The sequence below is a fragment of the Gordonia sp. NPDC003504 genome (assembly GCF_053587995.1).
The window spans coordinates 1-50,116 of sequence record NZ_JBSFPC010000020.1 but is presented as its reverse complement, the minus strand read 5'-3'; the positions used below and the strand labels follow the sequence as shown (position 1 = coordinate 50,116).

Below are 50,116 nucleotides of genomic sequence, written 5' to 3'. Positions count from 1 at the left end.
ATCACGCCGCCGGATGGGTCACCGATGCCCGCCTGTGTCACCGCCACTGTTCCTTCCGCTGGTCGGAGATTCCCGCTCATCGTGGGCCTACGTCCGCCGCACGATCGTTGACAGCGCTCTCCCACCCGTTGACAGCGCTCTACGGTGCGTTGACAGCGCTCTCCCACCCGTTGACAGCGCTCAACGCTGAATCCGCAGACCACGCGGACCATCAATCCGAGCGCCGTCAGTGACTACGTAAGCGCCGTCAACGTCCTACGAGGCGCTGTCAGTGCAGGACAGAGCGCTGTCAGTGACTACGCGAGCGCTGTCAACGTCAGACAGAGCGCTGTCAGTGCGTCGTCAGAGTCCGTGTTCGGACGAGTCGATCGGCGTAGCACCCAATTCCGTCTGCAGCAGGTCGAGGGCGAGCTTGTCGGGATCGATTCGGGCGTCGGGCGTCGCGTTGTGGGCGTCGGCGACCATCTCGGCGCGTTCCGCGTCGGGGATCTCCTCGTCCGGTCGTGGCGGCTCCGGTTCGGGTTCGGGCTCGGGTTCCGGTTCCGCAGCTACCGCCTCGGAGCCCGCCTCGGGTTGGCGGGCACGACTCGGCCGCGCGTAGGTCTGCCGCTTGGCCGCGCTCGCCCCCTGCTGCGGTGCGGTCGAGGTGGCCGGGGCCGCGGCGGTGGCGTCACGAAGGACGATGCGCACCTCGAGATCGCCACCGAAGGTCTCGCTCAGTGCTTCACGGATGATCCCCACCGCGTGCTGCGACGACAATCGACCGACCAGCACCTCGATGGGATGCCCGAGTGTGACCGTGGTGCCGTCGAAGTCGTCGACAACGGCCGCCGACAGCATCGGCTCGAGGCTCTTCGACCGCGACCTGACCGCGGTGCGCACCTCTTGGAACCGCTTGCGCACGGTGTCGAGGTCGAGACCGGTCGACGGTGCCGGCTCCGGGTCGGGCACAGGTGTCGGTGCGGGCCGCGGCGTGGCCACACCCGGCTCGTCCGGCGGCACCTCGTACTCGTCGACGGGTTCGTCCGGCAGTGGGATGTCGTCAACGGCGGCGACGGGCGCCGGGGTCGGTTGCGGGCGTGACGGTGGTTGCGGGCGTGACGGTGGTTGCGGCGCAGTCGGATTCCCGCCTCCGCGCGGACCCGGCATGGTGGTGCCGGTTTCCGGTGCGGAAGCAGGGGCGGGCCGGGGTTCGTCGGGTCGCGGCGGCTCCGGCTTCGGCGCCACCTCCACGGGGGTCGAGTCCACGGGGGTCGACTCCACGGCGGGGATCGACTCCGCCGGAGCCGGGTCCGGCTGCGCCGGTTGGACTTCGGGTTCCGGCCGGGCCACGGGTTCCGGCCGGGCCACGGCTTCCGGTTCCGGTGCAGCCGCACGTTCCTCTGCGGCCTTGCGTTGCGACGGACGGACGTACTTCGGCGGCGGCTCGTCGGCCGGCGAGGCGGACACCGGCGCCTGCGGCACAGGTGAGGACGACACAGACGTCGGCGGCACCGTCGGCGCGGATGCCGCCGCAGCACCCGACGCTGCGGGCCCGGCCACGACCACCCCGGATTCGAGCCGTTCCAGACGCTGCAGCAACGCGGCGTCGTCGGCGGAGGTGGTCGGCAGCAACATGCGTGCGCACATCACCTCGAGTAGCAGTCGCGGCGAGGTGGTGCCGCGCATCTCGCCGAGCGCGTTGTGCACGATCTCGGCGAAGCGGGTGAGTCCGCCCGGTCCGAGTCGTTCGATCTGCGCGGTCATGCGCGCGAGCTGATCACCGGGCGCCTCCACCAGGCCACGTTCGGCCGCGTCCGGAACCGCCTGCAGCAGAATGAGATCGCGAAGTCGTTCCAGGAGATCCACGGCAAAGCGGCGTGGATCGTGTCCGGCGTCGACGACCTTTTCGACGACGGCGAACAGTGCGGCACCGTCGGCGGTGGCCAGGGCGTCCACGGCGTCGTCGATGAGCGCGATGTCGGTGACGCCGAGCAGCGCGAGCGCCCTGTCGTAGGTGACGCCCTGTTCACCGGCACCGGCCAGCAACTGATCCAGAATCGACAGCGAATCACGTGGCGAACCGCCACCGGCGCGGATCACCAGAGGGTAGACGTCGGCGCCGACCTGCACGCCTTCCTGCGCGCAGATGTTCTCCAGCAGTCCTCGCATCACCGGCGGCGCCAGCAGCCGGAATGGATAGTGGTGGGTACGCGACCGGATGGTCGGCAGCACCTTCTCCGGCTCGGTGGTCGCGAAGACGAAGATGAGGTGCTCCGGCGGCTCCTCGACGATCTTGAGCAACGCGTTGAAGCCCGCGTTGGTGACCATGTGGGCCTCGTCGACGATAAACACCCGGTACCGCGACTCCGAGGGAGCGTAGAACGCGCGATCCCGCAGCTCACGGGTGTCGTCGACGCCGCCGTGGCTGGCCGCGTCGAGTTCGATGACGTCCAGATTGCCCGGACCGCCAGGTGCCAGGGCGACACACGACGCGCACTCACCGCACGGCGTCGACGTCGGACCCTGTGCACAGTTCAGCGACCGCGCCAGGATGCGGGCCGAGGACGTCTTGCCGCATCCGCGCGGCCCCGAGAACAGATAGGCGTGGTTGATCCGGCCACTGTCGAGCGCGCGGCTGAGGGGATCGGTGACATGCTCCTGCCCCACGACTTGGGCGAATGTCGCCGGGCGATAGGTGCGATACAGAGCCACGCGTCGAGAGTACCGGCGATCACCGACAGTCCGATCCTCTCCCCCATAGGGCCTCTCGTCGGTGTAGTTTGACTATTCGTATCTAACACTTACGGGTGATTCGTCTACTTGGCATAGAGTTAAGTGAGTCTTGGGTCATTTGCCATCCGAGTTGTGCAGATCACAGTTCGGCACCAGGCGAGATCCCCACCGCCGAACCAGGCGTTGTGCCGGAGGTTGCTCAAGACCAATAAGCCGCTGACCAATAGCCCGCTGACCGAACTCCCGAGGACCGACACATCACCGACGACCGACGGTCCCGACCGTCCGGCACTGGCGCCGCCGCAGGAAACGGGCTCACTCGTCGCCATGTCCGCCTCGACGATCCAGATGATGTGGGTGGCCTCGGGCGTCAACGGACTCGGCGCCGGTGCCGTCTTCCCGGCCTCACTCGCCCTCGTCGCGCCGGTCGCGACGACGGTGCCCGAGCGGGTTCGTGGCATCGCCGTCGGGGCGGGCTTTCTGTCCGCCGGTTCGGCCGTCTCGCCACTTCTCGGCGGCGTACTCGCCGACCTCGGCTGGTCGCAGGCGTCGTATCTGGCGGTCGTCGTCGTATCGATCCCGGCCGCCGGGCTGACCGTGGAGCCCGCTGTACTCCGGCCTGATCTTCCTGCTGTTGCAGGGACCCGCGTTCGTGTTGATGCCCGTCCTCAGTCGCCTGCAGATGCGGATTCCCTCGCACCTGCTGCTGACCGTCGGCTTCGTCTCGATGGCCGCGGCCATCCCCAGCCTCGTCGAACTTCGCCCGGGCGCGATCCGCGAAGAGATCGTCGAACCGAACACCGGCGAGCTCCCGGCGACGGGCATGCCGGCGGTCTGACCGGCCACCGGTGAACCCGCCGTCATCGACCGTGTGAGCTGCGTGCTCACACGGTAAACACTCACACGGTAGACACGCTGGTGAACTGTTCCCGCAGTTGGTATTTCAACACCTTTCCGGACGGGTTTCGGGGCAATGCGTCGACGAATTCGAGGCGCAGCGGCAGCTTGTACCGCGCCAACTGTTCCGCCGCAAACTCGCGCAACTCCTCCAGCGAGACCTCGTGTCCGGGGGCGGTGGCGATCACCGCGGTGACGGCCTCACCCCACTTGGCGTCCGGCAGACCGAGAATCGCGATCTCGGCGATCGCCGGATGACTGTAGAGGACGCTTTCCACCTCGGCAGGGTAGACGTTCTCACCGCCGGTGATCACCATGTCCTTGACGCGGTCGACGACGTAGATGTAGCCGTCGTCGTCCTCGCGCCCGACATCGCCGGTGTGGAACCATCCGCCGTCGTCGATCGCCGCCGCGGTGGCACCCGGATTGTTCCAGTAGCCGACCATCACCTGCGGTCCGCGCACACAAATCTCACCCGGTTGCCCCACCGCGACAGGCGAATTCGCCGCATCGACGAGTCGTACGTCGGACAGCGGCAGCACCTTGTTGCCGGCCGCGCCGATCTTGGCGGCGGACTCGTCGACGCTCATCACCAACGCCAGGGGCGCAGTCTCGGTGAGGCCGTACCCCTGGGCAAATGCCAGACCCCGCTCGGCGTAGCGTCGCATCAGGGGTTCGGGAACCGGTGCACCACCGCACACCAGGTAGCGCAGCGAGGAGAGGTCCGCGGTCTCGAACTGAGGCACCTGACTCATGAACAGGTACATCGCCGGAACGCCGAACATCGTGGTGACGCGGTGCTTTTCGATGTCGGCGAGGGCCGCCACCGGATCGAAGGACTGTGCCAGGACGATGTGCCCACCCTTCTGCAGGGTGATCAGCGTGGTGACGTTGAGACCTCCGATGTGGAACAGCGGTGCGGCACAGTAACTGATGTCCGACGAGTCGACGTCGAGGCAGAACAGCGCATTGACGTTGTTCCAGAACAGATTACCGTGCGTGAGCATGGCTCCCTTGGGGCGACCGGTGGTCCCCGAGGTGTACATGATCACGGCCACTGCGTCGGAATCTGGTTGCGCCGGAGCCGAAATCGGCTCGCTGCCGGCGATGAGTTCCTCCACCGAGGCCCAGCCGTCCCGCGCGCCGACTGCGATGCGACGCTGCAGGGGCAGCGGTTCGTCCACGGCGTCGACGACCGCGGCGAGATCCGGGTCGGCGATCAGGGTGTGCGCCCCGGAGTCGTTGATGATGTAGGCCAACTCGGTTCCGGTGAGCCGGAAGTTCAACGGCACGAACGTCGCACCGGCCCGGGCGGCGGCGAACATGGCGGTGAGGAACATCGGGTTGTTGAGCCCGAGGTAGGCGACGCGGTCGCCGGCACCCACGCCACCGTCGACGAGGGCGGCGGCCAGGCGGTCGATCCGATCGGAGAGGTCACCGAAGGTGAGCGTGTGGTCACCGAACGTGATGGCGGGTCGATGTGGACCGATCGCGGCGCGGCGCGCGATCCAGGAGCCGAGATCCATGGTTTCCGGGGTCCTCACGCGGGTCATGACGATTCTCCTGTGACGAGGGATGCGCTGACGGGACGGCCGCTCGGGGCCGCCGACGCTGACAGCGTAGAACGTAACCCGCATCACAGGAGAGGTTTCGGTGAATTTCGACTAACTCAATTTCTCGGGATGTGGCGTCACCGGTGTCACGTCGGCCGGATCCGGCACCGCGGACCGTCGCCCCAGCACCACGATGGTGGCCAGCACCGTACCGAGGAAGATCGCGTTGTAGGGGTATACCAGGAAGAACTGTGCCCAGGCCGGGCCGGTCTCGGCCTTGAAGAACAGACCCATCAGGTACGCGTCGGGCATGACGCGGTTGACGAACCACATCGGGTACGCGAAATGCGTGCGCCACGCGAACGCCACCAGGATCACGAGCACACCGCCGGCTCCCGCGAGCACCCGTCGGATCGGCGAGAGATCGGTACGGAGCACCAGGTCCACGCAGATCACCAGCACCGGGACGAACCACACCCAATGATGTCCCCACGACATCGGGGAGATCGCGCAGGAGGTCATGCCGACCACCGACAACGCCAAGAGCTCATGCCCGTTGCGGTGGGCGAGGACGGCCGCGGCCATGCCCAGCCCGAGGGCGATGAGGACCACCGTCAGCCACAGCAACTGATTGGGGGCGTCGGAATGTGCGAGGTTGGCGATCATGCCGCGCAGTGACTGATTCCCGAGGGTCTGGGGCGCCCCGACCCTATTGGAGTCGAAGAGTTTGTCGGTCCAGTACGACCACGAGGCGCTCGGCAGGAAGACGAAACCGACGACCATCGTCAGCAGAAAGCCGCCCACGACCCCGGCCATCGTCCGCCATCGACGCAGCAGCGCGTAGTACAGCAGGAAGATCAGCGGGGTGAGTTTGATCCCGGCGGCGATGCCGGCACCGATGCCCTTGAGTCGTGAACCGTCGGGCCGGAGCAGATCGGCGAGGATCACCAGCAGCAGAAAGACGTTGATCTGGCCGTACCAGATCGTCGTGCGCACCGGTTCGAGCAGCATCGACACCGCGACCAGCCCGACGGCCAGGCTCCGCAGTGGCCACGTCGCGCGTCGACCCAACGCCGCGAAGCACAACATGATGACGACGTAGAGCGCGACGATGATGCCGATACTCCACACGATCCGCGCGGCCCCGAAGGACATCCACGCGAACGGCATCAACACCACGACCGAGACCGGCGCATAGGTGTAGTCCATCTGCCCGAGCAGTTTCGCGTCGTAGAGGCTGCCGCCGTCCCAGACGGTCCGGGCGCCCTCGCGATAGACGTCGAGATCGAGCTGGTAGTCGAACAATCCCCAGAACGGGGTGGTGAACGGCATGATCGCGTGCTGACACCACAGTGCGCCCGCGGCGAGGATCAGTCCGAGCGCAACCAGGCCCACCTGCCGGGCGATGAGCGTCGGGGTGCGGCGCACCCGGTCGGTGGTCGGCTCACCGTCCGTCAGCATCGGCGTACCGGCACACCCACTCCTCAGGAGTCGATCGCGGAGATCAACGTCTCCGTGGCGGCGAGCAGTACGCAGGTGGCGACGCCGTCCATCGCGACCTGGAGGTCATCGGTGCTGGGGAAGGTCGGTGCGAGCCGGATGTTGCGGTCGTGCGGATCGTTCTTGTACGGGAATGCCGAGCCTGCGCCGGTCAACGCGATACCGGCCTCCTTCGCCAGGGCGATGGTCCGCTTGGCGGCACCGTCGATGACGTCGAGGTTGATGAAGTAGCCACCCTCGGGTTCCGACCAGGATGCGACCTTGGATTCGGCGAGCCGGTCGGAGAGGATGTCGAGGACCATCTTGAACTTCGGCGCGAGAATCTCGCGGTGCCGGGCCATGTGGGCGCGCACGCCGTCGGCGTCGCCGAAGAACTGCACGTGCCGCAGCTGATTGACCTTGTCCGGGCCGATGGTGGCGAAGCCGACGTTCTTGACGAACCAGTCAACGTTGGCCTTCGACGACCCGAAGAAGGCGACGCCGGCACCGGCGAAGGTGATCTTCGACGTCGAGCCGAGCACGTACACGCGGTTCGGGTGCCCGGCCTCGGCGGCCCAGTCGAGCACCGGGAACGGTGGCGGCGGGGCGTCGACGAGAGTGTGGACCGCATACGCGTTGTCCCAGAAGATGCGGAAATCGTCGGCCGCGGGCATCGACAGCAGCGCTCGGGTGACCTCCTCGCTGAAGGTCACGCCGGTCGGGTTGGAGTAGGTGGGGACCGCCCACATGCCCTTGATGCTCGGGTCGGCGGCGAGGAGTTCGGCACACACCGCGACGTCCGGGCCGTCGGGGTTCATCGGCACGGTGATCATCTCGATGCCGTACTGCTCGGTGATCGCGAAGTGGCGGTCGTAACCGGGCGCGGGGCACAGGAACTTGACCGGCCCCGAGCCCCACGGCTGCGCCGCGTCCGGGGTGCCCTTGAGCAGGCCGAAGGTCACCAGGTGATGCATCAGGTCGAGGCTGGCGTTGCCGAAGGCGATCAGGTTGGCGGGGTCGACGGCGAGGAGCTCACCGAAGATCGCGCGGAGTTCCGGAAGTCCGGTCAGGCCCCCGTAATTGCGGGTGTCGGTGCCGTCGGCGGCCTTGTATTCGTCACCGGGCAACGCGAGCAATTCGTTGGACAGGTCGAGTTGCTCGGGCGCGGGCTTGCCGCGGGTGAGATCGAGTTTCAGGCCGGTCGCGCAGAGCGCGTCGTAGAGCTTTCGGAGGTCGTCCTGGGTGGCGCGGAGTTCGTCGGCACTCTTCGAGTGAAAGTTCAACGCGGGACCTCTCGCGAAGCCGACGCATGGGGTGGGCGTCGGCGAAAGTGATCTGGTGTTGGGAGATCTGTAGGGGACCCCGCGCACCCGAGAGAGCCCGTTGACCCTTGCTGCCTTCCGGCCCTGGGGGAGTTCACAGGATGCACGCCGCGCGGGATCCGTCGTCAAGTGTAGCGAGTCGGACCGGGCCCGCATCACCACCCCCGAAACTGCGCCCACAAACGGTCAAACCCGACCATTGCGGCATCGGCTGCGCGGTGGGTGACGCCGCCGTAGCGTCGGGCAGATCCCCACAAGGGATCGTCCATCGCACGACAACATCTCACCACCCAGGAGATTGAGAACCCATGGCCTCTGTCGACCAGAAGGCGCCCGCGTCCACCGGGCACGGCTCGCTCGGATCGAGCCTCAAACCACGTCACATCACGATGATCTCCATTGCCGGGGTCATCGGCGCCGGCCTGTTCGTCGGCTCGGCCAACGCGATCGAGAAGGCCGGGCCCGCCGTCCTCATCTCCTACGCGATGGCCGGCACGCTCGTCGTTCTGGTGATGCGGATGCTCGGCGAGATGGCCACGTCCAACCCCGACACCGGATCGTTCTCGGTCTACGCCGACCGCGCGCTGGGCCGCTGGGCCGGATTCTCCGTCGGCTGGCTGTACTGGTGGTTCTGGGTACTGGTCATCCCGGTCGAGGCCACGGCGGCCGCGGCGATCCTCACCGACCTGATTGGTGGGGCGCAATGGATGTGGGCCCTGGCGGTGACGGTGCTGCTGACCGTCACCAACCTGGTCAGCGTCGGCAACTACGGCGAGTTCGAATTCTGGTTCGCCCTCATCAAGGTCGTCGCGATCGTCGCGTTCATCGTGATCGGTGTCGCCGCCATGCTCGGCTGGATTCCCGGCTCCGAGGTGAGCGGGATCAGTCACCTCTGGGAGCCGGACGGCTTCATGCCCAACGGTTTCGGCGCGGTGATCGCCGGCATGCTCATCACCATGTTCTCGTTCATGGGCACCGAGATCGTCACCATCGCCGCGGCCGAATCGCCGAACCCGGAGAAGGGCATCACCAAGGCCGTCAACTCGGTGATCTGGCGTATCTCGCTGTTCTACCTGGGCTCGATCTTCGTGGTCGTCGCCCTGCTGCCCTACGATCAGTTGCCCGACGGGTCGTATCAGTCGGTGCTGCAGGCCATCGGCTTCCCGGGCGCCGCGGTGATCATGGACATCGTCATCCTGACGGCCGTCGCGTCGTGCCTGAACTCGGCGCTCTACACCGCCTCCCGCATGCTGTTCTCCCTCGGCACCCGGCACGACGCCCCGTGGGCGGTACGACGACTGACCGGCAACGGGGTGCCGTGGGTGGCGGTCCTGCTGTCGATGGTGGTCGGGTTCGTCGCGGTGATCGGCAACTACGTCCTGCCCGACAAGATCTTCGCGTGGCTCCTGGCCACCAGCGGTGCGATCGCCCTGTTCGTCTATCTGACCATCGCCGCGAGCCAGCTGAAACTCGGACGCAGTCTGCGGTTGGAAGGGCATCGGCCGCCGGTCACGATGTGGCTGTTCCCCTACCTGACCGGCGCCGTCATGGTGTTCATCGTCGCGATCCTGATCCTGATGATCTTCGACGACGGCCAGCGCCAGGCCATCCTCTTCTCCGCGATCTCGGCCGCGATCATCGTCGGCGCGGGTGTGATCGTGCAGAAACGCAGCACCGATCCGCATCCGGTGGCGCCGGCGGAGGACTGATATCCACCGCCGATGAGAAAAGCCCCGGTCCCGCTGGATCACAGCGAGGCCGGGGCTTCGGCGGAGGATAGGAGATTCGAACTCCTGAGGGCTGTTAACCCAACCCGCGTTCCAGGCGAGCGCCATAGGCCACTAGGCGAATCCTCCAACGTCGGTCGATGATACTGGTCGGGCCGTCGCAACCCAAACCGCCCGGTGCCGGCTCCGCCGATCCCGCCGACGATGAGCTGCCTTCAGCCGGGCACGGGTGCCGTCATTCAGCCCTTCACCGACAGCGGCTGCCCGGCGACCATCAGCACCACCGACTCCGAGGCATCCGCGATCGCCGTGTTCAGACGCCCCAGCGCGTCCCGGAACAGCCGGCCCGATTCCGCGGCCGGAACCACGCCGCTGCCCACCTCGTTGTTGCTCACCGCGACCACCGGCTGCGGGCAGGCCGTCCATGCCGACACCAGTCCGGCGACGTCGGCCTCCACCGCCGTCAGGTCACCGCTGTCCCACGCCCTGTGCAGATCCATCCGTGCCGTCAACCAGGTGCCCAGGCATTCAACGAGTACCGGACCGGTGGCCTCGCGCAGCGCCGCGGTCACGTCGGTCGTCTCGACGGTCACCCAGGCGGCGGGGCGTCGGCGACGATGCTCGGCCACCCGTGCCGCCCACTCGGCGTCGCCGTCGGACGCGGCGCCCGCCGCCACCACCGTCACATCGGATCTGTCCGCCAGCAACGACTCCGCATACCGCGACTTGCCCGACCGTACCCCGCCGAGTACCAGCGTCCGCGTACCCCGACCTGCACCATCCTTCACGGTCACCTCCATGACATCGCCCGGCCCGCGCAGCGGCACCACCGCCGGACCATCGGGCCGGCCCAGCACCTCGACCCGAGCACCGTAGACTTCCGAAACACGTTGTGCGGTCAGCACTTCTGCCGCAGACCCGTCGGCGACGATCCGCCCCTGCGCCATCATCACAAGCCGCGCCCCGTAGTGCGCGGCCGCCGTGAGATCGTGCATCGCGGCGATCACTGTGATGCCCGCGTCCCGCCGCATGGAATCGACGAGGTCAAGCACCTGCTGCTGATGCCCGATGTCGAGTGCGCTGGTCGGCTCGTCCAACAGCAGGACCCGCGGCTCCTGCGCCAGCGAGCGCCCCAACACCACCCGTTGCAGTTCTCCACCGGAGAGCGCCGTCGCGAGGCGGTCGGCCAGACCACCGAGACCGAGACGGGCGATCACCGCGTCGACGACCTCGTCGTCGTGCGCCGTCTCCGTGCCGAAGCGCCGAATGTGCGGTGTGCGGCCCAGCCGGATGAGTTCGCGCACCGTGACGCCCTCGGGTGCCACCGGTCGCTGTGGCATCAGGGCCACGGCCCGGGCCACCGCGCGCCGAGGTGAGCGTGCCGGCATCAGCCCGGCGACCTCGATCTCACCGTCGAAGGGCACCAGGCCCACCATCGCGTGTAGCAGAGTGGTCTTGCCACAACCGTTGGGCCCCACCAGCGAAACCCACTCGCCAGGGGTAACCGCCAGATTCACCTCGTGCAGTACCCGCCGGCCGCCGCGCTGCACCGCGAGGCCCGCACACCTCACCGTCCCGGTCATGCCGCGCTCCGGCTGCGGCGCAGGACCAGCAGGAAGAACGGCGCACCGATGGCCGCGGTCACCACGCCGATGGGAAGTTCGCCGGGCGCGGTCACGGTCCGCGCGATCATGTCGGCCAGCACCAGAAACGCACCACCCACCAGGAGTGACAGCGGCAACAGCAGACGATGCCCCGGCCCCATCATCAGCCGGACGGCATGGGGTATCACGATGCCCACGAAACCGATGAGCCCGCTCGCCGACACCACCGCGGCGGTACCCAGGGTCGCCACGCCGATCAGCAAGAGCCGCACCCGTTCCGGCGCGATGCCCAAGCTCGACGCCTCGACGTCACCGACCGCCATCACGTCCAGCGTCCGCCGGTACAGGGTGATGACCGCCACCGACACCACCACATACGGCAGCACCCGGGTCACCTCGGTCCAGCCGTCGGTCGACAACCGCCCCAGCATCCAGGAGTAGACCTGGCGCAGCGTGTCGTCGTGGAGCTGCATGAAGAACGTCTGGATCGCGTTGGTGAAGGCGGCCACCGCGACGCCGGCGAGGATGATGACCACCTCATTGCGCCCACCACCCACGGTCTGCCCCAGGGCGTAGGTGGCGAACACCGCGATCATGCCACCGGCGAAGGCGGCCACCGGAACTCCCGTCGACCCCATCACCCCGCCTGCGACGATCGCCAGCGTCGCACCAAGGCCCGCCCCACTGGAGACGCCCAGCAGGTAGGGATCGGCAAGTGGGTTGCGAAACACACCCTGGTAGGCGGCGCCCGCGATCGCGAGCATCGCGCCCACGATGGCGCCCAACACCACCCGTGGCATCCGCACGTCCCAGAGAATGGCCTGTTGGCGGGGTGTGAGTCCGGAGTCGATGTTCACCCACGGCAGCCGGTCGGCGATGTCGGCGAGCACGCCGCCCGGCGTCAGACCCGCGGGCCCCACCAGGATGCCGACCAGCATGGCGGCGATGAGTGCGACGGTGGCAATGCTCAGCGCGACCACGCCACGCCGACCCACTCCGGTCATGGTGCGGGCGCGGTGACGGGGAGACCCTTCACGATTCCGGCGACCTGATCGACGAGGTCGACGACGCGTGGGCCCCACCGGCTGGCGATGTCGCCGTCGAGGACATGCACCTGATTGTCCTTGACCGCGGCGATCTGGTCCCAACCCGCTCTCGCCGCAACGCTTTGTGGCGTGACCCCGCAGCATTGCGCGTCGGCGAGGAAGATGACCTGCGGGTCGGCGTCGAGGATGTTCTCGGCCGACAGCTGCGGATACCCGTTGCCGCCGGTCGCGATCGATTTCAGCCCCAGCATTGTCATGATCTGCCCGATGTAGGTGTCGTCGGTGACCGAGTAGAAGGTGTTGTCCAGCTCGTAGTAGTAGGTGAGCGGGGTCTCCCGGGTGGGCACCGACTGCACGGTCTTGTCGATCCGGGTGCGCATGGACGACACCAGTTCGGCGGCATCGCCCACATGTCCGGTCGCCGCACCCACCTGCTCGATCTGCGTGTACGTGTCGTCGAGGGTCTTGGCTGCGGGCAGTTGCAGGACCTCGACACCGGATCGCTTGAGCTTGGCGATGATGCCGTCGCTGTCGTCGGAGAGGACCACCAGGTCGGGGTCGTAACCCAGGATCGCCTCCAGGTTCGGCGTCTAGCCCGAGAGCCTGGTCTTCGGTGCATCGGGTGGGTAGTTCGACTGGTCGTCGACGGCCTTCACCTGATCCCCCGCGCCCACGGCGAAGAGCATCTCGGTGGCCGTGGGGCTCAGCGAGACGATGCTGTCCGGGTGCGCCGCCCCACTCCGGTCCGCCGGGGTGGTGTCGGTGTCCGCGCACGCCGCGAGCAGTGCAAGAACCGCGATGAGCGAGGCGAACAGCGATGATTGGCGTCGTGACACGGCACCGTCCTTCGTCCGAGGATCAGTTGGCTACCCGACGCATCGGCTGACGTGGCTCACCCTCGGGCTCACAGTTGCGCCGACAGCGCCGGATTCGCACCGGCTTCCGCCGAAGTCGCGTCAGGTGTCCCGCCGGGTATGCCTCCGGCAGAACATGTGAAGGGTAGCCCAGCGGCGCACCGCGCCATCGGGATGGCCGCGACCACCCATTCGGGCCCGGACAACGGACGTACGCTCGATGTCGTCGGGTCTGCAACCCGTACCGGTCACCCGACCCGCACCGATGCCGCCGTCGAGAGGAAGCCATGTCTGATCCGTCGAGCCCATCCGTACCGATCGCCGTCCTCGGCGCCACCGGGGGCCAGGGCGGCGCCGTCGTCGACTCACTCCTCGCCGCCGGGGTGCCGGTGCGCGCGGTGGTGCGCACCTCCGGCTCCGAACGCGCCCGGGCTCTGGCCGATCGTGGCGTCGAACTCGTCGTCGGCGACATCGTCAGCGGCAATGGACTGACCGAGGCATTCACCGGCGTCGCGGGGGCGTTCGCGTTGACGACGCCATTCGAGACCGGGGTGGACGCCGAGCTGGTCCAGGGCGACGCCATCATCACCGCGGCCACTGCGTCGGCGCTCCCCTATCTGGTGTTCAGTTCGGTGGCCAGTGCGAACATGAATACCGGTGTGCCGCATTTCGATTCGAAGTACCGGGTCGAACAGCGCTTGGCCGCGACCAGCATTCCCCACACCATCGTCGGCCCGACCTACTTCTACGACAACATCTTCGGCAGCAAGGATGCGATCGACGCGGGACTGCTGCTGATGGGTATGCCGACCGACCAGCCGCTCCAACAGTTGTCGCATGCGGATCTCGGCGACTTCGTCGCGGCTTTGTTCGCCGATCCGCAGGCGCACGTCGGGCAACGCATCGACATCGCATCGGACTCGGTGACGCCGGGTCAGATGGCGGCGGTCCTGTCCTCGGTCCTCGGCACCGAGATCCGCGCGGAAGCCTATGATCCGGAACGGATCTCATCACCGGACATGCGGGCGATGTTCACCTTCCTCGGAACAACCGGCTACTCCGTCGACATCCCGGCACTGCACCGCGATTTCCCCAGCATCGGGTGGCAGTCCTTCGCCGAGTGGGCCGCAGGCGCTTTCGGCTGACCGGTCATTCGATGCGGTTGCCCTTCTCGTCCCAGTGTGCGGCGACCTTCTTGCTCGGCTGCACCCGCGGGGGTTCACCCGGCATCTTCGGATAGCTCGGCGGGTAGGGCATGTCACCGAGACCGTCGGCGTCGTCGCGGTGCACCATCTCCAGCAGTGGCTCGAGACCTTTCCGGTGGTCGGCGATGTCGGCCATCGGATCACCGCGCCGCGCAACGAGATCCGGCACCGACGCCATCGTGCAGTCATCGGGATGCACCTCGGCGAGTTCGGCCCAGGTGACCGGCGTCGACACCCGGGCGGTGGCGCTGCGCCGGACCGAATAGGGCGAGGCCATGGTGCGGTCGCGGGCGTTCTGGTTGAAGTCGATGAAGATCCGTTCGCCGCGTTCCTCTTTCCACCACGAGGTGGTCACACCGCCCGGATCCCGGCGCTCCATCTCGCGGGCGATGGCGATGACGGCACGGCGGGTCGCGATGAAATCCCATTGCGGTTCGATCGGGACAAACACGTGAATGCCGCGTCCCCCTGAGGTTTTCGGGAACCCGGTGTAGCCGAGCTCGTCGAGAAGCGGGGCGAGGATCTCGGTGGCGACGCGTCGCACATCGTCGAAGTCGGTTCCGGGCTGCGGATCGAGATCGATCCGCAGTTGGTCGGGATGGTCGTTGTCGTCGTCGTGGGTGGGCCAGCTGTGGAAGGTGACGGTGCCCAGGTTGGCACCCCAGACGATGTCGGCGGGGACGGTGGGGCGCAGGGCATCCCCGGCGCGGCCGGACGGGAAGGTGATCCGGGTGGAGAGTACGTGCTCGGGACGTTTCTTGGCGATGTGCTTCTGGTAGATCTCGTCGCCGTCCACGCCGTCGGGGAACCGTTGCAGGAACGTCGGGCGGTCGCGGAGCGCGGTCATGATGGGGCCGTCGGCATCGTCATGCGGTAGTGCCATCGTGCGGTAGTAGCCGACGAGATCGCGTTTGCGGCCACCGTTCTCGCCGAGTTCCGGGAAATAGATCTTGTCCGGGTTGCTCATTCGGACGGCGATGCCGTCGACGTCGAGTTCCTCGGCAGGCGATCGCGAAGCCACGTCAGTCCTCCCCTTCGAGCACGTCATGCAGGTCGTAGGTCAACGGGACCTCGAGTTGGTCATAGCCGCAGCTCTCGGGGTCGCGGTCGGGGCGCCAGCGCAAGAACTTCACGGTGTGCCGGAAGCGCCCGTTCTCCATCTGATCGTAGGCGACCTCGGCGACGAGTTCGGGCCGGATCGGAATCCACTCCCCCGACTTCTCCGACCGCCACCGGGTGGGTTCGCCGGCGGCGGGTTTGTCCGGGTCCACCCGCATCGGCTCGAACATCTCCTGCAGTTCGATGCGTTTGGCGTCGGTGAAAGCGCCTGCGCCGCCGACCATCCTGGGTTGTCCGTCGTGGTAGAGGCCCAACAGCATCGAACCGAGTCCGGTGCCGCTCTTGTGGATTCGATATCCGATGACCACGCAGTCGGCGGTGCGTTTGTGTTTGACCTTGATCATCTCGCGTTTGTTCTCCACGTAACGCCCGGCTAGACGTTTGGCGACGACGCCGTCGAGTCCGGCCCCCTCGAACGCCGAGAACCACTCCTGCGCCTGGATCGGGCTGTCGGTGACGCGGCTGACGTGGAACCGGCGATCACGCACACCCGGGCCGATCGCCTCGAGCAGTGTGTTGCGGCGGGTGGTGAAGGGTTCGGCGAGCACGCTGGTGGCGCCCAAGGCCAGCGCGTCGAAGCCGATGAAGATCGCCGGGGTGGTCTCGGCCAGCATGGTGACCCGCGACGCGGCCGGGTGGATACGTTGGGCCAGTGAGTCCCAGTCGAGGCGATGGGTGCCCTCGATCAGGGACGGCACGCCGATCTCACCGTCGAGGACCACCTTGTCGGGCAGTTCGTCGCGGGCGGCGTCGACGATCTCCGGAAAGTACCGCGCCAGGTCCTTGCCGCCACGCGACCCGATGACCACCTCGTCGCCGTCCCGAAAGAGTAACGCGCGGAACCCATCCCATTTGGGCTCGTAGGACCATTCGGGTTCGTCGGCGGGTTGCGGGGGGATACCGGTGGTGGCCTTGGCGAGCATCGGCGCGATGGGCGGGTTCACGGGGAGGTCCACGGGTCCATCGTCGCCCACTTGTAGCCTCGGGGGCAATGATCAACAGTTCCGGCGATTCCGGTTCCCCGGCGCCCGCGGTGACACCGGCGGGCCGATTCGCGCCGTCTCCGTCCGGCGCGCTGCACATCGGCAACCTGCGCACCGCGGTGCTGGCCTGGTTGTTCGCGCGGACCACCGGGCGTCGGTTCCTGCTGCGGATGGAGAATCTCGACCGGACGGCCGTCGGCGCCGATGCCGGGCAGATCGCCGATCTGCGATCACTGGGGATCGGCTGGGAGCCTCCGGTGATCTATCAGACCGATCGGCTCGGCCGGTATCGGGAGATCATCAACGGGTTACGCGCGGCCGGTCGCACCTTTGAGTGTTTCTGCACGCGGCGGGAGATCCTCGAGGCGCCGTCGGCGCCGCACACCCCGCCCGGCGCGTACCCGGGCACATGCCGACACCTCACCCCGGCCGAACGTGACCGCAAGCGGGCCTCCGGGCGGCCACCGGCCATCCGGATCGTCGCCGATGTCCGCGAGTTCACGGTGACCGATGTCCTGCACGGCAACTACACGGGTGCGGTCGACGACTTCGTGATCCAGCGGGGAGACGGCGCACCCGCCTACAACCTCGCGGTGGTCGTCGACGACGCCGAGCAGGGTGTCGATCAGGTCTGCCGGGGTGACGACCTGTTGTCGTCGGCACCCCGGCAGGCGTATCTGGCAACCCTTCTCGGGCATGCGCCACCCACCTACGCGCACGTGCCGATGGTGCTCAACCCTGACGGTGTGCGGTTGAGCAAGCGTGACGGTGCGGTGACGCTCGCCGATCTCGCTGCACGCGGCGTCGACGCCGCAACGGTTCTCGACCACATCGCGACGTCGGCGGCCCTGGCCGAGGCGGGCGAGCACATCGACATCGTCACGCTCGCAGAGCGTTTCGACCCTGCCGCGCTGCCCCGGCAGCCGTGGATCCTGACCGCGGACGAGTGGGACTGAGCCGCCCGTGTGACGCTCATCCCCTGGGCATCAGCCGGGATCAGCCGGCCGTCGCGAGCAACCTCGTCAGCACATCATCGATCGACAGCACACCGGTCACCCGGCCCTCGTCGACGACCACCGCAATGTGATTGCGGTACTGACGCATCCGACTCAACGCGTCGTACACCGGCAGACCCGGATCGAGTTCGAGCACGTCACGCATGAGATCGCCGGCGGTGGCTCCGGTCGGCGCGTCGAGGCTGTCACGCACATGCACCACGCCACACACGCGATCTCCCTCGCGCACCAGCAGGCGCAGATGTCCGGTCTCACGACCGCGGTCCTGGATCTGCTGGGTGTCGGCGTCGGCGCCGACACCGTTGGGCTCGACGAATGTCGCCACATCGCCGACCGTCAGCGCGGCGAGGTCCAAAGCGCTGGTGAGGTGTTCGCGGTAGCGCTCCTCGAGGGTTCCGACCATCGCCGAATGCTCGACGAGCTGCCGCAGGGTCTCCGGGTCTCCGCCGCCGGCCACCTGGTCGACGGCGTCGACGCCGACCATCTTCAGCACCCGGTTGGCGAACCGGTTGAGCACGACGATCACCGGACGGGTGAACCACATGAACACCCGCATCGGAATGGCCAGCAGCACAGCAGATTTCTCCGGATGTGCGATCGCCCACGACTTCGGCGCCATCTCACCGACCACCAGATGCAAGAAGGTGACGATGATGAGCGCCAGGACGAAGCCGGCGACGTCGGCGATCCACAGCGGCGCGCCGATGTGCTCGATCGCCGGGGTCAACCAGTGATGCACGGCCGGTTTGGTCACCGCACCCAGTGCCAGGGTGCAGACGGTGATGCCCAACTGCGAACCGGCAAGCAGCACAGACAGTTCCGAAGCGCTGCGCAGGGCCGCCCGGGCGGAGCGACTCGTTGACGCAGCATCCTCCAGCCGGTGCCGGCGAGCCGCGATCAGCGCGAACTCGACGGCGACGAAGAACGCGCTCGCGGCAATCAACCCCAGCGTGACGGCGACGACAACCCACGGATTGCTCATCGCTCGTCCACCTTCTCGCTCATCTCCACCGTGACCAGCACCGACGAGGGCACCCGATTGGCGACGGACACCACCGTCGCCGTGACGAGCGGCTCCGACGCGGGGGCGTCGTCGGCGAGGGCACCGGGGTCGGGTTCCACGGGCAGCTCGATCGTGTCCCCTTCGCCGGGAAGCTCGCCCGCCGACGCGATGATCAGACCACTGAGGGTTTCGTAATCACCTTCGGGCAGTTCGTGTCCGAGCGCTCGGGAGACCTCGTCGAGGTGGGCGTCGCCACGGATCAGCCAACCGTCGTCGGTCTTTTCGATGGGCCCGGGGGACAGCGGGTCGTGTTCGTCGTCGATCTCGCCGACGAGTTCCTCGGCCATGTCCTCGGCGGTGACAATGCCGGCGAAGCCGCCGTATTCGTCGATGACGACCGCCATTTCGTCGCGGGCCTCGGTGATCTGATCGAGGACACGAGGCAAGGGCAGCGTGGTGGGCACGATCACGGCGTCGCGCACCAGATCACCGGCGATGCGAGCCGTCGGCGTCGGCGTGGCCGACCATTCCAGGACGTCGCGCAGGTGCACGACACCCACGACGTCACCGGATTCGTTGTCGAGCACGGGATATCGTGTGTGTCCGGTGGCCATCTTGGTGCGCACCTCTCCGAGATCGAGCTCGGCCGGCACGGAGTCGACGCGCGGTCGCGGCACCATCGCGTGTTCTGCGGTGCGTTCCGGGAACTCCAACACCCGATCGAGCAGCTGTGACAGTTCCTCGGGTATCTCACCCGACTCGGCGGACTCGGCGACGATGTGTTCGAGGTCGCGCGGGGTGGCCGAGTGCTCGACGTCGTGCACCGGCTCGATGCGCAAGGCCTTCAGCAACAGATTCGACGCGGCGTCGAACAGTGTGATGACGGGTCCGAAGATCTTGAGGTAGGTACTCGTCGACAGGGCCAGGCGGCGTGCCACCGGTTCCGGCCGGGCGATCGCGAGGTTCTTGGGGAACAGCTCCCCGAAGACCATCTGGATCACCGTGGAGAACAGCACGGCCAGCACGGTGCCGATGGCCACACCCACGGTGACCGGGACGCCGACCTCGTCGAGGAGGTCACCGAAGCCCGAACCTATGAGAGGTTCGGCAACGTAGCCGACGAGGAGGCCGGTCACGGTGATGCCCAGTTGCGCGCCGGACAGCATGAACGACGTGCGGCGTGTCACGTTCAGGGCACGTTTCGCGGCGGCGTCGCCGGCCTCCGCCCGCGCCTTGAGGCGCGACCGGTCGACGGCCATGTACGCGAATTCCTGGGCGACGAAGTAGCCGGTCAGAGCGGTGATCAAGAAGACCACCACGATACCGATCAGGATTCCGAGCAAGGTCAGCAGCATGACGCCCCGCTCTCGCGGGTGGCGACCACGGCTCGGTCAGAAGAGGATGCCCCCGATTGGGGGCCGGATCGTCGGGGTCTCTTGCGTTTGCGCTGCGCGCGGGTCATCGCTTCTTTCGGTCGAGAGTGGACGTCGCCGGCTCGAGTCGGCCGGCGCAGGTCCCAGGATACGCAAACCCAACGAATCGCCCGGGTTCGGAGTTCCCGGCGAGCGCTGTCAGTGCGGAGGCGGGCGCTGTCAGTGGTTGCGGGGCGACCCGGCGTAGTAGCGGCCGAGGAAGTCGTCGCGGTAGGCCTGGTAATCGCCGGTCTCGATGGCGCGGCGGGCACCGTCGACCATGTCGATGATGAAGGCGACGTTGTGCAGGGTGGCCAGGGTTGCGGCCAGTCCCTCCTTGGCCTTGAAGAGATGATGGAGGTAGGCGCGGCTGTACTGCGAGGTGTAGTTGGTGATCTCGGGGTCGATCTGGCCGAAGTCCTTACGGAAGCGCGAGTTGGTGATGTTCACCCGACCGTCGCGGGTGTACACGGCTCCGTTGCGGGCGACGCGGGTCGGCGAGACACAGTCGAAGGTGTCGGCACCGTTCTCGATGGCGGTGAAGATGTCATCGGGTTCGCTGATCCCGAGCAGGTGCTTGGGCATGTCCTCGGGCAATTCCTCGTTGACCCAGCCGACAATGGTGCCGAGGTTGTCCTTCTCCAGGGCGCCGCCGATCCCGAAGCCGCCGAAGCCTTTTCCGCCTGCATCGCGGTCGATGCGGGACAGTTCGGTGAGGTCGCGCGCGGCCTTGCGTCTCAGATCCTCGTACTGGGCACCTTGGATGACACCCCACAGCGCCTGCTGTGGCCGCTGACTGCGTTCGGTGGACAGCCGATTGTGTTCGGCCAGACAGCGAATCGCCCACAACCGGGTGCGTTCCAGCGACTTCTCCTGATACCCACGGGTGTTCATCAAGGTCGTGAGTTCGTCGAAGGCGAAGATGATGTCGGCGCCGAGCTGATGCTGGATCTGCATCGACACCTCGGGAGTGAACCGGTGAAACGAGCCGTCGAGGTGCGACTTGAACGTCACCCCGTCGTCGTCGACACGCGACAGCCGTTCCTTGCCCTCGGCGATCTTGTGGTCGTCCTGCTCGCCGGTCACGTCCATCGAGATGACCTTCTTGAACCCGGCACCCAGCGACATCACCTGGAATCCGCCGCTGTCGGTGTAGGTCGGCCCACGCCAGTTCATGAAGGCCCCGAGGCCACCCGCCGCGTCGACGACGTCGGCCCCCGGCTGCAGGTACAGGTGGTAGGCGTTGGCCAGCACGGCCTGCGCGCCGAGTGCCTCGACCGACTCGGGCAGCACCGTCTTGACGGTCGCCTTGGTGCCGACCGGCACGAACGCGGGCGTGTGGATCTCGCCGTGCGGGGTCGAGATGACGCCGGTCCGGCCGAGCGTCCCGGGCAGTCGGGTGCCGACCCGGTAGGAATGCGAGCTCACGCCCAGCATCTTCCCAAGAGGACGGCCGGGTGCCCAAACCGGACGCCGTCGGTGCCCCGGACCGCTGCGCCGGTTCGCTACGGTGAAAACCATGTCGCATCCCACTCGTCGCCGGTCCCCCCGATTCATCACTGCCCGAATTGTCGTCACCGGGATGGCCGGGATCGCCGCCCTCACGCTCGCCGCGTGTGGCAGCGACGAGCCGTCCACCACGACGAGCACCGTCGCGTCCGAACCCGAGGTGACGACGCCGAGCACCAGCGTTCCGGTCGTCGCCGGTCCGAGCCCCCGTTCGCAGAGCGGGTCGAGTTCGGCCGCGACCTCGGCGGCCGTCGGCGGCACCCAGTGCGGGTCGGTGGCCGGCCCCGACGGCTCGCTGGACGTGGTGGTCCTCGCCGGCGACGTCGACTGCGACACCGCCAAGGAGATCGCGAACGAGTACAGCCCGAAGATCGCGACGGGTCGCCAGCAGCGGATCTCGGCGTGGACGTGCGGACCGTCGGAGGTCCGCGGTGTTCTCGCGGCGTGCCAGAACGGCGACAAGGTCGTCGGCTTCATGCCGTGAAGACCTCCCGCCGCACTTGACCCTCACGCGACGTGAGGCCCGAAGGTTGATGATGTGAGCGAAGGACACACCCCGGTACGCCACGGTGAGTTGACCGTCGGCGCGACGGCCCGACTCGTCGGCGTGAGTGTGCGCACCCTGCATCACTACGACGAGATCGCCCTGGTGGTTCCGTCGGGCCGAACGAGCGCGGGGTACCGCATCTACACCGACGGCGATATCGAACGTCTGCACCGCGTCCTCACCTACCGTGAACTGGGGTTTCCACTCGAGCAGATAGCGACCCTGCTCGACGATCCGACCGCCGACGCGCTGACGCACCTGCGTGCCCAGCGTGATCTGCTGAACGACCGCATCGCTGCACTACACCGGATGGTCGCGGCTGTGGAGGACATGATGAACGCGAAGAAGAGCGGAATCTCGCTGTCGGCGGCGGAGCAGGCGGAGATCTTCGGCGACGAGTGGCGCGGCGAGGAGTACGCCGACGAGGCGCAGGAGCGTTGGGGCGACACCCCGCAGTGGGAGCAGAGCCGCAAGCGCACCGCGAAGTTCACCAAGGCCGACTGGCAGCGCATCAAGGCCGAGACCGACGCCTTCGAGGCGCGGCTGGCCGAGGCGATGCGCAGCGGGGTGACGCCCGGCTCCCCCGAGGCGAACACCCTCGCCGAGGAACATCGCGCTTCCATCGAGAATTTCTACGACTGCGGATACGAGATGCAGGTGTGCCTGGCCGACATGTACGTCGCCGATCCGCGCTTCACCGAACACTACGACGCCGTCGAGCCGGGATCGGCCGCCTATCTACGCGACGTGATCCGGGCCAACGCCGAGCAGCAGGGCTGACCGGCGGGCTGAGTTGACCCCGCCGGGATCTGCGGATCACACACCCGACGACGCGGATCGCTCACAAAACGGCAGCAACCCACGCAACAGCCGCATCGAACGTGTCCAGGCCGCCCGGCTCCACCACCGGCTCGACACCTCCTGACCCAGCCCGCCCACCGGCCGGGCCGCACTGCCGCAGAAACGTTGCGGCCGTGGGGAGTTACAGTCGAGCCTCGAGGCCTCGACCTCGACAAGCAAGGGCTCGCCGCCGTTTAGCTCAGCGCGTCGGCCACCCGCTCGAGCGCGGCGACCCGGCTGCCCTTGACGAGCACGGCGTCCCCGTCGCCGACGCCGTCGAGAGCGGCGACGGCCGCATCGATCCCGGAGACGTGTTGCGCGGTGGTTCCGTAGTGCGGTTCGTCGACGGCGATCACCTCGACACCGAGCGACTGCGCCTCCAGCGCGATGGCCTCGTGTTCGCCGGCCGAGTCCTCACCGAGTTCGGCCATGGTGCCGAGCACGGCGAACCGTCGACGCGCATCGAGCGCGGCGAGCGACCGCAGCGCCGCCGACATCGACGTCGGATTGGCGTTATAGGAATCGTTGAGCACGACGAGACCCGAGTCGGTGGTGATCAACTCCATCCGTAACCCCGACAGTGCCGCGCCGGCGAGACCGTCGGCCATCGCCTCCACCGGCACGCCGACCCCGCCGGCCGCGGCCGCCGCGGCCAACGCGTTGGACACCTGATGCTCACCCCGCGCACCGAGGTGCACGGCGGTCGATCCCCACGGCGTGTGCAACCGGAACGAGGCGCGCAACTGGGCGTCGACGCTGATGTCGGTGGCCGACACGTCCGCCGACGGGGTCATGCCATAACTGAGGACCTTCGCCGAGGTCCGCGCCGCCATCGCGATGACGCTCTTGTGGTCGGCGTTGAGGACGGCGAGTCCGTCGGCGGGCAGGGATTCGACGAGTTCGCCCTTGGCACGCGCGACCGCCTCGATGTTGCCGAACAACTCCAGGTGCACGCCCTCCACCCGGGTGACGATGCCGACGGTCGGCTGCGCGATCGAGCACAGGTAGGCGATGTGACCGATACCGCGCGCGCCCATCTCCGCGACCACCGCCTCGGTGTCGTCGGGGGCGTTGGCCAGGGTCAACGGCAGACCGAGTTCGTTGTTGAACGACTTCTCGCTGGCCGCGGTGACGAAGGTGGTCGCCAGCAATCCGGCGAGCAGATCCTTGGTGGAGGTCTTGCCCACCGAGCCGGTGACGCCGACGACCCGTTCGGGCAGGGTGCGGCGGACGAGTCGTCCCACCGAGGCCAGCGCTGCGGCGGTGTCATCGCAGGTGACGGCGGTGGCGTCGACGCCTGCGCGGGGCGGTTCGGAGGTCAGGTAGGCGGTGGCGCCGGCCGCGACGGCCGACTCGATGTAGTCGTGACCGTTGCGCTCGGCGACGATCGGGACGAACAGTTGTCCCGGCGACAGCGCCCGGGAATCGATTGCTGCGCCGTCGACGGTGATCGCGGGCCCGACCATCTGGCCGCCGACAGCGTCGGCGATCTCACTCACCTGCATCTGCACCCCTCAACGCTAGGACATCGGGCCCCGTATCGTGACACCCATGTCCTCTCCCCTGCTGCGTCTGGTGGTGCTCTACGGTGGTGCGTCCGCGGAGCATGACGTCTCCCGGGTCACCGCGGCCCATGTGATCGGTGCCGCCGATCCGGTGAAGTACGAGGTCGTGCCGATAGGAATCGCCAAGGACGGCACGTGGGTCCGCAACGATAAGGTGATCGCGTCGCTGAGCGATGGCACACCGCTCCCGGGTGAACTGCAGATCGAGGGCACGACCGTCGAGCCGCTCACCGAGCTGCGGAGCCATTCCGACGCCGCCGTCACCGTCGTGCTGCCGCTGCTGCACGGCCCGCACGGCGAGGACGGCACCATCCAGGGCATGCTCGAATTGTTCGGTATGCCGTACGTCGGGGCGGGTGTGCTGGGGTCGGCGGTGTGCATGGACAAGGCGATGGCCAAGGTCGTCGCCGCACAGGCCGGCATCCCGCAGTGCCGGTGGATCGAATTCCGGGACGGGGTGGACGATTCACGGACCATCACCTTCCGCGCCATCGAGGAACTCGGAGTGCCGGTGTTCGTCAAACCGGCCAACCTCGGGTCGTCGGTGGGCATCACCAAGGCCCACGACGCCGCCGAACTGGACACGGCGATCAATCTGGCGCTGCGCTACGACGATGTGGTGATCATCGAGGAGGCGGTGACCGGACGTGAGGTGGAGGTCGCGGTGCTGGGCAACGCGACGCCCGAGACGTCGGTGCCGGGCGAGATCTTGCCGGGCAGCGAATTCTATGACTACGAGGACAAATACGTCACCGGTGCGGCCCAGCTGGTGATCCCCGCACCACTGCCGGAAGAGGCGGCCGCGGAGGTGCGCGAGTTGGCCGCCCGGGTGTTCAGTGCGATGCGCTGCTCCGGGATGGCCCGGGTGGATTTCTTCTACGAAGAATCCGGTCGGGGCTGGCTCCTCAACGAGGTCAACACGATTCCGGGTTTCACTCCCGGCTCGATGTATCCGAAGCTGTGGGACGCCACCGGCCTGGCCTATCCCGACCTGATCGACCGCCTGGTCACCCTGGCGATCGATCTACACCGGCGGCGTTCGGGTTTCTCCACCGAACACTGATCCCCGGCCATCACGACATGCTCTCGCCGAGCGCCCTCGCCCGAAACACCCTGGCACCTCGGCGATTCGCCCGGTCGGTGACGTAGCATCGACGACGTGACCGGCACCGACGCGACAGCCCAGCCACCGTCGGTGCTGCGTGTACTGGTCTATTCCGACGATGCCGACACCCGCCGTCAGGTGATCAACGCGCTCGGCACCCGCCCCGATCCGGACCTGCCCGAGTTGAGTTTCCTCGAGGTCGCCACCGGGCCGATGGTGTTGGCGCAACTCGATGCCGGCAATGTCGACGTCGCCATCCTCGACGGCGAGGCGACGCCGGAGGGCGGGATGGGCATCGCCAAGCAGATGAGCGACGAATACGATCCGCGCCCACCGACGCTGCTGCTGATCGGGCGCACCGCCGACCGCTGGCTCGCCGACTGGTCACGCGCCGACGCCACCGCGTCGTTGCCGGTGGATCCGATCGAACTGCCGGCCACCCTCACGCAACTGTTGCGCGCCTCCGACAACCGCTGATTCGCCCCTGACCTGGGCATTGCCCACGCACGGTCGGGTCGGCTCGCAAAACTCCGTCAAACCTTCTCGACATCGGCGCCACCGCCGGTAAGGTTGTGGTGTAGCTCACATCAGCCCCAGCGCTGAGCACACGGAGGGTCCACCTGCCCATGAACGCGTACGTCCCGATTCTGGTTCTCGGGGCCATCGCTGTGGGTTTCGCGGTGTTCTCGGTGGTGATCGCCTCGGTGGTCGGCCCACGCCGGGCCAACCGCGCCAAACTTGATGCCTACGAATGCGGCATCGAGCCGATCGGCGGCGGGCAATCGGTCCTCACCGGGGTGAGACAGTCTGTTGTGCAACGTATTCCGGTGAAGTACTACCTCACCGCCATGCTCTTCATCATCTTCGACATTGAGATCGTCTTCCTGTATCCGTGGGCCGTCGCCTTCGACGCGCTCGGCTGGTTCGGGTTGGCGGCGATGGCGCTGTTCGTCGTGAACGTGTCGGTGGCCTACGCCTACGAGTGGCGCCGCGGCGGGCTGGGCTGGGATTGATGACCCGAATCCACTTGACGGACAGGGACATCGCACAGACGCGTGCGTTCCACATCGGCGTGAAGCACACAGGGATGGCACTGCGGTGCCAGATCCACGGGAGGTATCGGTAGCGAGCCTGGCACACCCCGTGCCGACCCGTCCGATGCGACGAGGAGGTGAAACGATGGGCCTCGAGGAGAGACTGCCCAGTGGTTTTCTACTGAGCACGGTCGAGGATCTCGCCGGATTCATGCGCAAGGGGTCGCTGTGGCCCGCCACCTTCGGTCTGGCGTGCTGCGCCATCGAGATGATGGCCACCACCTCGGGCCGATACGACCTCGCCCGCTTCGGCATGGAGGCCTTCCGCGCCTCGCCGCGCCAGGCCGATCTGATGATCGTCGCCGGTCGGGTCAGCCAGAAGATGGCCCCGGTGCTACGCCAGATCTACGACCAGATGACCGAACCCAAATGGGTTCTGGCGATGGGTGTTTGCGCATCGTCGGGCGGCATGTTCAACAACTACGCGATCGTGCAGGGCGTCGACCACGTGGTACCCGTCGACATCTACCTCCCGGGTTGCCCGCCACGACCGGAGATGCTGCTCAACGCCATTCTCGCGCTGCACGCCAAGATCGGCGAGATGCCTCTGGGCGTCAACCGTGAGGAGGCCATCTGGGCGGCCGAGCAGGCAGCGCTGCAGTCAACGCCGACAATCGACTTGAAGGGACTGCTGCGATGAGCGAGAAGCCCCCGTCGTCGCCGCCGCCGGCGTCCTGTCCGTCCTCGGTCGCGGGCCCGGCCGACGAGGTCATCGGTGTGCGTCACGGCCTGTTCGGGGTGCACGGCAGCGGCGACACGTCCGGCTACGGCGGATTGGTGCAGACGGTCACGCTGCCGGCGGCGCAGCGTCCGTACGGCGGATACTTCGACGAGGTCGTCGACGAGCTGGCGGCCGCACTCGAGAACTCCACCGGACCGGGTTACGACGCGGCCATCGAGAAGGTCGAGATCCATGCCGGCGAGATGACCCTCTACGTGGTGGCACGGCACCTCCCCGCGGTCGCGCTGACGCTGCGCAATCACGAATCCCTGCGCTTCGAATTGTGCTTGGGCGTCAACGGGGTTCACTATCCGCAAGACCATGGCCGGGAACTGCACGCGGTGTATCCGCTCGCCTCCATCACCCACAACCGCCGGCTGCGTCTGGAGGTCGCGGTACCCGACGCCGACCCGCACATCCCGTCCCTCACCGACATCTACCCCACCAACGACTGGCACGAACGCGAAACCTACGACTTCTTCGGCATCGTCTTCGACGGCCACCGCGCGCTGACCCGCATCGCGATGCCCGACGACTGGGACGGACATCCGCAGCGCAAGGACTACCCCCTGGGCGGAGTTCCGGTGGAGTACAAGGGCACACAGGTCGCACCGCCCGACCGACGGAGGTCGTACTCATGACCGATCTGGATCCCCGCCCGGGACGCACCACCCATCCCGAACGCTCCTACACCGTGTCCGGTCAGGACTGGGAGGAGATCGTCTCCGAGGTCGCCGCGCGTGCCGCGGCCCAACCCTCCCAGGAACGCATCGTCGTCAACATGGGACCCCAGCATCCGTCGACACACGGTGTGCTGCGTCTGATCCTCGAGATCGAGGGTGAGACCGTCACCGAGGCGCGCTGCGGAATCGGCTACCTGCACACCGGTATCGAGAAGAATCTGGAGTACCGCAACTGGATTCAGGGCGTCACCTTCGTGACCCGGATGGATTACCTGTCACCGTTCTTCAACGAGACCGCCTACTGCCTGGCCGTGGAGAAGCTCCTCGGCATCACCGACGACATTCCCGAGCGGGCGTCGGTGATCCGGGTGATGCTGATGGAACTCAACCGCATCTCCTCGCACCTGGTGGCCCTGGCCACCGGCGGCATGGAACTCGGTGCGGTCACCGCGATGTTCTCCGGATTCGGTATCCGCGAACAGATCCTGGACCTGTTCGAACTGATCACCGGCCTGCGGATGAATCACGCCTACATCCGACCGGGCGGTCTGGCCGCCGACCTCCCCGACGGGGCGGTCGAGCAGATCACCGAGACCGTCGACGCCATGCCCCCGCAACTCGAGTCGCTCTCGGACCTGTTGACCGACAACTACATCTGGAAGGCTCGCACCTGCGACGTCGGATACCTCGACCTCACCGGATGTATGGCGCTCGGCATCACCGGTCCGGTGCTGCGGTCGACCGGTCTGCCCCATGACGTCCGTAAGTCGCAACCCTACTGCGGATATGAGGACTACGACTTCGACGTCATCACCACCGACACCTGTGATTCGTACGGCCGCTACGTGATCCGGGTCCGGGAGATGAGCGAGTCGGTGCGGATCGTGCGGCAGTGCCTGGACCGGTTACGGCCCGGTCCGGTGATGGTGTCCGAGGCGGACATCGCCTGGCCCGCCGATCTCGCCCTCGGGCCCGACGGTCTGGGCAACTCCGCAGACCACATCGCCGAGATCATGGGCACCTCGATGGAGTCGTTGATCCATCACTTCAAACTCGTCACCGAGGGGATGCGGGTGCCGCCCGGCCAGTGCTACGTCGCGGTCGAGTCGCCGCGCGGGGAGCTCGGGGTGCACATGGTCTCCGACGGCGGAACCCGGCCGTACCGAGCGCATTTCCGCGATCCGTCGTTCACCAATCTGCAGGCGGTGGCCGCGATGTGTGAGGGAGGCATGGTGGCCGACGTGATCACCGCCGTGGCGAGTATCGATCCCGTGATGGGAGGGGTGGACCGATGAGTGAACCCGTCTTCGTCGAACTCGGTGTGGGTCCGGGTGAACCTGCCCGGGAACCGGCCGCGCACTGCCCGTCGACGCCGGCTCCGGCCATCGAATTCGGTGCTCCGGCGGCATATTCGGTCGAGGTCACCGACCGCCTGCGCGAGCAGGCGACCGAGATCGTCGCCCGGTATCCGCGAGCCCGATCGGCGTTGCTCCCGCTGCTGCACCTGGTGCAATCCGAGGACGGGCGGATCTCGCTCGCGGGCATCGGATTCTGCGCCGACGTCCTCGACCTCACCGAGGCCGAGGTCGCGGCGGTGGCGACGTTCTACTCGATGTTCCGTCGCACGCCGACCGGCGAGTACCTGATCGGGGTGTGCACCAACACCCTGTGCGGCGTCCTCGGCGGCGACGAGATCCTGGCGCGCCTGTGCGAACACCTCGGCATCGAACCCGGCGAGACCACGACGGATTCGCGGATCACCGTCGAGCACATCGAATGCAACGCGGCGTGCGACCTCGCGCCGGTGGTGATGGCCAACTGGGAGTTCTTCGACCGGCAGACCCCGGGGTCGGCGATCGAACTGGTCGAGGACCTGCGCGCCGGCGTCGAGGTGATGCCGAGTCGTGGAGACCGTGCGGTCGACGGATTCCGCGGGACGGCACGAACATTGGCCGGGGTCGGTCATGCAGCTTCACTCGAAGGCGATGAGACTCGCTCATCCACTGCCGATTCCGGCGATCAACCACCCGAAGACGAACCGTCCATCCCGCCGGTGCTGTCGCGGCACTGGTCCGAGACGGAATCGTGGACACTGCGAAACTATGAGCGGCACAACGGTTATCGCGGCCTGCGGGCGGCGTTGGAGATGGCGCCCGACGACGTCATCGCACTGGTCAAGGCGTCCGGCCTGCGGGGTCGCGGCGGTGCCGGATTCCCGGTGGGCATGAAGTGGTCGTTCATTCCGCAGACCTCCACCGACCGCACGCCCGATTCCGATGCGCCACCACACTATCTGGTGGTCAACGCCGACGAGTCCGAGCCCGGCACCTGCAAGGACATGCCGCTGATGCTCGCCACACCCCACGCCCTGATCGAGGGTGCGATCATCGCGGCGTATGCGATCCGCGCCCGGCACGCCTTCATCTATCTGCGTGGTGAGGTCGTCGGAGTGTTGCGCCGCCTGCGTGCCGCCGTCGACGAGGCCTACGCCGCAGGCTATCTCGGAGCCAATGTCCTCGGTTCCGGTCTGGACCTCGACCTCATCGTGCATGCCGGTGCCGGCGCGTACATCTGCGGTGAGGAGACGGCGCTGCTCGACTCCCTCGAGGGCCGCCGCGGACAACCCCGCCTGCGGCCTCCGTTTCCGGCCGTCGCCGGCCTGTATGCCAGCCCGACGGTCGTCAACAACGTCGAGTCCATCGCCAGCGTCCCCGCGGTCCTGCGCAACGGGGTGGACTGGTTCCGCGAGATGGGTACCGAGAAATCACCGGGATTCACCCTGTACTCACTGTCCGGGCATGTGAACCGTCCCGGCCAGTACGAGGCCCCACTGGGAATCACGTTGCGGCAGTTGCTCGACCAGGCCGGCGGGGTGCGCGACGGTCATCGGCTCAAGTTCTGGACGCCGGGCGGATCGTCGACGCCGATGCTCACCGACGAGCACCTGGATGTCCCCCTCGACTACGAGGGGGTCGGCGCCGCCGGATCGATGCTGGGCACCAAGGCATTACAGATCTTCGACGAGACCACCTGCGTGGTCCGTGCCGTGCTGCGGTGGACCGAGTTCTACGCACACGAGTCGTGCGGTAAGTGCACCCCCTGCCGCGAAGGCACCTACTGGCTGGTGCAACAACTGCACGCCATCGAGTCCGGTGATCTGGACCTCGACGGGGTCACCGATGCCCTCGACGTCCTCGCCGACGTCACCAACAGCATCGTCGGAAAGTCGTTCTGCGCCCTCGGCGACGGTGCCGGCAGTCCGATCGTCTCCTCCCTGAAGTACTTCCGCGACGAATACATCGCGCATGCCCGCACTGGCACCGAGGGCGGATGCCCCTTCGACCCCGGTGCCGCAACGGTGTTCACCGATCACCGCATCCCTCACATCCCGGGAGTGAACCGATGACCGCGCTCTCCGATCGACCGACCGTCACCGAACCCCCGGATCTGGTGAGCGCCACCATCGACGGCACCGAGATCCGGGTGGCGCCGGGCACCCTGGTGATCCGCGCCGCCGAGCAGGCCGGCATCCAGATCCCCCGGTTCTGTGACCATCCGCTGCTCGCCCCGGTCGGCGCCTGCCGCCAATGCCTCGTCGAGGTCGAAGGCCAACGCAAACCCCTCGCGTCGTGTACCACCACCGTCACCGACGGTATGGAGATCCGCACCCAGTACGGGTCCGACGACGCCGCCCGCGCCCAACGCGGTGTGATGGAACTGCTGCTCATCAATCATCCCCTGGACTGCCCGATCTGTGACAAGGGCGGCGAATGCCCGCTGCAGAACCAGGCGATGACCGCCGGTCGGGCGCGGTCCCGTTTCACCGGGACCAAACGCACCTACGTCAAACCGCTCCCGCTGTCGTCGGCCATCCTGCTGGACCGGGAACGCTGCGTCCTGTGCGCGCGCTGCACCCGCTTCGCCGATCAGATCGCCGGGGACCCGCTGATCGCACTGGCCGATCGTGGTGCGCTGCAACAGGTCAGCGTCGTCAACACAGACCGTGAGGATGCCGGTTCCGGCGTCGCCTTCGATTCGTACTTCTCCGGCAACACCGTGCAGATCTGCCCGGTCGGCGCGTTGACCGGCACCGCCTACCGGTTCCGGGCCCGCCCCTTCGATCTCGTGTCGACGCCGAGCGCGTGTGAACACTGCGCGAGCGGATGCGCGCAGCGCGTCGATCATCGTCGCGGAAAGGTGTTGCGGCGCCTGGCCGCCGACGATCCCGAGGTCAACGAGGAGTGGAACTGCGACAAGGGCCGCTGGGCATTCGCCTACACCGCCACCCGGGACCGGTTGACGGCGCCGCTGGCCCGCGACCGGCACGGTGACCTCCGCGAGGTGCCATGGGCGCAGGCCCTGCGCATCGCCGCCGACGGTCTGCGTGCCGCCCGCGGCCGGGCCGGTGTCCTGACCGGCGGACGCCTGACGGCCGAGGACGCGTACGCCTATTCACGGTTCGCCCGAACCGTGCTGGACACCAACGACATCGACTTCCGCTCCCGTCCGCACAGCGCCGAGGAGACCGCCTTCCTCACCACCCACATCGCCTCACGAGCCGGCGACGTCACCTATCGCGACCTCGACGCCGCCCCCGCGGTGTTGCTCGTCGGATTCGAACCGGAGGAGGAGTCCCCCATCGTCTTCCTGCGGTTGCGACGCGCGGTCCGTGAGTCGCGGCAACGGGTGTATGCCGTGGCGGCGTGGCGTTCCCCCGGTGTCGCCAAGCTCGGCGGGACGCTGATCCCCACCCTGCCGGGCGGCGAGACCGAGGTGCTCGACTCCCCCGATACCGCTGCGTTGCTGAGTGATCCGGCGTCGGTGATCCTGGTCGGTGAGCGCACGGCGCAGTCGCCGGGGGCCCTGTCGGCGGCCGTGCGGTTGGCCGAACGCACCGGCGCCCGCCTGGCGTGGATTCCGCGGCGCGCCGGTGACCGCGGCGCCGTCGAGGTCGGTGCACTGCCCACCCTGCTGCCGGGTGGCCGCCCGGTGACCGATCCCATTGCTCGCCGGCATCTCTGCGATCTGTGGGAGCATCCGGTCCCCGAGACACCCGGGCGCGACGTCGGTGAGATCCTCGCGTCCGCCACCTCCGGCGACATCGATGCCCTCCTGATCGGCGGCGTCGACCCCGCCGATCTCCCCGACCCTCACTCGGCCGACAGTGCCATCGACGCAGCAGGATTCGTGGTGAGCCTGGAGATCGCGCACTCGACGATCACCGAACGCGCCGACGTCGTGCTGCCCGTCGCGGCGGCCCCGGAGAAGGCCGGGATGTTCCTCGACTGGGAGGGACGGGCCCGTGCCTTCCCCGCCGCACTCGCCGACACCGGCCGCCTCCCCGATCATCGCGTTCTCGACGCCCTGGCCCAGTCCGCCGGCGTCGACCTCGGATGCCGCGAGATCGCCGACATCCGAGCACAATTGGCGCGGTTGGGACCGTGGACCGGACCACGACCGGAGCCCTCACCGGTGTCGGCTCCGTCACGCCCGGCCACCACCACCGGCGAGGCCGTACTCGCCACCTGGCATCAGCTCCTCGACCGCGGCCGACTGCAGGACGGCGAACCCCATCTCGCCGGGACCGCGCATCCGCCACTGGCCCGGATGTCGGCGGCCACCGCGGCATCCATCAACGCCCGCGACGGTGACCGGGTCACGATCGGCACCGACCGCGGCGTCATCATCCTCCCGCTGCACATCGTCGAGATGGTCGACGACGTGGTGTGGGTTCCGACCAACTCGGAGGGCTCGCAGGTGCCCTCGACACTCGGGGTGAGCGCGGGAGCGGTCGTTCACATCGGTATCGCCACCGGAGGTGACGCATGATCACCGCAGCCACCGACTACCCGACCCTCGCCGACTTCGGGCACGACCCGTGGTGGTTGGTGCTCATCAAAGCCGTCGCGGTGTTCGGCTTTCTGGTGGCCAATCCGCTCGTCGCGATCCTCGCCGAACGCAAGATCATGGCCCGCATGCAGGCCCGCATCGGCCCGAACCGGGTGGGGCCACGCGGCCTGCTGCAAAGCGCCGCCGACGGCGTCAAACTGGCCCTGAAGGAGGGCATCACCCCGTTCGGCGTCGACAAGGTCATCTACTTCCTCGCGCCGATCATCGCCGTCGTCCCGGCGATCCTGGCCTTCGCGGTGATCCCCTTCGGCCCGATGGTGTCGGTCGCCGGGCATCAGACGCCACTGCAGCTCACCGATCTCCCGGTCGCGGTGCTGTTCATCCTGGCGATGGCGTCGATCGGGGTGTACGGGATCGTGTTGGCCGGCTGGTCCTCCGGCTCCACCTACCCGCTGCTCGGTGGGCTCCGGTCGACGGCGCAGGTCATCTCCTACGAGATCGCGATGGGCCTGACGTTTGCCGCGGTGTTCCTCGACTCCGGCACCATGTCGACGTCGGGAATCGTTGCCGGACAGCACAACTACTGGTACGGACTGGTCCTGTTGCCGTCCTTCGTGATCTATGCGGTGTCGATGGTCGGCGAAACCAACCGCGCCCCTTTCGATCTGCCCGAGGCCGAGGGTGAACTCGTCGGCGGCTTCCACACCGAGTACTCGTCGCTGAAGTTCGCGATGTTCATGCTCGCCGAGTACATCAACATGGTCACCGTGTCGGCGTTGGCCACCACCCTGTTCCTCGGCGGCTGGCAGGCGCCGTGGCCGCTGAGCCTCTGGGACGGCGCCAATTCCGGCTGGTGGCCGATCCTCTGGTTCACCCTCAAGGTCTGGGTGTTCATGTTCGTGTTCATCTGGCTGCGCACCAGCCTGCCGCGCCTGCGTTACGACCAGTTCATGAACCTGGGCTGGAAGGTCCTGATCCCGGTGTCGCTGACCTGGGTGATGGTGGTGGCGCTGATCCGCGCGTCGTTCCCCGTCAACGCAACGGTCCCACGCGCACTGACCTCGGCGGCCGTCGGGTTCGTCCTGACCGTCGCGTTGTTCTGGGCGGTGCGCCAGGTGATCCGGCCCCGCACCACCGCGGCCGGACCAGCGGTACCGGAACGCGCCGCGGCCACCTCGAAACCGCCACCGTTCGACGCCATGGCCGGCGGATTCCCCGTCCCGCCGCTGCCCGGGCAAGTCCGCACAGCCACCGCCACTGACACCCCCGCCACCGGGACGACCGCCAAGGAGACCACCGATGCCTGACTCGCGGAAGCCCCCCGACCTCCTGAAGCCGCTGAGCGGCATGGGTGTGACGTTCTCCGGGATGTTCGCGCCGACGGTCACCGAACAGTATCCCGAGGAGAGACGGCCCACCGCGCCGCGCTATCACGGTCGCCACCAACTCAATCGGCATCCCGACGGCCTGGAGAAGTGCGTCGGATGTGAACTGTGCGCGTGGGCGTGTCCGGCCGATGCGATCTTCGTCGAAGGTGCCGACAACACCGACGCGAAACGATTCTCGCCCGGCGAACGCTACGGCCGGGTCTATCAGATCAACTATCTGCGCTGCATCGGCTGCGGACTGTGCATCGAGGCCTGCCCCACCCGCGCACTCACCATGACCAACGAGTACGAACTCGCCGACGACAACCGGGCCGACCTCATCTACGAGAAGCATCAGCTGCTCGCGCCGCTGGCGCCGGGAACCGAACCGGCGCCGCACGATACGACCGCCGCAGTGGCGGACGGAACGGCACCCACCGAGGCCGACTACTACCAGGGACGCGTGGATCGCGCCGGGCACGTGATCCCCGCCGACGCCGAGGCCACCCGGTGACTCCGTCCGGTGTGGTGCTCGCCACCGTCCTCGCCGACGCGTCGCGCACCTCCACCGGTGAGGCGGTGCAGTTCTGGGTGCTGGCCGTCGTCGCGGTGGCCGGTGCGCTCGGCGTCGTCTTCGCCACCAAGGCGGTGTACTCGGCCCTGTTCCTCGCGACCACGATGATCGTGCTCGCCGTCTTCTACATCGCCCAGGGCGCACTGTTTCTCGGTGTTGTGCAGGTGGTGGTCTACACCGGCGCGGTGATGATGCTGTTCCTCTTCGTGCTGATGCTGATCGGGGTGGACTCGTCGGACTCGCTGGTGGAAACGCTGCGCGGGCAACGCATCGCGGCGGTCCTCCTCGGAATCGGTTTCGGCGCGTTGCTGTGTGGCGGCATCGGCACCGCCACCGTCGCGGCGACCTCCCCGACGCCGCTGCCCACCGGCAACAATGCGGTGGCCGCGATCGGCGAGCTGATCTTCATCCGCTATCTCTGGGCGTTCGAACTCACCGGGGCGCTGCTGATCACCGCGACCCTGGGCGCGATGGTCCTGGCGCATCGGGAGCGTTTCGGCCCCAAGCGATCCCAGCGGCAGATGTCGATCGACCGGTTCAAGAAGGGCATCGACCAGACCCCGCTACCCAGTCCCGGGGTCTATGCCCGGCACAACGCCGTCGACATCCCCGCCCGCCTTCCCGACGGCAGCGCGTCGGCGTTGTCGGTGAGTGCGACCCTGACGCCCCGGTCACCCGGCGACTCCCCGGCCGGCGAGGCCGCCGAGACGGATCGGGGTCGACGATGAACCCGGAGAACTACCTGTACCTCGCGGCACTGCTGTTCGCGATCGGCGCGGCCGGGGTGTTGTTGCGGCGCAACGCGATCGTCGTCTTCATGTGCGTCGAGTTGATGCTCAATGCCGCGAACCTCGCCTTCGTCAGTTTCGCCCGCATCCAGAACAATCTCGACGGTCAGGTCATCGCCTTCTTCACCATGGTGGTGGCCGCAGCGGAAGTGGTTGTGGGACTGGCCATCATCATGATGATCTTCCGGTCGCGGCGTAGTGCCTCGGTCGACGATGCGGCACTGCTGAGGAGATGACGTGAGTACCGACGCCTCTGCGCACCTGCTCTGGCTGGTCCCGGCGTTACCGGCGGCGGGTGCGGCGTTCCTGCTGCTCGCCGGCCGCCGCACCGATCGCTGGGGACATCTGCTGGCGTGCGTCCTGGCGGTCGGATCATTCTGCGTCAGTGCCGCTCTCATGCTCGGCATGGTCGGCCGTCCGGCCGCGGACCGGCCGGTGCATCAGGTCCTCTACACCTGGCTCGACGTCGGGCCCGCCGACTCCGGCAGCGGTGGCCTGTCGGTGAGCATGGGACTCTACCTCGATCAGTTGTCCATGTGTTTCCTGCTGCTGATCACCGGGGTGGGCAGCCTGATCCACATCTACTCGATCGGCTACATGGCCGACGATCCGGACCGACGCCGATTCTTCGCCTACCTCAACCTGTTTCTCGCCGCGATGCTGATCCTGGTGCTCGCCGACACGTACCTGGGGCTCTATCTCGGGTGGGAGGGCGTCGGTCTCGCGTCCTACCTGCTGATCGGCTTCTGGCAGGACCGGCCGTCGGCGGCCACCGCCGCGAAGAAGGCGTTCGTCGTCAACCGCGTCGGTGACATCGGTCTGGCGGTGGCGCTGATGGTGATGTTCGCGACCTTCGGATCGGTGTCGTTCTCCACGGTGTTCGCCGGCGCCGAGCAGGCCGGTCAGGGCGTGCTCACCGCGATGGGTCTGCTGCTTCTGCTGGCCGCGTGCGGGAAATCGGCGCAGGTGCCGTTGCAGTCGTGGCTCGGTGATGCGATGGAGGGTCCGACGCCGGTGTCGGCGCTGATCCATGCCGCGACGATGGTGACCGCCGGCGTGTATCTCATCGCGCGGTCCAACCCGATCTTCGATCTGGCCCCCGACGCACGCCTGGCCGTCGCGGTGGTCGGTGCGGTCACCCTGCTGTTCGGGGCGATCATCGGTTGCGCCAAGGACGACATCAAGAAGGCCCTGGCCGCGTCGACGATGAGTCAGATCGGGTACATGGTGCTGGCCGCCGGACTCGGACCCGCCGGTTACGCGTTCGCCATCATGCATCTGCTGACGCACGGATTCTTCAAGGCCGGCCTGTTTCTCGGCGCCGGGTCGGTGATGCACGCGATGAACGACGAGACCGACATGCGTCGCTACGGCGGGTTGCGCAGCGTCATGCCGATCACCTTCGTCACCTTCGGGATCGGATACCTGGCCCTGATCGGCATCCCGCCGTTCGCCGGTTTCTTCTCCAAGGACCTCATCATCGAGGCGGCCTTCGGGGCGGGCGGCGCCCGCGGCGCGATCCTGGGCAGCGTGGCCGTCCTCGGTGCCGGAATCACCGCGTTTTACATGACGCGCATGATGGTGATGACGTTCTTCGGGGAGCGCCGTTGGGCCCCGGAGGCGCATCCCCATGAATCGCCGCCGGTGATGACCGCACCGATGATCCTGATCGCGATCGGGTCCGCGGCCTCCGGGGCGCTGCTCGTCGCCGGGCATGCGCTCGTCGACTGGCTGGAACCGGTGGTCGGGGAACAGCACAGCGAATTGGCCGTTCCGACATGGGTGTTGACGGTCGGGATTCTCGCGGTCGTCGGAATCGGGGTGGCACTCGGGTGGCGCGGGTACGCACGCACCCCCATTCCGCTCACCGCACCCGACGATGTCACCGCACTCACCGTCGCGGCGCGACGTGACCTCTACGGCGACGCTTTCAACGAGCGGGTCCTGATGCGACCGGGACAAACCCTCACCCGCGCATTGGATGCCGTCGAATCCGACGGCATCGACGGCGCCGGGGTGGGCATCGGCACCGTGGTCACCGCGTCGTCGACGCGAATCCGGCACTGGCAGAGCGGTTTTGTCCGCTCCTACGCCCTGTCGATGTTGGCCGGTGCGACGATCATCGTCGCCGCGGTGATGATGATGAGGGCGTGGTGACCATGAGCTGGTTGACGATCCTGTGGCTGGTGCCCGCCGTCGCCGCGGTCGCCGTCCTCACCGTGCCGGCCGGGCGGCCGGACATCGCGAAGTGGCTGGGTCTGGGTGCGACCCTGGTGGTGCTGGCCTGCGCGATCGGCCTCGCGGTCGGCTACGACCCGAATGGGGCACGCTACCAGTTCGTTTCCGACGTGAGCTGGATTCCGTCGTTCGGTGCCCGCTACGAACTCGGGCTCGACGGCATCGGGCTGGTGCTGATCCTGTTGACCGCCGTGCTCATGCCGCTGCTGATCGCCGCGGGCTGGCACGACGCCGATCATTCCGGCTCCCTGGACGATTCGGGCGGACGACGACAGAAGGGCCCGCACACCTACGTCGCGTTGATGCTGTCGGTGCAGGCGATGGTGTTGATGAGTTTCGTCGCGACCGACGTGCTGCTGTTCTACATCGTGTTCGAGGCCATGCTCATCCCGATGTACTTCCTGATCGGCGGATTCGGCACCGGCGATCATCGGGCGGCGGCGGCGGTGAAGTTCCTGCTGTACAACCTCTTCGGTGGGCTGCTGATGCTCGCCGCGGTGATCGGGCTGTATGTGGTGACCGCCCGGGCCGATCTCGGCGTGGGCGGCGGCGGTACGTTCAGCCTACCCGCCATCACCGAGGCGGTCGCTCGGGGCGACCTCGGTGCGAGCACGGGCGTGATGTCATTGCTGTTCGGCGGCTTCATGATCGCGTTCGCGATCAAGGCACCCCTGTGGCCCTTCCATTCCTGGCTGCCCGATTCCGCGGTCGCCGCGACACCCGCGTCGGCGGTGCTCATGATGGCGGTGGTCGACAAGGTCGGCACCTTCGCGATGCTGCGGTTCTGTCTGCAACTGTTCCCGGAGGCGTCGCGGACCTTCGCGCCGCTGATCGCGGCACTCGCCGTGATCGGTATCGTCTACGGCGCGATCCTGGCGATCGCCCAGACCGACGTGATGCGGCTGATCTCCTACACGTCGATCTCCCACTTCGGCTTCATCATCCTGGGCGTGTTCGCGTTGACCACCCAATCACAGAGCGGCGCAACGCTGTACATGGTCAATCACGGAATATCGACGGCGGCACTGTTTCTCATCGCCGGTTTCCTGGTGTCGCGGCGCGGCAGTCGGCTGATCGCCGATTACGGTGGCGTCGCGAAGATCGCCCCGGTGCTCGCCGGCACCTTCCTCGTCGCCGGCCTGGCCACCCTGTCGCTACCCGGGTTGTCACCGTTCATCAGTGAGTTCCTGGTCCTCATCGGCACTTTCACCCGTTATCCGGTGGCCGCGGTCGCTGCGAGCGGCGCGCTGGTGCTGTCGGCGATCTACATACTCTGGACCTATCAACGGATGATGGGTGGGCCGCCGAAACCCATCGAGGGTCCGGGTGCGGCGCGCCGGACGATGCCCGACCTCGGCGGGCGGGAACGCCTCGTCGTCGCCCCGCTGCTCGCCCTGCTCCTGGTCTTCGGCTTCTTCCCGCAACCACTGCTGACCCTGATCAATCCGACGGTGGCGCACACCGTGTCGACCTCCGGTACCGAGAACCCCGCACCCGCGATCCCCCCGGGAGGTGCCCGATGACCACCGCAACGCTGGCGGCGATCACCCCACCCGACGTCGAATACTCGCTGCTGTCACCGATGCTCCTCGTGTTCGGCTTCGGCGTGATCGGGGTCATCGTGGAGGCCTTCGCACCGCGGTCGGGGCGGTGGCGGCTGCAGCTCGTGCTGTCGTTGACGGCCTTGGGCGCCGCCCTGATCGCGGTGATCGCGGTGGCGATCGGGGTCACCCGTGACGGCGGTATCGGCCGGTCGGCGATGTCGGGTGCGGTGATCATCGATCGCCCGGCACTGTTCCTGCAGGGCCTGCTGGTGGTGGTGTCGATCCTGGCGGTGGCGTTCATGGCCGAACGCGGACTCGAACGGGTCGTCACACCGTCGACACGTCGAGCGACGCCGGCGGGTCGAAGTTCCTCGATACGAGCACGATTCAGTGACGGACCGGGGGCGGCCGCGCAGGCGACCCTCGACGGTGCCAACGCCGACATGTTCACCCCGTCGGGGGCGAGCGAACCCAACTCCGACGACGAGTCCGACGCCACCCGCGCGGGCGGGGTCACCACCGAGGTGTTCCCGCTGACCTTGCTCGCGGTCGGCGGGATGATGCTCTTCGTCGCCTGCGGTGACCTGCTGACCATGTTCATCGCGCTCGAGGTGTTCTCCCTGCCGCTGTATCTGCTGTGTGCGCTGGCTCGCCGAAGACGCCTGCTCTCGCAGGAGGCGTCGCTGAAATATTTTCTGCTGGGGGCATTCTCGTCGGCGTTCTTCCTGTTCGGCGCGGCCTTCGTCTACGGCGGCACCGGCTCCCTGCACCTTGATGCCATCGGGTTGGCTGTCACCGACGCCGCGAACAACGACGCCGTCGGCCTACCACTGATCGGTCTCGCACTGCTCTCGGTGGGATTGCTGTTCAAGGTGGGGGCCATGCCATTTCACTCCTGGGTGCCCGACGTCTATCAGGGTGCGCCCACGCCGGTGACCGCATTTATGGCCGCGGCCACCAAGATCGCCGCATTCGGTGCGCTGCTGCGCGTGTTCTATGTCGGCTTCGGCGGGGTTGCCGACGATTGGAGGCCGGTGCTGTGGGTGATCGCCATCCTCACCATGCTCGGCGGCGCGGTGATGGCGGTGACACAGTCCGATATCAAACGGCTGCTGGCATATTCGGCGGTGACGCACACCGGTTTCATCCTGCTGGGTCTGATCGCCTACGACGAGGCAGGTCTGAGTGCGACATTGTTCTACCTTGCGGCCTATGCATTCTCGACGTTCGGAGCCTTCGCCACGGTGGCGGTGGTGCGCGAACCCACCACCTTCGCCGAGTCACGCACCGGGCCATCCGGCCCACACCTGTCCGGCCGGGAGGCCACCGGACTGGATCAGTGGGCGGGCCTGGGTCGCCGCTATCCGCTTGTCGGAGCGATGTTCTCGATGTTCCTGCTGGCGTTCGCCGGTATACCGCTGACGAGTGGTTTCATCGCCAAATTCGATGTGTTCGCCGCGGTCGCCGGCAGTGGCGGCGCGGTCCTGGTGGTGATCGGCGTGATCAGCAGCGCCATCGCCGCGTACTTCTACATCCGCATCATCGTCGCCATGTTCTTCGCCGACGTCCCCGTCGACGCGCCACATGTGGTGCGGCCCAGTCCCTTGACGACGGTGCCGATCGCGTTGTGCACGGCCGTCACTATCGTGCTGGGATTCTTCCCGCAGCCCCTGCTGGATCTGGTCGGGGCGGCGGGCAACTTCCTCTAGGCGAACAGCGGCACAGTGGTGCCGGGTTCGGCGCCGTAACGATCGACCACCTTGTTCAGCTCACCCTGCATGTACCAGGTGTGCAGTCCGAAAGCGAACATCAGCAGCCAGCACAGCAGCGGATTGCACGTCTCGGCGAGGCCGGCGCTGCGTTGCGCGTCGCGAATCCGCTTGCCCGCGTTGTTGAAGCCGATGATCGGTGCGATGACGGTCCAGCCGAGGAACAGGATGACCAGCATCGGACCGGCCACCGGGATCTCCTTGCGGCGGTCGAAGGCGGCCATCTCCTTGTGGATCTTGTAGTACCAGACGAATGTGTAGATACCGAGGGTGATGATCGGCAATACGAGCCACACCGCAATGGTGTTGCGCCGCTTCATCTGTTGACCGTCGGCCACCGGTACCGAACCGGGCTGCGCGAGCGCTGACGACCCCGTCATCGCCGGCAACGGAGCCGACTGTGATTGCGCGGCAGCAGGATTGGCCTGCCCCGGTGGCGGACCGAACGGCGCCGGGGCATCCGGGACCGCGCTCGACGGCGCACCGGGCGGAGCGAACGGGGCGGCCTGGGGTGGCGGCGGTCCGTAACCGACGGGCACCTGCCCGGCCTGTTGCCCCACCGTCGGCGCCTGCCCCGGTCCGCCGGCATCGGGTGCCTGATGACGGGGCGGCGCCAGGGGGATCGACTGGACGGGCGGCGGCGCCTGACGCGAACGCTGCCCCGGCGGCGGATAGCCGGCCTGCCCGGGGGCCTGCGGTGGCGGTCCGGACGGTGGTGATGTGCGGGTGTGCACCTTGGTCGGTGCCGCGGTCGGTGACGGCGTCGGCGGACGCAGGTACTGGGTGGTCTGCGCGGACGGTCCGGGCGTCGGCGGTGGGGGCGTCGGCGATGGGGGCGACGTCGGAGCGGTGCTCGGTGGTGCGCCGGGCGGGGTCGGCACCCGGTACTGCGTGGTGGGGCCATCGAGCGGGCACGAGGTCGGCGCGTCGTCCGGGTTCTGTGGAGAGCTCACCTCTACGATGATCAGCCATCACCGGTGGTCGGTCCACCGGGTTCGCTCAATTGGTGGACACCCCGTCGCGCGGGCTGCTGAAAATGGGGGAAGACAGTTCGTCCGCGGGGAATCGCTTCGTCCCGTGGAAATTCCTCGCCGACGACGCGGCTTCTGGGGGAGGAACGTTCTTCCCCCACATTTCGCCGACGAAACTCTCCCGCATTCGCGCCGAAAACCAAAATGGCCTCCCACCTGTACAGATGGGAGGCCATTTCTGGCGGTGGCGGAGGGATTTGAACCCTCGGTACGGGGTTACCGTACACAGCATTTCGAGTGCTGCACCTTCGGCCGCTCGGACACGCCACCGCCGAAGACTGTACCGCAGGAGCCCGTCCAGCCTTAAATCTGCTGGTCAGGCCCGTAAAGGCGCTGTCAGTGGCCGGTCAGCTTGTCCTTGAGGTCGTCCACCTTGCCCTTGACGGCATCGGCGACGTCGCTGATCTTCTGTTTGCCCTCGGCGACGGCCTGATCGCCCTGACCTTCGGCTTTGAGGTCATCGTCGCCGGTCAGACTCCCGGCTGCTTCCTTGCCACGACCCTTGAGGTCTTCGGCCTTGTTCTTCGCGTCATCGGAAAGTGCCATGTGGTGCCTCCTGTACCTGGGCGTCACGCGCGAATGCGTTCCGCCTCGGCGGGAAGATGCAGGTGGGCCGCGTCTCGACCCCCGCATCGATGGCGCGTACGTCACGCGTGGTGCGTACGCGGGGGATGTTCCCGTCTCCACCGTACCGACGGTCGGCCGACGACGTCGGGCGCCGATACTCAGCTGCCGAACTTGCCCTTCAACTCGTCGAACTTCCCCTTGGCCGAACCGATCGCACCCTGAACCTTCTCGCTGCCGGCGAACTCGGTGATCTTGTCCTTCGCGGTACCGACGGCGTCCTGCACCTTCTCGTTCTCGACGACCTCGGTGAGTTTCTCCTTGGCCGAACCGATCGCACCCTGGACCTTCTCGCTGCCGGCCACCTCGGTGATCTTGTCCTTCGCGGTGCCGATGACCTCGTTGACCTTGTCTGCTGCGTCTGACATGACGTTCTCCTGCTCGGTGGGTGACGGTGAGTGGTGCCAGCCTGCTGTTCGTCCAATGTGCCACAGCACGAGCCGGGCCGAGCGGTATCACCCCGGCCTGCACGGATGTCCGCCGACAACCGCACCGACGCGTCAGGAGTCGCGTCGCGATGCAAAGAAACCCACCATCAGATCGCGACACTCGTCCTCGAGAATCCCGCCGCGGACCTGCGGCCGATGCGTCAACCGTGGGTCCCGGACGACATCCCACAGTGAGCCCACCGCACCGGTTTTCGGTTCCCAGGCCCCGAACACGAGGGCACCGATCCGGGACAGGGTGATGGCGCCGGCGCACATGGTGCAGGGTTCGACGGTGACGGCGATGGTGCACCCGGATAGCCGCCAACCGTCACCGAAGGCGGCGGCCGCAGCGCGCAGCGCCAGGATCTCGGCGTGGGCCGTCGGATCGGCGTCGACCTCTCGCCGGTTGGCGGCGCGGGCGAGTTCCACCCCGTCAGGGTCGAAGACGACGGCGCCGATCGGGATGTCGTCGGCACCGGACTCGCCGGCCGCCGACAGCGCGGACCGCATCATCGCCTCCCACGCGGCGAGTTGCGCTGCGCCCGAGACGGTCAATGCCCCAGCGAGTCCAGGACGTGCGAGAGTTCGTCGGCGAACCCGAGGCGGGCGGCGATCATGCCGATCTGTTCGTCGGCGTAGAGATCGGTGTCACCGACGATGACACCCATCACCGCGTCGGGGAGCCCGAGGTCGGCGAGGATTCCGAGATCGCCTTCCTCCCACGGATCCACGTCGTCGAGGTCGTCGGGGTCGATGTCGGGGACATCGATGTTCAGCGCGTCGAGGACGTCGGCGGCGATGTCGTAGTCGACGCCGGCGGTCGCATCGGAGAGCAGCAATCGGGCCCCACCGGGAGCCGGGCGGATCACGATGAAGAACTCCTCGTCGATGTCGAGCAGACCGAACACCGCACCCGCCACCCGCAGATCACGCAGCTGACGTTCGGCGGACTCGATGTCGGTCAGGGCCGTCGACTTGAGTGGTGTCACGCGCCATGCGGCGTCCTCGCGTACGACTGCGACCGCGAAGCCCTCGACTCCGTCGACGGCATCCTTGCTGTTGGAACCCGATACGTCCGCTCCGGCACCTGCCATGCAGGTCACGGTAGCCCGAAGGTGCCGCCCTCCCCAAGTCCCGAATGACCCACATCGAGGATTCCCCGCCCCGCCGACGATCTCGGTGTCCGATCTCCGTGTCCCCGCCCACCGGCGATGTGGAAATCTGGAGTCGTGACGGAGCGCGGCAATCGACCGGTGTGCATTCTCGGACTCGGACTGATCGGCGGATCGATGATGCAGGCGCTGGCCGCGTCGGGCCGCGCGACGTTCGGCTACAACCGATCCGCCGCCGGCGCCGCCACCGCGTCCGGACATGACGCGACGGTCGACCTTGCCGCCACCCTGCGCCGCGCCGCCACCGAGGACGCGGTGATCGTGCTGGCCACACCGGTGACGACGATCGAACCGATCGTCACCGCGATCGCCGAGCATGCGCCTGCGTGTCTGCTGACCGACGTCATCAGCGTCAAACAGCCCGTCGCCGAGATCCTGCGCCGGGCGTTTCCGCAGGCCCGATATGTTGGCGGGCACCCGATGGCCGGGACGAGCCGGTCCGGCTGGGAGGCGGCCGACCCGGACCTGTTCGGTGACGCAATGTGGATGGTGACCACCGAGGACGACACCGACGCCGCCGACTGGACCGTGGTCGCCGACCTTGCCCTGTCGCTCGGTGCCGCGGTGGTCCCGGCGGCCGCCGACGCTCACGATCGCGCGGTCGCCGCCATCTCACATCTGCCCCACCTCACCGCCGCGGCCACGGCGGCCGTGGGTGCCGGCGAAAGCGACCTCGCGCTGCGCCTGGCGGCCGGGAGTTTCCGTGACGGAACACGAGTCGCCGGGTCGGCCCCGGAATTGCAGCGGGCGATGATCGAGGCGAACTCGGTGGCCGTGCTCAACGTGCTCAGCGAGACCATCGACCGGCTCATCGCCGCCCGCGACGAACTGCGCGACCACGGCACGACCGCCGTCCTCATCGACGACGGGCATCGCGCACGGATGGCGTATGAGGCGATGAACGATCGACCGCGCGTCGCCATCACCGGTGTCGAGGTGGGTGCGCCGGGCTGGCAGAAGACGATGCGTGGCGCGGCCCACCGTGGTCACGTCTGGTTGGGCTGACCATCTCGGCGGGAACGCGTCGGCACACCGCGGGGCGACCGATCAGGCTCGGGCCGGTGATGTTCGGCCCCGGTGTGGTGTCCACTGCCGGCGGCCACCACGGCGTTCGCCGCACTGGTGTGTGGACCCACGACCCGATCGACAATGCCGAACGCCCGGGTGGTGCACCTCGGTGGTGGCCGTCGCGGCTACCGTTGGGCCGCTGAGCAGGACTGGCGCACTGAGCAGGACTGACGCACTGCGCGAACCCGCCTCAGACCCGGGTCGCCAGACCCGGATAGTCGATGACGAAACCGTTGTCGTCGACGCCGAGCGTCGACTGGGCGACAGGGGACACCACGGCGATGCCGTCCGAGGTGGCCGAGTATTGCAGGGTCGCGGCTTCCACCACACCGGTCGGCAGGTACACGTACACCACCGGCACATCGACCACACCCGTGGTCTGAGCCAGACCCAAGCGGCGGATCGGCAGGGCGTTGAACATCGGTGACAGGGCCAGATCGACATCCTGGGCGCCATTGAAGTCACCGCGGACGGTGTCGCCGTCGGAGTGGATCAGCCACTTGTTCTCCTCGTCGCGGGAGATACCGATCTGGGTTTCGCCACCCACCTGGACGAGGTGGATCGACAGGCGTTTGGTGACACCCGCATCGTTGGTGACCAGCTCGTACGACGCGGAGAACGCGTCGTACTCGTCGGTCGCTGCGGCAATGATCCTGCCGTAGGCCTTGATGCGCGAACCGTGGACGTTGACGCGGACCTGCTCCAGACGATTCGTGTCGACACCGCGCCACGTGATCATCGTCTTGAACTCGGCGACCTCGGTGTCCGAGGGTGCCTGGCCAGGGGCTGCTTGCGAAGAACTCACAGGACTACGGTAGCGACCCCCGGTCGCGCCCACACGTCGAGTACCGGAAACTGACCCGCCGGTCAGGCGAGACAGGACGCTGTTCGTCTCGTCGACTGGGCGTCGACGCTATCGGTCACCACCTGCTCACCGTCGACGGTGATCGAGCATTGTGCCGACGACCCACGCCCGGCCACCACCAGTAGCCGCAGCGGATTACGGCCCGCCTCGAAGCTCACGGTCCACGTCGGCGGCGGCGCGAACTCGGTCCGCACACCGACGTCGTCGACGTAGAGAATCGTTCCCGAGCCGTCGATGGTCACGGTGTAGGTGACCGCAGCACCGACGGGCACGGTCCCGCCACCCCGCGGAACGCTCGGCTCGGCGGTCCCCGGAAGCGACGGCTCGGTGGGCAGGGTGGGGATGGTCTGGTCGTCGGTGATGGTCGCCGGCGGGAGCGTGACCGTGGGTGTGGGCTGACGCAACGATCCGATACCCACGATGACCAGGCCGATGAGCACGACGCCGACCACCACCACGGCGCCGACGGTGATGCCCACGCCGGGTTCCATTCCCAGGAATCGTCGGGGCCTGCCCGGCGTGCCACCCGCCGGGCGTGACGACGTGGCGTCGGGCGCCCCAACCGCGGCCCGACCGCCGTAACCGGCCGCCGGCGTGCCCGTCGCCGCGGTGGTCGACAATGCGGCCGGCGGGGCCGTGGCCAGTCCGACACCGCCGATGCCGGATCGACGGCCATCGGCCGCGGTGGGGTGCAGGTCGGCGGGGGTGTAGCGGGGCATCCCGTTCGCCGAATATCCCAGCGGCGGGTAATTGCCGGGCAACAAGGGCGTGCGGTAGTCGTCACGGGGTCCATTGGGGCGGGGCCCCTCGGGGACCGCGGCGTCACCGTCGGCTCGTGGTCCGCCCGGTGATCCCATGGCTCCTCCGCCCGATGTGTCCGCCCGATGTGTGTCGTCGCGCCCGGCGTCGCTGCGCCGTGACCTATGCCCTCGACCTTACGGCGCCCCACGGACACGTCGCCGACGGTGCCGTCACCCTCCGCGTCAGAGGCGACTCTCCAGACGTGCGGTGAGCCCCGCCTCCTGCAGGTCTAGGCGCTCGAGCATGGCGCGCACCGCCTCGTCTTCCACCAGACCGCGATCGCGGTCGGCGACCAGGGCATCGCGTTGGGCGGCCAGCACCGTGCGGTAGAGCGCGGCGAAGGCGTCGGTGCGCGCGGTGTGGGCCTCGGGGTCGGGCATCTCCTCGGCGTCGCGGGACTGGCGGGCGACGGTCTCCTCGATGAAGGCCACCGTCGCGGCGTCGAGGCCGGGCGGCGGATTGGTGACGAAGTCCGCGATGACCCCGTCGGCGGCGGCGTGCACGATCGCCTCGGCGCGTGCGGTCTGCTCGATGTCGTAGCGTTCCTCGTCGTCGTTGTGCAGGTGCAGACGATTGATCAGCCATGGCAGCGTCGGCCCCTGGATGAGGATGGTGCCGACCGCGACGACGAAAGCGATCGCCTGGATCGCCGAGCGCTCCGGGAACTCCCCACCGTCGGCGATGGTCAGCGGGATACCGGAGGCCGCCGCCAGGGTGACCACCCCGCGCATCCCGGTCCAGGCCACCACCGTCGACTCCTGCCAGGTGAGCGGTCGGTTGTCGATGCGGCGGCGGAATCGTTGCAAAGCGGAGTCGTTGTCCCGCTTGACTTTTCCCGCAGCCGCACGACGCGGATTGGACGGCACCTGGACGTCGGCCGCGCTCTCGAGTCTCCGCGAGACGACACCGCGACCGAACATGGCGAACACGCACAGCGGGCGGATCACCAGGACGACAGCCAGCACCAGGATCGAGGCGATGGCGATCTGCAGCAGCGATTCCCGCGCCTCCCGCAGGTCTTCGACGATCCAGCGCATCTGCAGACCGATGTAGGCGAAGACGAACGCCTCGAGGAGCACGTCTACCGAGTTCCACACGTAGCGTTCCTGCAGCCGTGTCTGGTAGCCGGCATGCACCGACCCGGAGCCCACCACGAATCCGGCGATCACCACGGCGAGAACACCGGAGGCGTGCAGGTGTTCGGCGGCCAGGAAGGCGGCGAACGGCACCACGAACCCCTGCACGGTCTCCAGCGCCGGGTTGCGCAGATGCCGGCGAATCCAGAGCGTCACATATCCGAGGACGGCGCCGACGATGGGGCCGAGGATCGCGTTGTACCCGAAGAGCAGCAACGGATTCTCGATGAATGCGTGGGTGCTCGCGATCTGGGAGATGGCGATCGCGAAGAGCGACAGCGCGGCCGCGTCGTTGACGAGGCTCTCACCCGTCAGGATCGCCATCAGCCGTTTGGGCAGTCCGAGCTTGCGGCCGATGGCCACCGCGGTCACCGCGTCCGGAGGGGCGACTATGGCACCGAGCAGCAGCGCGAGGATGAACGTGAACTCGGGAATGAGCAGGGAGGCAATGGCTCCCACCGCAAAGGCGGTGACGACGACCATCGCGACGCCGAGGCCGAGGATCGGCTTGATGTTGCGGACGAAGCTGGGCACCGAGAAGCCCAGCGCCGCGGAGTACAGCAGCGGCGGCAGCACGACGGTGAGTAGGACCTCGGATTCGAGTTCGACGTGCGGCATGCCCGGGATGAACGACACGGCCAGCGCGACCACGACGATGATCAGGGCCGGCTGCATACCTCGACGGTCGGCGACCGCGGTGATGATGACGGCACCGACGAGCACCAAGATCAGCAGTTCCATGGGCAGAGATTCTGCCGGTAGATGTCCGAATCCGCCGGTTGTGGTGATGCGATGACCGGCCGCCCGGACCACGCGGCCGCCGAGGAACGGGCACAGAAATCGGTAGATCACGTTGTGTACC

General features: G+C 67.6%; 42 protein-coding genes, 2 tRNA genes, 1 other RNA gene and 2 pseudogenes. 23 read left to right on the top strand and 24 right to left on the bottom strand.

Translation table 11 applies throughout. The features are described from left to right. Positions 1-342 precede the first annotated feature (342 nt). The gene (locus tag ACWDPV_RS23065) at positions 343-2,694 is read right to left on the bottom strand and encodes a DNA polymerase III subunit gamma and tau (RefSeq protein ID WP_449744837.1); all 2,352 of its coding nucleotides are present in this window, start codon (positions 2,692-2,694) and stop codon (positions 343-345) included. Positions 2,695-3,042: 348 nt separating this feature from the next. On the opposite strand from ACWDPV_RS23065, the pseudogene ACWDPV_RS23060 reads away from it, so the two are divergent. Then, positions 3,043-3,294: pseudogene (locus tag ACWDPV_RS23060) on the top strand (MFS transporter); the annotation flags it as partial. 73 nt (positions 3,295-3,367) lie between these two features. Beyond that, positions 3,368-3,553 carry a hypothetical protein gene (locus ACWDPV_RS23055; RefSeq protein WP_449744843.1) on the top strand — a complete coding sequence of 62 codons (186 nt, stop codon included), beginning with the start codon at positions 3,368-3,370 and terminating at the stop codon, positions 3,551-3,553. A 61-nt stretch (positions 3,554-3,614) separates the two neighbouring features. Here the strand turns inward: ACWDPV_RS23055 and ACWDPV_RS23050 are convergent, their stop codons facing one another. The 4 genes from ACWDPV_RS23050 to ffs all read right to left on the bottom strand — a co-directional run bounded on the left by ACWDPV_RS23050 (position 3,615) and on the right by ffs (position 8,090). Continuing rightward, positions 3,615-5,165: an acyl-CoA synthetase gene (locus ACWDPV_RS23050; protein ID WP_449744836.1), complete on the bottom strand. Its 1,551-nt coding sequence runs from the start codon at positions 5,163-5,165 to the stop codon at positions 3,615-3,617. Between the two features lie 111 nt (positions 5,166-5,276). Next, positions 5,277-6,497, bottom strand: a complete 1,221-nt coding sequence (locus ACWDPV_RS23045) for a glycosyltransferase 87 family protein (RefSeq protein ID WP_449744842.1) — start codon at positions 6,495-6,497, stop codon at positions 5,277-5,279. A 152-nt stretch (positions 6,498-6,649) separates the two neighbouring features. Beyond that, positions 6,650-7,927: an aminotransferase class I/II-fold pyridoxal phosphate-dependent enzyme gene (locus tag ACWDPV_RS23040; RefSeq protein WP_449744835.1), complete on the bottom strand. Its 1,278-nt coding sequence runs from the start codon at positions 7,925-7,927 to the stop codon at positions 6,650-6,652. A 68-nt stretch (positions 7,928-7,995) separates the two neighbouring features. Beyond that, an RNA gene (gene ffs / locus ACWDPV_RS23035) (signal recognition particle sRNA small type) lies at positions 7,996-8,090 on the bottom strand. A 184-nt stretch (positions 8,091-8,274) separates the two neighbouring features. Between ffs and ACWDPV_RS23030 the strand changes: the two genes are divergently transcribed. Next, positions 8,275-9,675 (top strand): amino acid permease, encoded by a 1,401-nt coding sequence (locus ACWDPV_RS23030; RefSeq protein WP_449744834.1) that lies wholly within the window; start codon positions 8,275-8,277, stop codon positions 9,673-9,675. A gap of 61 nt (positions 9,676-9,736) precedes the next feature. On the opposite strand, the gene ACWDPV_RS23025 is transcribed toward ACWDPV_RS23030, so the two are convergent. From ACWDPV_RS23025 to ACWDPV_RS23010, 4 genes and pseudogenes are all read right to left on the bottom strand, one after another. Then, a tRNA-Ser gene (locus ACWDPV_RS23025) sits at positions 9,737-9,822 on the bottom strand. Between the two features lie 110 nt (positions 9,823-9,932). Next, on the bottom strand, positions 9,933-11,276 hold the full coding sequence (locus ACWDPV_RS23020; protein WP_449744833.1) for a bifunctional adenosylcobinamide kinase/adenosylcobinamide-phosphate guanylyltransferase: 1,344 nt from the start codon (positions 11,274-11,276) through the stop codon (positions 9,933-9,935). Next, complete coding sequence (locus ACWDPV_RS23015; RefSeq protein WP_449744841.1) at positions 11,273-12,235, bottom strand: FecCD family ABC transporter permease; 963 nt, start codon at positions 12,233-12,235, stop codon at positions 11,273-11,275. The genes ACWDPV_RS23020 and ACWDPV_RS23015 overlap by 4 nt, the downstream gene beginning before the upstream one ends. A 62-nt stretch (positions 12,236-12,297) precedes the next feature. Further along, positions 12,298-13,179 (bottom strand): annotated as a pseudogene (locus ACWDPV_RS23010) (ABC transporter substrate-binding protein). A 305-nt stretch (positions 13,180-13,484) separates the two neighbouring features. On the opposite strand from ACWDPV_RS23010, the gene ACWDPV_RS23005 reads away from it, so the two are divergent. After that, positions 13,485-14,342: an NmrA/HSCARG family protein gene (locus tag ACWDPV_RS23005; protein ID WP_449744832.1), complete on the top strand. Its 858-nt coding sequence runs from the start codon at positions 13,485-13,487 to the stop codon at positions 14,340-14,342. Between the two features lie 4 nt (positions 14,343-14,346). Here ACWDPV_RS23005 and ACWDPV_RS23000 read toward each other — a convergent pair whose 3' ends face one another. Continuing rightward, a complete protein-coding gene (locus ACWDPV_RS23000; protein ID WP_449744831.1) occupies positions 14,347-15,423 on the bottom strand; it encodes a DNA polymerase domain-containing protein in 1,077 nt (358 codons plus the stop codon). Between the two features lies 1 nt (position 15,424). After that, positions 15,425-16,477, bottom strand: a complete 1,053-nt coding sequence (locus ACWDPV_RS22995) for an ATP-dependent DNA ligase (RefSeq protein ID WP_449744830.1) — start codon at positions 16,475-16,477, stop codon at positions 15,425-15,427. Positions 16,478-16,512: 35 nt separating this feature from the next. On the opposite strand from ACWDPV_RS22995, the gene gluQRS reads away from it, so the two are divergent. Further along, positions 16,513-17,460, top strand: a complete 948-nt coding sequence (gluQRS, locus tag ACWDPV_RS22990) for a tRNA glutamyl-Q(34) synthetase GluQRS (RefSeq protein WP_449744829.1) — start codon at positions 16,513-16,515, stop codon at positions 17,458-17,460. Between the two features lie 40 nt (positions 17,461-17,500). Here gluQRS and ACWDPV_RS22985 read toward each other — a convergent pair whose 3' ends face one another. The 3 genes from ACWDPV_RS22985 to tgt form a co-directional block, all read right to left on the bottom strand. Then, entirely contained in the window at positions 17,501-18,502 is a 1,002-nt protein-coding gene (locus tag ACWDPV_RS22985; protein ID WP_449744828.1) for a hemolysin family protein, read from the bottom strand. Further along, positions 18,499-19,878 (bottom strand): hemolysin family protein, encoded by a 1,380-nt coding sequence (locus tag ACWDPV_RS22980; RefSeq protein WP_449744827.1) that lies wholly within the window; start codon positions 19,876-19,878, stop codon positions 18,499-18,501. The genes ACWDPV_RS22985 and ACWDPV_RS22980 overlap by 4 nt, the downstream gene beginning before the upstream one ends. 237 nt (positions 19,879-20,115) lie before the next feature. Then, on the bottom strand, positions 20,116-21,363 hold the full coding sequence (gene tgt, locus ACWDPV_RS22975; RefSeq protein WP_449744826.1) for a tRNA guanosine(34) transglycosylase Tgt: 1,248 nt from the start codon (positions 21,361-21,363) through the stop codon (positions 20,116-20,118). Between the two features lie 91 nt (positions 21,364-21,454). Here tgt and ACWDPV_RS22970 point away from each other — a divergent pair, with 91 nt between their 5' ends. Both ACWDPV_RS22970 and ACWDPV_RS22965 read left to right on the top strand, forming a co-directional pair. Further along, positions 21,455-21,928 (top strand): hypothetical protein, encoded by a 474-nt coding sequence (locus ACWDPV_RS22970; RefSeq protein ID WP_449744825.1) that lies wholly within the window; start codon positions 21,455-21,457, stop codon positions 21,926-21,928. Between the two features lie 54 nt (positions 21,929-21,982). After that, the gene (locus tag ACWDPV_RS22965; RefSeq protein WP_449744824.1) at positions 21,983-22,771 is read left to right on the top strand and encodes a MerR family transcriptional regulator; all 789 of its coding nucleotides are present in this window, start codon (positions 21,983-21,985) and stop codon (positions 22,769-22,771) included. Positions 22,772-23,025: 254 nt separating this feature from the next. On the opposite strand, the gene ACWDPV_RS22960 is transcribed toward ACWDPV_RS22965, so the two are convergent. Beyond that, complete coding sequence (locus tag ACWDPV_RS22960; RefSeq protein WP_449744840.1) at positions 23,026-24,336, bottom strand: UDP-N-acetylmuramoyl-tripeptide--D-alanyl-D-alanine ligase; 1,311 nt, start codon at positions 24,334-24,336, stop codon at positions 23,026-23,028. A gap of 46 nt (positions 24,337-24,382) precedes the next feature. Here ACWDPV_RS22960 and ACWDPV_RS22955 point away from each other — a divergent pair, with 46 nt between their 5' ends. The 15 genes from ACWDPV_RS22955 to nuoN all read left to right on the top strand — a co-directional run bounded on the left by ACWDPV_RS22955 (position 24,383) and on the right by nuoN (position 42,069). Then, on the top strand, positions 24,383-25,459 hold the full coding sequence (locus tag ACWDPV_RS22955; protein ID WP_449744823.1) for a D-alanine--D-alanine ligase family protein: 1,077 nt from the start codon (positions 24,383-24,385) through the stop codon (positions 25,457-25,459). Positions 25,460-25,555: 96 nt separating this feature from the next. After that, a complete protein-coding gene (locus tag ACWDPV_RS22950; RefSeq protein WP_348806291.1) occupies positions 25,556-25,978 on the top strand; it encodes a DNA-binding transcriptional response regulator in 423 nt (140 codons plus the stop codon). Between the two features lie 149 nt (positions 25,979-26,127). Further along, positions 26,128-26,514 carry an NADH-quinone oxidoreductase subunit A gene (locus tag ACWDPV_RS22945; RefSeq protein ID WP_348806289.1) on the top strand — a complete coding sequence of 129 codons (387 nt, stop codon included), beginning with the start codon at positions 26,128-26,130 and terminating at the stop codon, positions 26,512-26,514. A gap of 166 nt (positions 26,515-26,680) precedes the next feature. Then, positions 26,681-27,235, top strand: a complete 555-nt coding sequence (locus ACWDPV_RS22940; RefSeq protein WP_348806288.1) for a NuoB/complex I 20 kDa subunit family protein — start codon at positions 26,681-26,683, stop codon at positions 27,233-27,235. Beyond that, complete coding sequence (locus ACWDPV_RS22935) at positions 27,232-27,957, top strand: NADH-quinone oxidoreductase subunit C (RefSeq protein ID WP_348806287.1); 726 nt, start codon at positions 27,232-27,234, stop codon at positions 27,955-27,957. Before ACWDPV_RS22940 ends, ACWDPV_RS22935 begins: the two co-directional genes overlap by 4 nt. Next, positions 27,954-29,294: an NADH dehydrogenase (quinone) subunit D gene (gene nuoD / locus ACWDPV_RS22930; protein ID WP_348806286.1), complete on the top strand. Its 1,341-nt coding sequence runs from the start codon at positions 27,954-27,956 to the stop codon at positions 29,292-29,294. Before ACWDPV_RS22935 ends, nuoD begins: the two co-directional genes overlap by 4 nt. After that, complete coding sequence (nuoF, locus tag ACWDPV_RS22925; RefSeq protein ID WP_449744822.1) at positions 29,291-31,405, top strand: NADH-quinone oxidoreductase subunit NuoF; 2,115 nt, start codon at positions 29,291-29,293, stop codon at positions 31,403-31,405. The genes nuoD and nuoF overlap by 4 nt, the downstream gene beginning before the upstream one ends. Next, positions 31,402-33,828 carry an NADH-quinone oxidoreductase subunit G gene (locus tag ACWDPV_RS22920; RefSeq protein WP_449744821.1) on the top strand — a complete coding sequence of 809 codons (2,427 nt, stop codon included), beginning with the start codon at positions 31,402-31,404 and terminating at the stop codon, positions 33,826-33,828. The genes nuoF and ACWDPV_RS22920 overlap by 4 nt, the downstream gene beginning before the upstream one ends. Continuing rightward, the gene (nuoH, locus tag ACWDPV_RS22915; protein ID WP_449744820.1) at positions 33,825-35,156 is read left to right on the top strand and encodes an NADH-quinone oxidoreductase subunit NuoH; all 1,332 of its coding nucleotides are present in this window, start codon (positions 33,825-33,827) and stop codon (positions 35,154-35,156) included. Before ACWDPV_RS22920 ends, nuoH begins: the two co-directional genes overlap by 4 nt. After that, on the top strand, positions 35,149-35,730 hold the full coding sequence (gene nuoI, locus ACWDPV_RS22910) for an NADH-quinone oxidoreductase subunit NuoI (protein ID WP_449744819.1): 582 nt from the start codon (positions 35,149-35,151) through the stop codon (positions 35,728-35,730). Before nuoH ends, nuoI begins: the two co-directional genes overlap by 8 nt. Next, on the top strand, positions 35,727-36,518 hold the full coding sequence (locus tag ACWDPV_RS22905) for an NADH-quinone oxidoreductase subunit J (protein ID WP_348806280.1): 792 nt from the start codon (positions 35,727-35,729) through the stop codon (positions 36,516-36,518). The genes nuoI and ACWDPV_RS22905 overlap by 4 nt, the downstream gene beginning before the upstream one ends. Next, a complete protein-coding gene (nuoK, locus tag ACWDPV_RS22900; RefSeq protein ID WP_348806279.1) occupies positions 36,515-36,814 on the top strand; it encodes an NADH-quinone oxidoreductase subunit NuoK in 300 nt (99 codons plus the stop codon). Before ACWDPV_RS22905 ends, nuoK begins: the two co-directional genes overlap by 4 nt. Before the next feature lies 1 nt (position 36,815). Further along, a complete protein-coding gene (gene nuoL, locus ACWDPV_RS22895; protein ID WP_348806278.1) occupies positions 36,816-38,735 on the top strand; it encodes an NADH-quinone oxidoreductase subunit L in 1,920 nt (639 codons plus the stop codon). Between the two features lie 2 nt (positions 38,736-38,737). Next, the gene (locus ACWDPV_RS22890) at positions 38,738-40,339 is read left to right on the top strand and encodes an NADH-quinone oxidoreductase subunit M (RefSeq protein ID WP_449744818.1); all 1,602 of its coding nucleotides are present in this window, start codon (positions 38,738-38,740) and stop codon (positions 40,337-40,339) included. Next, the gene (gene nuoN / locus ACWDPV_RS22885) at positions 40,336-42,069 is read left to right on the top strand and encodes an NADH-quinone oxidoreductase subunit NuoN (RefSeq protein WP_449744817.1); all 1,734 of its coding nucleotides are present in this window, start codon (positions 40,336-40,338) and stop codon (positions 42,067-42,069) included. The genes ACWDPV_RS22890 and nuoN overlap by 4 nt, the downstream gene beginning before the upstream one ends. Here the strand turns inward: nuoN and ACWDPV_RS22880 are convergent. The 6 genes from ACWDPV_RS22880 to ACWDPV_RS22855 form a co-directional block, all read right to left on the bottom strand. Further along, the gene (locus ACWDPV_RS22880) at positions 42,066-43,082 is read right to left on the bottom strand and encodes a DUF4234 domain-containing protein (RefSeq protein WP_449744816.1); all 1,017 of its coding nucleotides are present in this window, start codon (positions 43,080-43,082) and stop codon (positions 42,066-42,068) included. The two genes, nuoN and ACWDPV_RS22880, sit on opposite strands and share 4 nt — an antisense overlap. A 257-nt stretch (positions 43,083-43,339) precedes the next feature. After that, positions 43,340-43,430 (bottom strand) — tRNA-Ser (locus ACWDPV_RS22875). A 66-nt stretch (positions 43,431-43,496) separates the two neighbouring features. Continuing rightward, positions 43,497-43,706: a CsbD family protein gene (locus ACWDPV_RS22870; protein WP_449744815.1), complete on the bottom strand. Its 210-nt coding sequence runs from the start codon at positions 43,704-43,706 to the stop codon at positions 43,497-43,499. A 179-nt stretch (positions 43,707-43,885) separates the two neighbouring features. Beyond that, positions 43,886-44,152, bottom strand: a complete 267-nt coding sequence (locus ACWDPV_RS22865) for a hypothetical protein (protein WP_449744814.1) — start codon at positions 44,150-44,152, stop codon at positions 43,886-43,888. A gap of 132 nt (positions 44,153-44,284) precedes the next feature. After that, positions 44,285-44,722, bottom strand: a complete 438-nt coding sequence (locus ACWDPV_RS22860; protein WP_449744839.1) for a nucleoside deaminase — start codon at positions 44,720-44,722, stop codon at positions 44,285-44,287. Between the two features lie 41 nt (positions 44,723-44,763). Further along, complete coding sequence (locus ACWDPV_RS22855; protein WP_449744813.1) at positions 44,764-45,306, bottom strand: tRNA adenosine deaminase-associated protein; 543 nt, start codon at positions 45,304-45,306, stop codon at positions 44,764-44,766. Positions 45,307-45,423: 117 nt separating this feature from the next. Here ACWDPV_RS22855 and ACWDPV_RS22850 point away from each other — a divergent pair, with 117 nt between their 5' ends. After that, positions 45,424-46,389: a prephenate dehydrogenase gene (locus ACWDPV_RS22850; protein ID WP_449744812.1), complete on the top strand. Its 966-nt coding sequence runs from the start codon at positions 45,424-45,426 to the stop codon at positions 46,387-46,389. Positions 46,390-46,642: 253 nt separating this feature from the next. On the opposite strand, the gene ACWDPV_RS22845 is transcribed toward ACWDPV_RS22850, so the two are convergent. The 3 genes from ACWDPV_RS22845 to ACWDPV_RS22835 all read right to left on the bottom strand — a co-directional run bounded on the left by ACWDPV_RS22845 (position 46,643) and on the right by ACWDPV_RS22835 (position 49,995). Then, a complete protein-coding gene (locus tag ACWDPV_RS22845; protein ID WP_449744811.1) occupies positions 46,643-47,257 on the bottom strand; it encodes a putative glycolipid-binding domain-containing protein in 615 nt (204 codons plus the stop codon). 62 nt (positions 47,258-47,319) lie between these two features. Then, positions 47,320-48,174, bottom strand: coding sequence for a hypothetical protein (locus ACWDPV_RS22840; protein WP_449744810.1), 855 nt, complete (start codon positions 48,172-48,174; stop codon positions 47,320-47,322). 126 nt (positions 48,175-48,300) lie between these two features. Continuing rightward, positions 48,301-49,995: a cation:proton antiporter gene (locus tag ACWDPV_RS22835; protein ID WP_449744838.1), complete on the bottom strand. Its 1,695-nt coding sequence runs from the start codon at positions 49,993-49,995 to the stop codon at positions 48,301-48,303. Between the last annotated feature and the right edge of the window lie 121 nt (positions 49,996-50,116).

What these genes read in the sequence shown, in the direction of transcription:
- ACWDPV_RS23050 (WP_449744836.1), bottom strand. Translation starts at nt 5,165, where the DNA reads ATGACCCGCGTGAGGACCCCGGAAACCATGGATCTCGGCTCCTGGATC.
- ACWDPV_RS23045 (WP_449744842.1), bottom strand. Translation starts at nt 6,497, where the DNA reads ATGCCGTTCACCACCCCGTTCTGGGGATTGTTCGACTACCAGCTCGAT.
- ACWDPV_RS23030 (WP_449744834.1), top strand. Translation starts at nt 8,275, where the DNA reads ATGGCCTCTGTCGACCAGAAGGCGCCCGCGTCCACCGGGCACGGCTCG.
- ACWDPV_RS23020 (WP_449744833.1), bottom strand. Translation starts at nt 11,276, where the DNA reads ATGACCGGGACGGTGAGGTGTGCGGGCCTCGCGGTGCAGCGCGGCGGC.
- ACWDPV_RS23015 (WP_449744841.1), bottom strand. Translation starts at nt 12,235, where the DNA reads ATGCTGGTCGGCATCCTGGTGGGGCCCGCGGGTCTGACGCCGGGCGGC.
- ACWDPV_RS23005 (WP_449744832.1), top strand. Translation starts at nt 13,485, where the DNA reads ATGTCTGATCCGTCGAGCCCATCCGTACCGATCGCCGTCCTCGGCGCC.
- gluQRS (WP_449744829.1), top strand. Translation starts at nt 16,513, where the DNA reads ATGATCAACAGTTCCGGCGATTCCGGTTCCCCGGCGCCCGCGGTGACA.
- ACWDPV_RS22985 (WP_449744828.1), bottom strand. Translation starts at nt 18,502, where the DNA reads ATGAGCAATCCGTGGGTTGTCGTCGCCGTCACGCTGGGGTTGATTGCC.
- ACWDPV_RS22980 (WP_449744827.1), bottom strand. Translation starts at nt 19,878, where the DNA reads ATGCTGCTGACCTTGCTCGGAATCCTGATCGGTATCGTGGTGGTCTTC.
- ACWDPV_RS22970 (WP_449744825.1), top strand. Translation starts at nt 21,455, where the DNA reads ATGTCGCATCCCACTCGTCGCCGGTCCCCCCGATTCATCACTGCCCGA.
- ACWDPV_RS22960 (WP_449744840.1), bottom strand. Translation starts at nt 24,336, where the DNA reads ATGCAGGTGAGTGAGATCGCCGACGCTGTCGGCGGCCAGATGGTCGGG.
- ACWDPV_RS22955 (WP_449744823.1), top strand. Translation starts at nt 24,383, where the DNA reads ATGTCCTCTCCCCTGCTGCGTCTGGTGGTGCTCTACGGTGGTGCGTCC.
- ACWDPV_RS22945 (WP_348806289.1), top strand. Translation starts at nt 26,128, where the DNA reads ATGAACGCGTACGTCCCGATTCTGGTTCTCGGGGCCATCGCTGTGGGT.
- ACWDPV_RS22940 (WP_348806288.1), top strand. Translation starts at nt 26,681, where the DNA reads ATGGGCCTCGAGGAGAGACTGCCCAGTGGTTTTCTACTGAGCACGGTC.
- ACWDPV_RS22935 (WP_348806287.1), top strand. Translation starts at nt 27,232, where the DNA reads ATGAGCGAGAAGCCCCCGTCGTCGCCGCCGCCGGCGTCCTGTCCGTCC.
- nuoD (WP_348806286.1), top strand. Translation starts at nt 27,954, where the DNA reads ATGACCGATCTGGATCCCCGCCCGGGACGCACCACCCATCCCGAACGC.
- nuoF (WP_449744822.1), top strand. Translation starts at nt 29,291, where the DNA reads ATGAGTGAACCCGTCTTCGTCGAACTCGGTGTGGGTCCGGGTGAACCT.
- ACWDPV_RS22920 (WP_449744821.1), top strand. Translation starts at nt 31,402, where the DNA reads ATGACCGCGCTCTCCGATCGACCGACCGTCACCGAACCCCCGGATCTG.
- nuoH (WP_449744820.1), top strand. Translation starts at nt 33,825, where the DNA reads ATGATCACCGCAGCCACCGACTACCCGACCCTCGCCGACTTCGGGCAC.
- nuoI (WP_449744819.1), top strand. Translation starts at nt 35,149, where the DNA reads ATGCCTGACTCGCGGAAGCCCCCCGACCTCCTGAAGCCGCTGAGCGGC.
- nuoK (WP_348806279.1), top strand. Translation starts at nt 36,515, where the DNA reads ATGAACCCGGAGAACTACCTGTACCTCGCGGCACTGCTGTTCGCGATC.
- ACWDPV_RS22890 (WP_449744818.1), top strand. Translation starts at nt 38,738, where the DNA reads ATGAGCTGGTTGACGATCCTGTGGCTGGTGCCCGCCGTCGCCGCGGTC.
- nuoN (WP_449744817.1), top strand. Translation starts at nt 40,336, where the DNA reads ATGACCACCGCAACGCTGGCGGCGATCACCCCACCCGACGTCGAATAC.
- ACWDPV_RS22870 (WP_449744815.1), bottom strand. Translation starts at nt 43,706, where the DNA reads ATGGCACTTTCCGATGACGCGAAGAACAAGGCCGAAGACCTCAAGGGT.
- ACWDPV_RS22865 (WP_449744814.1), bottom strand. Translation starts at nt 44,152, where the DNA reads ATGTCAGACGCAGCAGACAAGGTCAACGAGGTCATCGGCACCGCGAAG.
- ACWDPV_RS22860 (WP_449744839.1), bottom strand. Translation starts at nt 44,722, where the DNA reads ATGCGGTCCGCGCTGTCGGCGGCCGGCGAGTCCGGTGCCGACGACATC.
- ACWDPV_RS22855 (WP_449744813.1), bottom strand. Translation starts at nt 45,306, where the DNA reads ATGGCAGGTGCCGGAGCGGACGTATCGGGTTCCAACAGCAAGGATGCC.
- ACWDPV_RS22850 (WP_449744812.1), top strand. Translation starts at nt 45,424, where the DNA reads ATGTGGAAATCTGGAGTCGTGACGGAGCGCGGCAATCGACCGGTGTGC.
- ACWDPV_RS22840 (WP_449744810.1), bottom strand. Translation starts at nt 48,174, where the DNA reads ATGGGATCACCGGGCGGACCACGAGCCGACGGTGACGCCGCGGTCCCC.
- ACWDPV_RS22835 (WP_449744838.1), bottom strand. Translation starts at nt 49,995, where the DNA reads ATGGAACTGCTGATCTTGGTGCTCGTCGGTGCCGTCATCATCACCGCG.